53 protein-coding genes and 4 pseudogenes (1 of these 57 running past the window's edge) are annotated in these 57,671 nt (G+C 51.2%); 20 read left to right on the top strand and 37 right to left on the bottom strand.

All coding sequences use genetic code 11. The features are described from left to right. A protein-coding gene (gene glgB, locus ACUU1I_RS03210; RefSeq protein WP_001283733.1) for a 1,4-alpha-glucan branching enzyme crosses the window boundary here: on the bottom strand, nt 1-471 show its beginning. 1,716 nt of this gene lie to the left of the window's left edge; the window shows 471 of its 2,187 coding nt (coding positions 1-471); its start codon is at nt 469-471; the stop codon falls past the left edge of the window. A gap of 272 nt (nt 472-743) precedes the next feature. Then, nucleotides 744-1,847 (bottom strand): aspartate-semialdehyde dehydrogenase, encoded by a 1,104-nt coding sequence (asd, locus tag ACUU1I_RS03205; RefSeq protein ID WP_000799956.1) that lies wholly within the window; start codon nt 1,845-1,847, stop codon nt 744-746. Nucleotides 1,848-2,038: 191 nt separating this feature from the next. On the opposite strand from asd, the gene yhgN reads away from it, so the two are divergent. After that, complete coding sequence (gene yhgN, locus ACUU1I_RS03200; RefSeq protein ID WP_001002544.1) at nt 2,039-2,632, top strand: NAAT family transporter YhgN; 594 nt, start codon at nt 2,039-2,041, stop codon at nt 2,630-2,632. A 56-nt stretch (nt 2,633-2,688) separates the two neighbouring features. Here the strand turns inward: yhgN and gntU are convergent, their stop codons facing one another. The 5 genes from gntU to ACUU1I_RS03175 form a co-directional block, all read right to left on the bottom strand. Further along, nucleotides 2,689-4,029: a gluconate transporter gene (gntU, locus tag ACUU1I_RS03195; protein WP_000210125.1), complete on the bottom strand. Its 1,341-nt coding sequence runs from the start codon at nt 4,027-4,029 to the stop codon at nt 2,689-2,691. 3 nt (nt 4,030-4,032) lie between these two features. Beyond that, nucleotides 4,033-4,560 (bottom strand): gluconokinase, encoded by a 528-nt coding sequence (gene gntK / locus ACUU1I_RS03190; protein WP_000108334.1) that lies wholly within the window; start codon nt 4,558-4,560, stop codon nt 4,033-4,035. A 138-nt stretch (nt 4,561-4,698) separates the two neighbouring features. After that, complete coding sequence (gntR, locus tag ACUU1I_RS03185; protein ID WP_000730263.1) at nt 4,699-5,694, bottom strand: gluconate operon transcriptional repressor GntR; 996 nt, start codon at nt 5,692-5,694, stop codon at nt 4,699-4,701. Between the two features lie 223 nt (nt 5,695-5,917). After that, nucleotides 5,918-6,613: a quercetin 2,3-dioxygenase gene (gene yhhW, locus ACUU1I_RS03180; RefSeq protein WP_000639811.1), complete on the bottom strand. Its 696-nt coding sequence runs from the start codon at nt 6,611-6,613 to the stop codon at nt 5,918-5,920. Nucleotides 6,614-6,735: 122 nt separating this feature from the next. Continuing rightward, nucleotides 6,736-7,773, bottom strand: coding sequence for an oxidoreductase (locus ACUU1I_RS03175; protein ID WP_000236312.1), 1,038 nt, complete (start codon nt 7,771-7,773; stop codon nt 6,736-6,738). Nucleotides 7,774-8,105: 332 nt separating this feature from the next. Between ACUU1I_RS03175 and yhhY the strand changes: the two genes are divergently transcribed. After that, entirely contained in the window at nt 8,106-8,594 is a 489-nt protein-coding gene (yhhY, locus tag ACUU1I_RS03170) for an N-acetyltransferase (RefSeq protein WP_032157200.1), read from the top strand. 58 nt (nt 8,595-8,652) lie between these two features. On the opposite strand, the pseudogene ggt reads toward yhhY, so the two are convergent. Then, nucleotides 8,653-10,375: pseudogene (gene ggt, locus ACUU1I_RS03165) on the bottom strand (gamma-glutamyltransferase). Between the two features lie 119 nt (nt 10,376-10,494). Here ggt and ACUU1I_RS03160 point away from each other — a divergent pair. Beyond that, entirely contained in the window at nt 10,495-10,935 is a 441-nt protein-coding gene (locus ACUU1I_RS03160) for a DUF2756 family protein (protein WP_000825996.1), read from the top strand. Here ACUU1I_RS03160 and ugpQ read toward each other — a convergent pair. The 10 genes and pseudogenes from ugpQ to livK form a co-directional block, all read right to left on the bottom strand. After that, on the bottom strand, nt 10,922-11,665 hold the full coding sequence (gene ugpQ / locus ACUU1I_RS03155; RefSeq protein ID WP_000073597.1) for a glycerophosphodiester phosphodiesterase: 744 nt from the start codon (nt 11,663-11,665) through the stop codon (nt 10,922-10,924). The two genes, ACUU1I_RS03160 and ugpQ, sit on opposite strands and share 14 nt — an antisense overlap. Further along, nucleotides 11,662-12,595: pseudogene (locus ACUU1I_RS03150) on the bottom strand (sn-glycerol-3-phosphate import ATP-binding protein UgpC). Before ACUU1I_RS03150 ends, ugpQ begins: the two are co-directional and overlap by 4 nt. A 58-nt stretch (nt 12,596-12,653) precedes the next feature. Further along, nucleotides 12,654-13,499: a sn-glycerol-3-phosphate ABC transporter permease UgpE gene (ugpE, locus tag ACUU1I_RS03145; RefSeq protein WP_000572164.1), complete on the bottom strand. Its 846-nt coding sequence runs from the start codon at nt 13,497-13,499 to the stop codon at nt 12,654-12,656. Further along, on the bottom strand, nt 13,496-14,383 hold the full coding sequence (ugpA, locus tag ACUU1I_RS03140; protein ID WP_000099289.1) for a sn-glycerol-3-phosphate ABC transporter permease UgpA: 888 nt from the start codon (nt 14,381-14,383) through the stop codon (nt 13,496-13,498). Before ugpA ends, ugpE begins: the two co-directional genes overlap by 4 nt. A gap of 97 nt (nt 14,384-14,480) precedes the next feature. Further along, nucleotides 14,481-15,797, bottom strand: a complete 1,317-nt coding sequence (gene ugpB / locus ACUU1I_RS03135; RefSeq protein ID WP_000803201.1) for a sn-glycerol-3-phosphate ABC transporter substrate-binding protein UgpB — start codon at nt 15,795-15,797, stop codon at nt 14,481-14,483. Nucleotides 15,798-16,193: 396 nt separating this feature from the next. Continuing rightward, nucleotides 16,194-16,907, bottom strand: coding sequence for a high-affinity branched-chain amino acid ABC transporter ATP-binding protein LivF (livF, locus tag ACUU1I_RS03130; RefSeq protein WP_000416896.1), 714 nt, complete (start codon nt 16,905-16,907; stop codon nt 16,194-16,196). A gap of 1 nt (nt 16,908) precedes the next feature. Further along, nucleotides 16,909-17,676: a high-affinity branched-chain amino acid ABC transporter ATP-binding protein LivG gene (gene livG, locus ACUU1I_RS03125; RefSeq protein ID WP_000082101.1), complete on the bottom strand. Its 768-nt coding sequence runs from the start codon at nt 17,674-17,676 to the stop codon at nt 16,909-16,911. Next, on the bottom strand, nt 17,673-18,950 hold the full coding sequence (gene livM, locus ACUU1I_RS03120; protein WP_000803792.1) for a branched chain amino acid ABC transporter permease LivM: 1,278 nt from the start codon (nt 18,948-18,950) through the stop codon (nt 17,673-17,675). Before livM ends, livG begins: the two co-directional genes overlap by 4 nt. After that, the gene (gene livH / locus ACUU1I_RS03115; protein WP_001295108.1) at nt 18,947-19,873 is read right to left on the bottom strand and encodes a high-affinity branched-chain amino acid ABC transporter permease LivH; all 927 of its coding nucleotides are present in this window, start codon (nt 19,871-19,873) and stop codon (nt 18,947-18,949) included. Before livH ends, livM begins: the two co-directional genes overlap by 4 nt. A 47-nt stretch (nt 19,874-19,920) precedes the next feature. Further along, nucleotides 19,921-21,030: a high-affinity branched-chain amino acid ABC transporter substrate-binding protein LivK gene (livK, locus tag ACUU1I_RS03110; RefSeq protein ID WP_000827697.1), complete on the bottom strand. Its 1,110-nt coding sequence runs from the start codon at nt 21,028-21,030 to the stop codon at nt 19,921-19,923. A 423-nt stretch (nt 21,031-21,453) separates the two neighbouring features. Between livK and panM the strand changes: the two genes are divergently transcribed. Continuing rightward, nucleotides 21,454-21,837, top strand: coding sequence for an aspartate 1-decarboxylase autocleavage activator PanM (panM, locus tag ACUU1I_RS03105; protein ID WP_000778795.1), 384 nt, complete (start codon nt 21,454-21,456; stop codon nt 21,835-21,837). Nucleotides 21,838-22,035: 198 nt separating this feature from the next. On the opposite strand, the gene livJ is transcribed toward panM, so the two are convergent. The 5 genes from livJ to ftsY all read right to left on the bottom strand — a co-directional run bounded on the left by livJ (nt 22,036) and on the right by ftsY (nt 27,727). After that, nucleotides 22,036-23,139 (bottom strand): branched chain amino acid ABC transporter substrate-binding protein LivJ, encoded by a 1,104-nt coding sequence (gene livJ, locus ACUU1I_RS03100; protein ID WP_001021996.1) that lies wholly within the window; start codon nt 23,137-23,139, stop codon nt 22,036-22,038. A 270-nt stretch (nt 23,140-23,409) separates the two neighbouring features. Further along, nucleotides 23,410-24,264 carry an RNA polymerase sigma factor RpoH gene (gene rpoH, locus ACUU1I_RS03095; protein ID WP_000130216.1) on the bottom strand — a complete coding sequence of 285 codons (855 nt, stop codon included), beginning with the start codon at nt 24,262-24,264 and terminating at the stop codon, nt 23,410-23,412. 244 nt (nt 24,265-24,508) lie between these two features. Then, entirely contained in the window at nt 24,509-25,567 is a 1,059-nt protein-coding gene (ftsX, locus tag ACUU1I_RS03090; protein ID WP_001042003.1) for a permease-like cell division protein FtsX, read from the bottom strand. After that, entirely contained in the window at nt 25,560-26,228 is a 669-nt protein-coding gene (ftsE, locus tag ACUU1I_RS03085) for a cell division ATP-binding protein FtsE (RefSeq protein ID WP_000617723.1), read from the bottom strand. Before ftsE ends, ftsX begins: the two co-directional genes overlap by 8 nt. A 2-nt stretch (nt 26,229-26,230) precedes the next feature. Next, nucleotides 26,231-27,727, bottom strand: a complete 1,497-nt coding sequence (ftsY, locus tag ACUU1I_RS03080) for a signal recognition particle-docking protein FtsY (RefSeq protein ID WP_001040710.1) — start codon at nt 27,725-27,727, stop codon at nt 26,231-26,233. 149 nt (nt 27,728-27,876) lie between these two features. Between ftsY and rsmD the strand changes: the two genes are divergently transcribed. Next, a complete protein-coding gene (gene rsmD, locus ACUU1I_RS03075; protein WP_000743201.1) occupies nt 27,877-28,473 on the top strand; it encodes a 16S rRNA (guanine(966)-N(2))-methyltransferase in 597 nt (198 codons plus the stop codon). Further along, nucleotides 28,463-28,732, top strand: a complete 270-nt coding sequence (locus ACUU1I_RS03070; protein WP_001295207.1) for a DUF1145 family protein — start codon at nt 28,463-28,465, stop codon at nt 28,730-28,732. The genes rsmD and ACUU1I_RS03070 overlap by 11 nt, the downstream gene beginning before the upstream one ends. A 2-nt stretch (nt 28,733-28,734) precedes the next feature. Here ACUU1I_RS03070 and ACUU1I_RS03065 read toward each other — a convergent pair whose 3' ends face one another. Further along, on the bottom strand, nt 28,735-29,094 hold the full coding sequence (locus ACUU1I_RS03065; protein ID WP_000042900.1) for a DUF2500 domain-containing protein: 360 nt from the start codon (nt 29,092-29,094) through the stop codon (nt 28,735-28,737). Between the two features lie 140 nt (nt 29,095-29,234). Between ACUU1I_RS03065 and ACUU1I_RS03060 the strand changes: the two genes are divergently transcribed. Together ACUU1I_RS03060 and zntA are read left to right on the top strand one after the other, a co-directional pair. Then, on the top strand, nt 29,235-29,861 hold the full coding sequence (locus tag ACUU1I_RS03060; RefSeq protein ID WP_000964718.1) for a lysoplasmalogenase: 627 nt from the start codon (nt 29,235-29,237) through the stop codon (nt 29,859-29,861). 73 nt (nt 29,862-29,934) lie between these two features. Further along, on the top strand, nt 29,935-32,133 hold the full coding sequence (zntA, locus tag ACUU1I_RS03055; RefSeq protein ID WP_000106519.1) for a Zn(II)/Cd(II)/Pb(II) translocating P-type ATPase ZntA: 2,199 nt from the start codon (nt 29,935-29,937) through the stop codon (nt 32,131-32,133). 101 nt (nt 32,134-32,234) lie between these two features. Here zntA and tusA read toward each other — a convergent pair whose 3' ends face one another. Beyond that, the gene (gene tusA, locus ACUU1I_RS03050; protein ID WP_000130621.1) at nt 32,235-32,480 is read right to left on the bottom strand and encodes a sulfurtransferase TusA; all 246 of its coding nucleotides are present in this window, start codon (nt 32,478-32,480) and stop codon (nt 32,235-32,237) included. Between the two features lie 220 nt (nt 32,481-32,700). On the opposite strand from tusA, the gene ACUU1I_RS03045 reads away from it, so the two are divergent. Continuing rightward, the gene (locus ACUU1I_RS03045) at nt 32,701-33,366 is read left to right on the top strand and encodes a 7-cyano-7-deazaguanine/7-aminomethyl-7-deazaguanine transporter (protein WP_001100467.1); all 666 of its coding nucleotides are present in this window, start codon (nt 32,701-32,703) and stop codon (nt 33,364-33,366) included. A 72-nt stretch (nt 33,367-33,438) separates the two neighbouring features. Further along, nucleotides 33,439-33,996 (top strand): phage sensitivity protein DcrB, encoded by a 558-nt coding sequence (dcrB, locus tag ACUU1I_RS03040; RefSeq protein ID WP_001245295.1) that lies wholly within the window; start codon nt 33,439-33,441, stop codon nt 33,994-33,996. A 3-nt stretch (nt 33,997-33,999) separates the two neighbouring features. Here dcrB and ACUU1I_RS03035 read toward each other — a convergent pair. Further along, a pseudogene (locus ACUU1I_RS03035) lies at nt 34,000-35,217 on the bottom strand (MFS transporter). A 131-nt stretch (nt 35,218-35,348) separates the two neighbouring features. On the opposite strand from ACUU1I_RS03035, the gene ACUU1I_RS03030 reads away from it, so the two are divergent. From ACUU1I_RS03030 to nikR, 8 genes are all read left to right on the top strand, one after another. Next, nucleotides 35,349-36,398, top strand: a complete 1,050-nt coding sequence (locus ACUU1I_RS03030) for an AI-2E family transporter (protein ID WP_005071993.1) — start codon at nt 35,349-35,351, stop codon at nt 36,396-36,398. A gap of 54 nt (nt 36,399-36,452) precedes the next feature. Continuing rightward, nucleotides 36,453-37,040 (top strand): 4'-phosphopantetheinyl transferase AcpT, encoded by a 588-nt coding sequence (gene acpT, locus ACUU1I_RS03025; RefSeq protein ID WP_000285784.1) that lies wholly within the window; start codon nt 36,453-36,455, stop codon nt 37,038-37,040. A 110-nt stretch (nt 37,041-37,150) separates the two neighbouring features. Next, a complete protein-coding gene (gene nikA, locus ACUU1I_RS03020) occupies nt 37,151-38,725 on the top strand; it encodes a nickel ABC transporter substrate-binding protein (RefSeq protein WP_000953345.1) in 1,575 nt (524 codons plus the stop codon). After that, nucleotides 38,725-39,669: a nickel ABC transporter permease subunit NikB gene (gene nikB / locus ACUU1I_RS03015; RefSeq protein ID WP_000947076.1), complete on the top strand. Its 945-nt coding sequence runs from the start codon at nt 38,725-38,727 to the stop codon at nt 39,667-39,669. Before nikA ends, nikB begins: the two co-directional genes overlap by 1 nt. Further along, nucleotides 39,666-40,499, top strand: coding sequence for a nickel ABC transporter permease subunit NikC (nikC, locus tag ACUU1I_RS03010; protein ID WP_001008948.1), 834 nt, complete (start codon nt 39,666-39,668; stop codon nt 40,497-40,499). The genes nikB and nikC overlap by 4 nt, the downstream gene beginning before the upstream one ends. Further along, nucleotides 40,499-41,263, top strand: coding sequence for a nickel import ATP-binding protein NikD (gene nikD, locus ACUU1I_RS03005; protein ID WP_001136248.1), 765 nt, complete (start codon nt 40,499-40,501; stop codon nt 41,261-41,263). The genes nikC and nikD overlap by 1 nt, the downstream gene beginning before the upstream one ends. Then, entirely contained in the window at nt 41,260-42,066 is an 807-nt protein-coding gene (gene nikE, locus ACUU1I_RS03000; RefSeq protein ID WP_000173672.1) for a nickel import ATP-binding protein NikE, read from the top strand. The genes nikD and nikE overlap by 4 nt, the downstream gene beginning before the upstream one ends. A 5-nt stretch (nt 42,067-42,071) precedes the next feature. Beyond that, a complete protein-coding gene (gene nikR / locus ACUU1I_RS02995; protein WP_001190062.1) occupies nt 42,072-42,473 on the top strand; it encodes a nickel-responsive transcriptional regulator NikR in 402 nt (133 codons plus the stop codon). Nucleotides 42,474-42,592: 119 nt separating this feature from the next. Here the strand turns inward: nikR and ACUU1I_RS02990 are convergent, their stop codons facing one another. The 8 genes from ACUU1I_RS02990 to ACUU1I_RS02955 all read right to left on the bottom strand — a co-directional run bounded on the left by ACUU1I_RS02990 (nt 42,593) and on the right by ACUU1I_RS02955 (nt 52,045). Continuing rightward, complete coding sequence (locus ACUU1I_RS02990) at nt 42,593-42,952, bottom strand: type II toxin-antitoxin system HicB family antitoxin (protein ID WP_000593555.1); 360 nt, start codon at nt 42,950-42,952, stop codon at nt 42,593-42,595. Next, a complete protein-coding gene (locus ACUU1I_RS02985; RefSeq protein ID WP_001259385.1) occupies nt 42,949-43,224 on the bottom strand; it encodes a type II toxin-antitoxin system HicA family toxin in 276 nt (91 codons plus the stop codon). Before ACUU1I_RS02985 ends, ACUU1I_RS02990 begins: the two co-directional genes overlap by 4 nt. Before the next feature lie 58 nt (nt 43,225-43,282). Further along, complete coding sequence (locus ACUU1I_RS02980; protein ID WP_005072005.1) at nt 43,283-44,407, bottom strand: ABC transporter permease; 1,125 nt, start codon at nt 44,405-44,407, stop codon at nt 43,283-43,285. Next, nucleotides 44,407-47,142, bottom strand: a complete 2,736-nt coding sequence (gene rbbA, locus ACUU1I_RS02975) for a ribosome-associated ATPase/putative transporter RbbA (protein ID WP_000149173.1) — start codon at nt 47,140-47,142, stop codon at nt 44,407-44,409. The genes ACUU1I_RS02980 and rbbA overlap by 1 nt, the downstream gene beginning before the upstream one ends. Next, nucleotides 47,139-48,206, bottom strand: a complete 1,068-nt coding sequence (locus ACUU1I_RS02970) for an HlyD family secretion protein (protein ID WP_000361474.1) — start codon at nt 48,204-48,206, stop codon at nt 47,139-47,141. The genes rbbA and ACUU1I_RS02970 overlap by 4 nt, the downstream gene beginning before the upstream one ends. Nucleotides 48,207-48,268: 62 nt before the next feature. After that, nucleotides 48,269-48,382 carry a protein YhiY gene (gene yhiY, locus ACUU1I_RS02965; protein ID WP_214282776.1) on the bottom strand — a complete coding sequence of 38 codons (114 nt, stop codon included), beginning with the start codon at nt 48,380-48,382 and terminating at the stop codon, nt 48,269-48,271. A 189-nt stretch (nt 48,383-48,571) separates the two neighbouring features. After that, nucleotides 48,572-50,194, bottom strand: a complete 1,623-nt coding sequence (locus ACUU1I_RS02960; protein ID WP_005072008.1) for a DUF4049 domain-containing protein — start codon at nt 50,192-50,194, stop codon at nt 48,572-48,574. Nucleotides 50,195-50,455: 261 nt separating this feature from the next. Continuing rightward, a complete protein-coding gene (locus ACUU1I_RS02955; RefSeq protein ID WP_005072010.1) occupies nt 50,456-52,045 on the bottom strand; it encodes a DUF4049 domain-containing protein in 1,590 nt (529 codons plus the stop codon). Nucleotides 52,046-52,461: 416 nt separating this feature from the next. Between ACUU1I_RS02955 and ACUU1I_RS02950 the strand changes: the two are divergent. Further along, nucleotides 52,462-53,460 (top strand): annotated as a pseudogene (locus ACUU1I_RS02950) (DUF2776 family protein). A 533-nt stretch (nt 53,461-53,993) separates the two neighbouring features. On the opposite strand, the gene ACUU1I_RS02945 reads toward ACUU1I_RS02950, so the two are convergent. Next, complete coding sequence (locus ACUU1I_RS02945) at nt 53,994-54,758, bottom strand: winged helix-turn-helix domain-containing protein (RefSeq protein WP_000442143.1); 765 nt, start codon at nt 54,756-54,758, stop codon at nt 53,994-53,996. A 246-nt stretch (nt 54,759-55,004) separates the two neighbouring features. Here ACUU1I_RS02945 and ACUU1I_RS02940 point away from each other — a divergent pair, with 246 nt between their 5' ends. Next, nucleotides 55,005-55,766 (top strand): response regulator transcription factor, encoded by a 762-nt coding sequence (locus ACUU1I_RS02940; protein WP_167701224.1) that lies wholly within the window; start codon nt 55,005-55,007, stop codon nt 55,764-55,766. A 106-nt stretch (nt 55,767-55,872) separates the two neighbouring features. Here ACUU1I_RS02940 and ACUU1I_RS02935 read toward each other — a convergent pair whose 3' ends face one another. Next, nucleotides 55,873-56,385 carry a hypothetical protein gene (locus ACUU1I_RS02935; RefSeq protein WP_000751953.1) on the bottom strand — a complete coding sequence of 171 codons (513 nt, stop codon included), beginning with the start codon at nt 56,383-56,385 and terminating at the stop codon, nt 55,873-55,875. Nucleotides 56,386-56,523: 138 nt separating this feature from the next. Next, nucleotides 56,524-57,671, bottom strand: a 1,148-nt coding sequence (locus tag ACUU1I_RS02930; RefSeq protein ID WP_449144808.1) for a fimbria/pilus outer membrane usher protein, incomplete at its 5' end; no start/stop codon positions are given.

Raw genomic sequence — 57,671 nt, 5'->3', positions numbered from 1 at the left:
GTTGAATTGCCCAACCACCGAGACCCGACGGGCGTTTGGAGCCCAGACAGAGAAACGCGTACCTGTGACGCCATCCATAGTATCTGCATGCGCGCCTAAGGTTTCATACGGGCGCAGGTGAGTACCTTCAGATAATAGCCAGGCATCCATTTCCTGGATTAGCGGACCAAAACGGTAAGGATCATCAATCAGGTTTTGCTGACCATGCCAGACAACAGCCAACTGATAGCGGAAAAAATTCTTACGTCGCGGAATGACGCCGCTAAAGAATCCCCGTGAGTCGAGACACTCCAGTTTTGCGAGTTTGCGCCCGGTTTTCGGTTCAATCACCCACACATCGGTAGCGTCGGGTAAAAGGGCACGGACTTCCAGTCCCGCGGTGGTTTTATGCATTCCCAGTACGGAAAAAGGATCCGCAAAATGGCCTGCAATTAGCGCGTTAATCACGTCTCTATCGATACGATCGGACATGCTTGTCTTCCTGTTTTATTGTGTCACCCCATCCAATTGGATTTTTGACTTCTGGTTGTGACATTTTTTTGACCTGAACGGCGCAGCACTCTGTGCATCCTCTCTGCGTCGTCCTCACTTCAGGTAAGGCTGTGAATACTCATGTATTCAGCCACCCTTAAAGAATAGCCAATGCTCTATTTAACTCCCGGTAAATCATGAAACATCTGCGCTTACTCCTGTATTACGCACTAACAGGGGCGGCATCGCGCCCCAGATTTAATGAATAAAGATTACGCCAGTTGACGAAGCATCCGACGCAGCGGCTCCGCGGCCCCCCACAGCAGCTGGTCGCCCACGGTAAAGGCTGACAGGAACTCTGGTCCCATATTCAGCTTACGCAGGCGGCCTACCGGCGTGGTCAGCGTGCCGGTAACGGCAGCTGGGGTTAGCTCACGCATAGTGATTTCCCGATCGTTCGGAACGACTTTCGCCCACGGATTGTGCGCAGCCAGCAGTTCTTCGACGGTCGGAATAGACACATCTTTTTTCAATTTAATAGTGAATGCCTGGCTGTGGCAGCGCAATGCCCCGACACGCACACATAAACCATCTACCGGAATTACGGAAGATGTGTTGAGGATCTTGTTGGTTTCCGCCTGCCCTTTCCACTCTTCGCGGCTCTGACCGTTATCGAGCTGTTTGTCGATCCACGGAATCAGGCTACCCGCCAGCGGCACGCCAAAGTTATCCACCGGCAGCTCACCGCTACGGGTTAAGGTTGTAACTTTGCGTTCGATATCGAGAATAGCAGAGGACGGGGTCGCGAGTTCATCTGCCACATGGCCATACAGATGGCCCATCTGGGTTAATAACTCACGCATATGTCGCGCACCACCGCCGGAAGCGGCCTGGTAGGTTGCAACGGACACCCAATCAACAAGATCATTGGCGAATAAACCACCCAACGACATCAACATCAGGCTTACGGTACAGTTACCGCCAACAAAAGTCCTGATGCCATTATTTAATCCGTCGGTAATGACGTCCTGATTGACGGGGTCAAGAATGATGATGGCGTCATCTTTCATGCGCAGAGACGATGCTGCGTCAATCCAGTAACCTTGCCATCCGCTTTCACGAAGCTTTGGATAGATTTCGTTGGTATAATCGCCGCCCTGACAGGTCACAATGATATCGAGGGCCTTTAGCGCCTCCAGATCAAAGGCATCCTGAAGTGTGCCAGTGGTTCCGCCAAAAGACGGCGCAGCCTGGCCAAGCTGAGAAGTAGAAAAGAAGACAGGGCGAATGGCGTCGAAGTCGCGCTCTTCAACCATGCGTTGCATGAGAACGGAGCCGACCATACCGCGCCAGCCGATAAAACCAACATTTTTCATAAGCGTTTTTTCCTGCAAAGATGTGTGCTGTATAAATGTGCCGGTCTCCTCTTGGCACATCTTTCACCATACAAAAAGCAGCCAAAGTCGCAAGTGAAATTAATCAATGATAGCGAAGCCATCAGTAATGCGACTTATCCTGCTTTGTTAGCACGCAGAAAGTCCGCGGCAATTATCAGGGAATTTGAGTTATGAATGAAATCATTTCTGCAGCAGTTTTATTGATCCTGATTATGGATCCGCTCGGAAACCTGCCTATTTTCATGTCCGTACTGAAACATACTGAACCGAAAAGACGGCGGGCAATCATGGTGCGAGAGTTGCTTATTGCTCTCCTGGTGATGCTGGTGTTCCTGTTTGCGGGTGAGAAAATTCTGGCATTTCTCAGCCTGCGAGCAGAAACCGTCTCCATTTCTGGCGGCATCATTCTGTTTCTAATCGCCATTAAGATGATTTTCCCCAGCGCTTCAGGAAATAGCAGCGGGCTTCCGGCAGGTGAAGAGCCATTTATCGTGCCGTTGGCAATTCCGTTAGTCGCCGGGCCGACTATTCTCGCCACGCTGATGTTGTTGTCTCATCAGTACCCGAATCAGATGGGACATCTGGTGATTGCTCTGCTGCTGGCCTGGGGCGGCACCTTTGTCATCCTGCTACAGTCTTCGCTATTTTTACGTCTGCTGGGCGAGAAAGGGGTGAACGCACTTGAACGCCTGATGGGATTGATTCTGGTGATGATGGCAACTCAGATGTTCCTCGACGGCATTCGAATGTGGATGAAGGGGTAACGAGGAGAGTTTTTCGAAAAGAGCCCGGTAGCGTCACAACTACCGGGCGAACAAACTTAATTCAACAGCTGGAACGCAATCATCCCAACGATGGCACCAACAGTGCCGAGGATGGTTTCCATCATGGTCCAGGTTTTCAGCGTTTCGGCTTCGGTCGCGCCGGTAAATTTACCGAACAACCAGAAACCAGCGTCGTTAACGTGGCTGACAACAATCGAACCACCAGCGATACAAATCGACAGTGCCGCCATTTGCGCACCAGAGTAGTTCAGTTGTTCAATGACTGGCATCACCAGTCCCACCGCCGTTAAACAGGCTACGGTGGCAGACCCCTGAATGATGCGCACTGCAGCAGCCAGCACGAAGCAGGTGATAGCAATCGGCAGGCCCATGCCGGTTAACGCTTCGCCCAGTGCCGGACCTACGCCAGAGTCAACCAGCACCTGTTTGAACACGCCGCCTGCACCAATCACCAGTAGAATGATCCCCGCCGGTTGCAGCGCGTGACCGCAAATGTCCATCACTTTGTCTTTTGGCATGCCCTGACGCATTGCCAGGCCATAAATCGCTACCAGACAAGCAACCAGAATCGCGGTAAACGGATGACCAATAAACTCGAACCATTCGTAAGCGGTAGAGCCTTCTGGCACAAAACGCGCGGCAATGGTTTTCAGCCCCACCAGCACCAGCGGCAACAGGATCAGCGACAGGCTGAATCCGAAAGATGGCATTTTACCTTCGCCGAGATGCGGTTCGCTGATGTCGTCAGGAATATGCAGCTCAACGTAACGGCTGATGAAGTTACCCCACAGCGGCCCGGCAATAATCATTCCCGGAATTGCCGCACACAGGCCAATCAGGATCATCCAGCCAAAGTCGGCATTCATCTGCGATGCCAGCAGCATTGGCGCTGGCCCAGGCACCAGGAACGCTGCCGCGGCCGCCACGCCTGCGAATAATGGGATTACCAGCTTCACCAGGTTCGTACCGGTGTGGCGCGCCATTGAGAAAGCAACGCTAATCAGCAGAACAATCGCCACTTCAAAGAACAGCGGTAGCGCACAGACCAGCCCCGCAAGGCCGATGGCATAATGCGCGCGGCTGTGACCGAAGGATTTGAGCATTTTGACGGCAATCTGATCGACTGCGCCGGTTTCATATAAGATCTTGCCAAACATAGCTCCCAGGGCGACAACCACCGCCAGGAAGCCGAGGGTGCCTCCCATCCCTTTTTCCATCGTCGCTGCGATTTTATCGAGCGGCATACCGGAAAAAAGGCCAGCCCCCATGGACACCACCATCAAAGCCAGGAAAGCGTGCATACGCGCCTTCATGACTAAAAACAGCAGCAGTAAAACAGACCCTACTGCTGTTAAAACAAGCGTTAATGTAGTCACTACTTATTTGCCTTTTTTAATAACCTCAATGGTGCTTGCCACAACACCTTCCAGCGGTTGATCGATATCCACCACCAGTACATCGGTTTCGTCCGCACCCGGCTCCTGCAGCGTTTCAAACTGCGTCACCAACATTTGGGTTTTAAAGAAATGGCCTTTGCGCGCTTTCAGGCGACTTTCAATCACATCAAAATCGCCTTTCAGGTAGATGAAAGAGAGATTCGGATTACCTTCACGCAGCAAGTCGCGATAGTGCTTTTTCAGTGCAGAACAGGCGATCAGCGACACTTTATTGGTGCGCTGCATAGCAAACGCGGAGTCGTTCAGCGCCTGCAACCAGGGTTTGCGATCGTCGTCATTCAGCGGTTCGCCAGACGCCATTTTTTCGATATTGCGCCGTGGATGGAGGAAATCGCCATCAAGAAACGCGGCATGAAGTTGATGCGCCACTTCACTGGCGACCGCAGATTTGCCGCTGCCCGATACGCCCATCAAGACGTAAATGTGGTGATCATGGTTAGTCGTGCTCAAAGTGGTGCCCCCACAATACAAGAATTAAAAATATTACGGGTAACTGTTATCGGTAACATTGTCCAGCCGGACAATATCAGAAGCAATATCCATCCGTGCCTTAAGTGTATAAGTGTGAGCTACTTCAAATTTGTGGGCTTAAATAGATCCGCCCGGTGACAAGGTGAAACCTAAATCTAACATTTTCGGTGTCACAGATTCGCCACGAATACGCGCCAGCAGGCGTTCAGCGCCAATACTGCCCATCCGCTCACGCGGCGTCAGCACGCTCGCAAGTCGTGGCTCCATCACCTGACCAATGTCATGACCGTGGAAACCGGCAATCGCCATATCGTCAGGAACTTTTAACCCCAGACGCTGACATTCAAACGCCGCGCCGACCGCCAGATCATCATTAGTACAGAACACGCCATCCAGCTGCGGATATTCCCGCCGCGCCTGGCGAATCAGTTCAATACCGGAAGAGTAAGAAGAAGATTGCTCAACCATCACGCTATATGGCACCAGGCCTGCATCCAGCATCGCCTGTTCGTATCCCTTCTGTTTGATGATAGTACGTTCGTCGAGACGTGCGCCGAGATAGGCAATGTGGCGATGCCCACGAGCAATAATGGCGGTAGTCATCTGGCGTGCCGCTTCAAAGTTATCAAAACCGACGGCGATATCGAGGCACGGCGACTGGCTGTCCATCAACTCCACCACCGGGATCCCCGCCACTTCAATCATCTTTAAGGTGCGCGGCGTGTGGGTACGTTCGGTGAGGATCAGGCCGTCGATATTCCAGGAGAGCATGGATTCGAGACGTTCTTGCTCCATTTCCGGTTTATAACCGTAGTGCGCCAGCATGGTCTGATAACCGTGCGCGTCGGTGACGCTTTCGATTCCGCGTAATACTTCCGCGAAAACCTGGTTGGTGAGAGAAGGTAACAGGACGCCAATCGCCCGGCTGGTAGCGTTAGAGAGGATATCGGGCGCACGATTGGGAATATAGCCCAGTTCATCAAGAGCGGCGGCAATCTTGCCGCGTAGAGCGACGGAAACCTGCTCCGGGTTGCGTAAAAAACGGCTGACCGTCATTTTGGTCACGCCTACACGGTCAGCCACATCCTGAAGTACGGGTCTTTTCTTTTTCATCGTCCTGAAGGTACAAAAGAGATAGATTCTCTTAGTTTAACACGGACGCATCAGAACCTTCCCGGGGAAAACAGTGCTTGTTTACAATTATTAGATATACACTAAATCAATTGCATCGCATTGTGCTAACGACGCGGCAAAACCCCGGAAGCGTGCATCAGCACGCGACCGGAGCGAGCGAGGAAGCCTGCAAAAAGGCAGGCTTCAAAGATGCCGTTGAGTTTTAAACCGGCGGCAGATCGAACAGTAACACTTCGCTGTCGCTATCCGCATGGATGGAGATTGCCTGCTCATCCCAGATTGCCAGACCATCGCTGGTCGAGGCTTTCACGCCGTTAATGGTAACATTGCCTTTTACCACCTGGATCCAGACGCGGCGTTCAGCGGCAATCTGATGCACCGACTGCTCATCTTTCAGCAACGCCCAACGATACAGTTCCATATCCTGATGCACTTTCAGCGAACCATCTCGCGCATCCGGCGAGAGCACCAGCTGTTTGCCCTGCACGGCATCGAAGCGACGCTGTTCATAACGCGGCGTAATGCCATTTTCTTCAGGCATGATCCAGATCTGATACAGATGCAGACGCTCGGTGCTGCTTGGGTTGTACTCTGAGTGACGAATACCCGTACCCGCACTCATAATCTGGAACTCACCCGCCGGAACCTGCTCTTTATTGCCCATGCTGTCCTGATGCTCAACAGTACCTTCCAGCACGTAGGTCAAAATTTCCATATCTTTATGCGGGTGAGTGCCGAAGCCCTGCCCTGCTTCAATCACGTCGTCGTTAATCACGCGCAGCGCGGAGAAGCCCATAAAGTTCGGATCGTAATAGTTAGCAAAAGAGAAAGTATGCCAGGAGTCCAGCCAGCCATGATTTGCATGACCACGTTCATTTGCTTTGCGTAAGTAGATCATTTGTATTCGCCCCCTGAATGATTTCGATGGGCTTAGTGTGGACCCGATCTGCCTGGGATGATAGAGGGTGAAAATTGACCCCTCTGTTCAAAAAAATTGAACTATTCGAGGGGCCATCAAACTTAATTCGCGAGAGTCACTGTGGAGGGAGAGGCTTGCTCAAATCCGCGTTCAAGGATTTCCAGATTGGTAAGAACTTCAGATTCCTTGACGTAATTTGGCGCACCGTGGGTGATGGTTTGATACAACGCATCATAAACACGCCCGTAATCGCCCATCTCCGGCTTCATCTCTTCTCTGACCGTCACACCCTCGTCATTGACATACTCCAGCACACCGACCGAATCATCCGCTGCGAATCCCGGTTCGCCCGGCATAATATTAGCCTTCAGGCTGGTTTCCTGCTGGTCGATACCGTATTTAATAAACGAACCTTTCTTACCGTGAACGATAAATTTCGGATAATCGATTTTCACCAGATGGCTGGTTTTGACGATGGCTTTCAGGTCGCCATAAAACAGTTGCGCTTCAAAGGTGTCGTCAGGATTGGCTTTATTACGCAGGCTGCGGATGTCATAAGCGACGTGATCCGGGCGACCGAACAGAGAAATAATCTGGTCCATCGTATGCACACCAAGGCCATAGAACGCGCCATCCTGCGGCAGTCCAGGTTTGGTTTCTGCCACCGGGCGGTAATAGTCAAAATGGCTTTCCACTTCGACAATCTCTCCCAGCTTGCCGCTTTCAATCGCTTTTTTCGCCGTCAGGAAGCAGGAATCAAAGCGACGATTCTGATATGGCGTGACGGTCAGCCCTTTGCTTTTCGCCAGTGCAAACAGCTCTTTCGCCTGCGCAAGTGTCGGAGTGAACGTTTTTTCGACCAGCACATTTTTCCCGGCTTCCAGCGCGCGCTTCGCGTACTCGAAGTGGCTGTCCGCATGGGTGCAGACAACAACCAACTTAACATCGGGATCGTTTAGCACTTCGTCGAGATCGCTGGTGAAATGGATATGAGAGTAAATGGGAGCCTGTTCTTCCGGCTTCGCATGGCGACGAAAAATATGCGCGACATGCCAGCTATCCTTGCGGTTAAGTACATACGGCAGATGGTAACGGGTGGTGCTTTTGCCGAAGCCAATAAAGGCGCAGTTGATGACCATGATTTCGTCCTTTTTAAGGTGGTTATTTACACCTTAGCGCAAAGCGGACGTGGTTCCTACTGGAGTGCGCATAACGAACACAAGCACTCCCGTGGATAAATTGAGAACGAAAGATCAAAAAAAAAGCCAGCACCCGGCTGGCTAAGTAATACTGGAAGCAATGTGAGCAATGTCGTGCTTTCAGGTTCTCCGCGAGGGTCTTCCTGATCGCGAGACAATAATAATCATTCTCATTCGCACTTGTCCAACACTTTTTGCAAAAAAATGCATTTGACTCGCATTTGAAAGTCAATGATGTTGAAAGGGACATTTACCCCAAAGAGGACAAAGGAATGAGTGAGATAGTAATACGCCACGCAGAAACACGGGATTACGAGACCATCAGGCAGATTCACGCCCAGCCGGAGGTGTATTGCAACACACTACAGGTGCCTCATCCTTCCGATCATATGTGGCAGGAGCGACTCGCCGATCGTCCCGGCATCAAGCAACTCGTCGCCTGTATTGATGGAGACGTCGTGGGCCATCTCACCATTGACGTGCAACAGCGCCCACGCCGCAGTCATGTTGCCGATTTTGGTATCTGTGTCGACTCTCGTTGGAAGAACCGCGGCGTCGCCAGCGCCCTGATGCGAGAGATGATTGAAATGTGCGACAACTGGTTACGGGTAGATCGCATTGAACTAACCGTGTTTGTCGATAACGCGCCAGCAATTAAGGTCTATAAAAAATTCGGCTTTGAGATTGAAGGGACCGGTAAGAAGTACGCATTGCGTAATGGTGAATATGTCGATGCGTATTATATGGCGCGGGTGAAATAGAGAATTTGCAATCTAAGTTTGTCATTTAAGCCCTCACCTACCGGGAGGGCTTAAGATATTAATACCCCGCCGTTAAATCATCCACCGAGCGCGGGTCGGATGCGCCGTACAACTCACCGTCCGGCCCAACCATAATGCTTTGTGTGCTGCCCATCGCCTCTTTCAGCGCCACTTTCTGACCTTTTGCTTCCAGCAGCTTGAGCGTATCCGGGCTAAACCCTTTTTCGACACGCAGCTCGTCCGGCAACCACTGATGGTGGAAACGCGGCGCATTGGTCGCTTCGGCGACGTTCATGCCATAATCGATGCTATTCACCACCATTTGCAGCACCGTGGTGATAATCCGGCTACCGCCTGGGCTACCGGTAACCAGCCAGGTTTTACCGTCTTTCACCACAATGGTCGGCGACATCGACGACAGCGGGCGTTTGTTCGGCCCGACGGCGTTGGCATCACCGCCCACCAGCCCGTAAACGTTCGGTACGCCCGGTTTGGCGGAGAAATCATCCATCTGGTTATTAAGCAGAATACCGCTCTCGCCCGCGACAATACCCGTACCGAAGGTGGTGTTCAGCGTATAGGTCACCGCCACCGCGTTACCGTCTTTATCCACTACAGAGTAATGGGTAGTTTGATTACTCTCATAAGGCGCAAGCTTGCCAGGGCGAATCTCACTGGACGGCTTCGCTTTTTTGATATCAATTTGATCGGCAATGGATTTGGCATAGGCTTTATTGGTCAGTGCCTGCCACGGGACTTTGACAAAATCCGGGTCGCCAAGATATTCCGAGCGGTCGGCGTAGGCGTATTTCTCCGCTTCTGCCATGATTTGCATCGCATCGGCGCTGCCAAAGCCGTATTTCTTCATATCGAAGTTTTCCAGAATATTGAGGATTTGTACGATATGGATCCCGCCGGAGGATGGCGGTGGCATGGAGTAAACCTGATACCCGCGATAATCGCCGCTTATCGGAGTGCGTTCGACCGCTTTATAGGCCGCTAAATCTTCTTTAGTGATCAAGCCACCGTTTTTCTGCATCTCCTGGGCGATCTGTTCCGCAATCGTGCCTTTATAGAATTCGTCCGGGCCGTTTTCAGCAATCATCTCCAGGCTCTTTGCCAGGTTCGCCTGCACCAGCGTGCCGCCCTTTTTCAGCGGCTCGCCCTCTTTCCAGAAGATAGCTTTACTGTTTTCGTGATTCGGCAACACTTCGCTACCGTAGGTTTTGAGATCGTCAGCCAGCGCGTCGTTAACGATAAAACCATCGCGTGCCAGTTTAAACGCGGGCTGCACGACTTTGTTCAGCGGCATGGTGCCGTATTTATCCAGCGCCAGCGAGAAACCTGCTACCGTACCCGGTGTGCCGGAAGCCAGATGCGAAGTGAGTGATTTTTTGCTGTCCGGGTTGCCCTGATCATCGAGGAACATATCGCGGGTCGCTTTGGCGGGTGCCATTTCGCGGAAATCGATAGCCGTGGTATTGCCATTTTTCGAGCGGATTAACATAAAACCACCACCGCCCAGATTCCCTGCCTGCGGATGCGTTACCGCCAGCGCGTAGCCCACCGCCACGGCGGCATCAACGGCATTCCCGCCCTCCTTGAGGATATCCACCCCCACCTGAGTGGCAGTGGCGTCCACAGACGCTACCATTCCCTGTTTCGCGCGTACCGGATGGAAGACATCTTCCTCCACACCATACGAGACGGGCGGCGCTAAAACAACTTCCTGAGAGCAGAGCAGCAATGGCCACCCGGCGTAAAAACGTCGGTTTTATCATCGTTATTCTCCAGAGATTAAGGGGCAACCCCAGCTAAGCCTGGTATATAACTCTGAATTAATCATCGTTTTGTCGGGAAGCGAGTAAACTTAAAGGATATCTTCAGAGGAGGATACGCGATGAAACGACTTCTGATTCTTACGGCACTCCTGCCGTTTGTCGGCTTTGCACAGCCCATTAATACTCTGAACAACCCTAACCAGCCGGGGTATCAGATACCCAGCCAGCAGCGGATGCAAACCCAGATGCAGACTCAGCAAATCCAGCAAAAAGGGATGCTGAATCAGCAACTGAAAACGCAAACTCAGTTGCAACAGCAGCATTTAGAAAACCAGATAAACAATAATTCTCAGCGGGTGTTGCAGTCACAGCCGGGGGAGCGAAATCCCGCCCGGCAGCAAATGCTGCCCAACACCAACGGCGGGATGTTAAACAGCAACCGTAATCCGGATAGTTCGTTGAATCAGCAGCATATGCTGCCGGAGAGGAGAAACGGCGACATGCTGAATCAGCCCAGCACGCCGCAGCCTGACATTCCGTTGAAAACTATTGGGCCGTAAAGTTCGGACCAATCACGTCAATCGCATCGGTACAGATGCAATCCACGCCCCAGCGCAGCAACTCTGCCGCGCGCTGGGGTTTATTGACGGTATAAACCAGAATCCGTAATCCGGCGTCTTTCAACTGCATCACTCGCGCTTTATCGAGTAACTTATGATTGAGATGAATAGAGACGCAGCCCAGCCGCGCGGTCAGTTCGCGCCAGTCGTCGCGCCACTCATCAAGCAATAAACCACGCGGCAGTTCCGGTGCCGCCTGTTGTGCAGCTTCTAAAGCATCAATCTCAAACGATGACAGCAGCGGCGGCGTCATACCGGCCCACAGTTGGCGTGCCGCCAGCGCCACCATTTTGCCCGTTAATGGTCCAGTGCCAGTGGTGGGTTTGATTTCGATATTCGCCATCATCCCGTGTTCGCGACAGCGTTCCGCCACCTGCGAAAGCAACGGCAGCGGCTCACCTTTAAACGCTTTGCTGTACCAACTGCCCGCATCCACGCGCAGTAAATCCTGCCAGTTCAGTTCACCCGCGACGCCCCAGCCGTTGCTGGTGCGTTCGAGATTGTCGTCATGGAGCAGGAAGATCTCGCCATCTTTCGATAACTTCGCGTCAAATTCGATCATCTTATGACCGTATTTTGCCCCGACGTCGATTGCCGCCAGGGTGTTTTCCGGGGCCAGCTTACCGCCGCCACGATGAGCGACGATGCGGGGATAAGGCCAGTTACTCATACTCGTTGTCCTGTTTCACCATCAAAAAGATGCAGCTGATTTTCCGCCAGATGCAGCCACAGCGTGCTGCCTGCCGTCGGGCGCTCCTGATGCGCCAGTCGCACCACCAGCTTCTGCTTGCGAGCTTAGCGCAATATGTTCCGGGCGAATGCCGAGGGTCATTTTACGCCCGGCATACTGACGGTAGCCACCGTTTAGCGGTAGCACGATACCGCCGTCCAGTTCGAAATGCGTGCCTTCATTATTCATGCGGCCTGTCAGCAGGTTCATCGCCGGGCTGCCGATAAAACTCGCCACAAACAGGCTGGCGGGCTTTTCGTAGACTTCCACCGGCGTGCCAATCTGTTCGGCAACGCCGCCGTTCATCACCATTACTCGCTGGGCGAGCGTCATCGCCTCAACCTGATCGTGAGTAACGTAGAGTGAAGTCGTTTTCAGGCGACGGTGCAGCTGTTGCAGTTCAAGACGCATCTGTACGCGCAGCTTGGCATCGAGGTTAGAGAGTGGCTCATCAAACAAGAACACCGCCGGATCACGCACAATCGCGCGTCCCATCGCCACACGCTGGCGCTGACCGCCGGAAAGCTCGCGCGGGCGACGTTTGAGCAGACCGTCCAGCTCCAGAATGCGCGCCGCTTCTTTAACGCGCTCGGCTATTTGCTGCTTGCCCATGCCGCGAATTTTCAGCCCCCACGCCATGTTTTCTTCGACGCTCATATGCGGATAAAGCGCGTAATTCTGGAACACCATCGCAATCCCGCGATCTTTCGGCTCCATTTCGGTCACGCGCTGGTCGTTGATCCAGATATCGCCTTCGGTCACCCTCTCCAGCCCGGCAACCATACGCAGCAGCGTCGATTTCCCGCAGCCAGACGGCCCGACCATCACGATAAATTCGCCATCCGCCACATCAAGGGTCAGCGGTTTAATGACCTAGGTTTTGCCATCCCAGCTTTTGGTTACTGCCTGTAATTTCAGTCCTGCCATCTTATTTCTCACTATCGACCAGGCCGCGCACGAAGGCACGCTGCATCACTAAAACAATCACTACTGGTGGGATCAGGGTTAACAACATCGCCGCCATCACTGAGTTCCATTCCGTGGTGCCTTCGCCAGTGGCGATCATCCCTTTGATCCCTGCCACGGTGGTGCCGAGATCCACGTCGGTAATAATCAACAACGGCCACAAATACTGGTTCCAGCCGTAAATAAAGGTGATCACAAACAGCGCCGCCAGATTAGTTTTGGAGAGCGGAAAAACGATGTCGCAAAAGAAGCGCATTGGTGACGCACCGTCGATCCGCGCCGCTTCCACCAGTTCATCCGGCAGCGTCATAAAGAACTGGCGAAACAGAAACGTGGCGGTCGCCGAGGCCATCAGCGGCAGCGTTAAACCGGCGTAGCTGTCGAGCATCTTCAGGTTGGCGATGACTTCCACCGTCGGGAAGATACGTACTTCAACCGGCAGCATCAGGGTGATAAAAATCATCCAGAAGAAGAGGTTACGTAGCGGAAAACGAAACCAGACAATGGCAAATGCCGAGAGCATCGAGACAGTAATTTTGCCGAGCGTAATGCTGAACGCCATCACAAAGCTGTTAAGCAACATCCGCCAGAACGGCGCGCTATTTGTGCCTACCCCGTTCACCCAGATGTTGTGGATGTTTTCCAGCAGATGCGTGCCGGGGATGAGCGTCATCGGCGCGGCGTAGACGGCCTGTTTATCCAGCGTCGCCGCGACAAACGCCACGTACAGCGGGAAGAGGATCACCGCGATCCCGAGGATCAGCATGGTATGGCTGAATATCGTCAGCCACGGACGGTTCTCAATTATTGGTAACGCACCTTGCTTTCAACATAGCGGAACTGCACCACCGTCAGCACGATGACGAGGAACATCAACACCACCGACTGTGCGGCAGACGAAGCCAGATCCAGTCCGGTAAAACCTTCGCGGTAGATCTTATAAATCAGCGTCGTGGTGGCCTGAACCGGCCCGCCGGACGTGGCGGCGTCGATCACCGGGAAGGTGTCGAAGAAGGCATACACCAGGTTCACTACCAGCAGGAAGAAACTCACCGGGGCGATAAGCGGCAGCGCAATCTTAAAGAAGCGGCGAATCGGCCCTGCACCGTCGATGGCTGCGGCTTCGATCAACGAACGGGGAATGGATTGCAGCGCGGCATAGAAGAACAGAAAGTTGTAGCTGATTTGCTTCCACACCGAGGCAAACACCACCAGAAACATCGCCTGACCGCTATTTTGCGCGTGGTTCCAGTCGTAGCCGAACTCAGCGAGAAAATGGGTGATCAGCCCGCGACCGGGGTTAAACAGGAAGATCCACAATACGGCGGCAACGGCGGGAGCCACGGCATACGGCAGCAACATTAAGGTTTGGTAGAAACGACTGCCGCGCACGATGTACTCCACCAGCGCCGCAAAGAACAGCGATACCAGCAAACCGCTGACGGTGACAAAGGTGCTGAATTTTATCGTCGTCCAGAAGGAGTCGAGATAATAGCTGTCATGAAACAGCGTGACGAAGTTATCCAGACCGACAAACTGGCTGGAGAAACCAAACGGATCGACGCTTTGTAGCGAGTACCACAACGCTTCGCCCGCAGGCCAGATAAAAAAGATAACGGTGATGATGAGCTGCGGCGCGACCAGCAGATAAGGCAGCCAGCGCGAGCGGAACACCGGACGGGATGATGACATTACGGTTAATTCCTGAACTGTGCCGGATGCGCTTCGCTTATCCGGCCTACACGCGATGCCAGGTCAGATAAGCGAAACGCATCCGGCATTACACTGATTAAGACTTCGTCGATTTCTCAAAGCGGCGCAGTAACTGGTTCCCACGCTCAACTGCGGTATCCAGCGCCTGCTGTGGCGTCTTCTTACCGGTCCACACGCTCTCAAGCTCTTCATCCACAATCACGCGGATCTGCGGCATGTTGCCCAGACGAAGCCCTTTGGTGAACGGCAACGGCGGCTTGTTCAGCATCTGACGCGTCGCGGTATCCGCACCTGGGTTTTTCTCGTAAAAGCCCTGCTCACGGGTCAGGTCATACGCCGCTTTGGTAATTGGCAGATAACCGGTTTTCTGATGCCACTCAGCAGCGTTTTCTGGCTTCGCGAGGAAGTCGAGAAACTTCGCCACGCCGGTATACGTTTCTTTATCTTTGCCCTGCATCACCCACAGGCTGGCTCCGCCGATAATGGCGTTTTGTGGCGCATCTTTCGCATCGGCGTCGTAAGGCATCATACCTACGCCGTAGTTAAATTTGGCGTACTCGCGAATGTTGGCAAGAGAACCGGAAGAGGCGGTGGTCATCGCGCAATCACCGTTATAGAACTTCTCGGTGGATTCATCCTTACGACCGACGTAGCTGAAGTCGCCCTTCTTGTTCATCTCCTCGAGCATGGCGATGTGTTTCACCTGCTCCGGCTTGTTGAACTCCAGCACCGCGTCCGTGCCGTCAAAGCCGTTGTTTTTGCTGGCAAACGGCAGACCGTTCCAGGCGCTAAAGTTTTCCAGTTGGATCCAGCCCTGCCAGCCGCTGGCGTAGCCGCACTTAATACCGGAGGCTTTCAGTTTTGCGGAATAGTCCGCCAGATCCTGCCAGGTTTTCGGCGGCTGTTCCGGGTCTAACCCCGCTTTCTTGAAGGCGTCTTTGTTGTAATAGAGAACGGGAGTCGAGCTGTTGAACGGCTGGGAGAGTAAGTGGCCGGTTTTGCTGTCGGAGTAGTAACCGGAAACCGTCGGCACAAACTGCGACTCATCGAACTGAATCCCTGCCTCTTTAAACACGTCATACACCGGTTTAATGGCTTTCGACGCCATCATGGTGGCGGTGCCAACTTCATAAACCTGCAAAATAGCCGGAGCGTTGCCGGTACGAAATGCGGCAATCCCCGCGCTTAAATTCTGTTCGTAGTTGCCTTTATAGGTCGGTACAATTTTGTAATCCGGATTTTCGGCGTTAAAACGTTGGGCCAGAGAATCCACCTCTTTACCCAGTTCCCCTTCCATAGAATGCCAGAACGGAATGGTCGTCACTGCCTGTGCATTCCCCATTAACGCCAGTCCGAGCGCCAGTGCTGAAGCTGTATAATGTAACGGTTTCATCGTTTATCTCTCTTGTTGTACCGAATGCGCGAATTCACGCGTTTTATGCTCGCGGGGTAACATGACATGCTCGAATTACAGAAAAATAACTTTTTTGTTACATTTGTAAGATAGTAAGGTGTCAGAAAGATGACAAGGCGGTGACGGCGTGGGTGAGGGAAAATGGGAGATGGGGCACGGATAAGCGGAAAAATAGAAGGTCTGAATCAAACTCTACAGATTACTCATCGTTTCATGCCGGATGCGGCGTAAACGCCTTATCCGGCCTACAAGATCGTGCAAATTCAATATATTGCAACTCACCCAGTAGGCCTGATAAGCGCAGCGCATCAGGCAATTTTGCATTTGTCACCTGTCTCAAAGGAGTCTTTTGACTCCTTATCAATCAACGTGTTATTACCCGCCTAAATACGAACTTCTCACTGCTTCGTTCGCCAGCAGCGCGTCGCCGGTATCGGAGAGCACCACATGGCCGTTTTCCAGCACGTAGCCGCGATCCGCCAGCTTTAGCGCCTGGTTGGCGTTCTGCTCGACGAGGAAGATAGTCATCCCCTGCTCGCGCAGCTGCTCGATGGTGTCGAAAATTTGCTGGATAATAATCGGCGCAAGACCGAGCGATGGCTCATCAAGTAACAACAAACGCGGATTGCTCATCAGCGCGCGACCAATCGCCAGCATCTGCTGTTCACCGCCGGACATGGTGCCCGCCCGCTGAACACGGCGCTCATGCAGACGTGGAAACAGTTCATACACCCACTTTATGCGCTCCTGAAACTGGTCACGTTCGGCAAAGAAGCCGCCCATCGCCAGGTTCTCTTCCACCGTCATCCGCGAGAAGACGCGACGCCCTTCCGGGACAATCGCTACCGCTTCGCGCATGATTTTCGCCGTCTGCCAGTCGGTAATGTCTTTATCATCAAACACAATTCGCCCGCTGGTGGCGCGCGGATCGCCGCATAACGTGCCGAGCAAGGTGGTTTTCCCCGCCCCGTTCGCGCCAATGAGAGTGACAATCTCGCCCTGATTGATATGCAGGCTCACCTCATGCAGCGCCTGGATTTTGCCGTAGTGGGCGCTGACTTTGTCAAAGGACAACATGACTTTTTCCATCTTATGCCTCACCTAAATAGGCACGGATCACGTCCGGGTTATTACGGATTTGCTCCGGCGTACCGTTTGCCAGTGGCGTCCCCTGATTGACCACATAAATTCGGTCTGAAATCCCCATCACCAGCTTCATATCGTGTTCAATCAACAAGATAGTGGTGTTGTGATGATTGCGCAGTTCGGCAATCAGCTCATCCAGCTCTTTGGTTTCTTTTGGGTTAAGACCTGCCGCCGGTTCGTCGAGCATTAAAATCTCCGGCTGCGTCACCATGCAGCGGGCAATCTCCAGACGGCGTTGGTCACCATAGGCCAGGTTACTTGCCTGACGGTTGGCGTGTTCCAGCAAACCAATGCGCTCAAGCCAGGTGGCGGCGCGGTCGAGCGCTTCGCTCTGGGCGCGACGGAAAGAAGGCGTTTTCAACAGGCCAGAGAACAGCCCGGTTTTCAGTTGCTGATGCTGCGCCACCAGCAGGTTTTCAATTACCGTCATTTCACGGAACAGACGCACATGCTGGAAGGTGCGCACCACGCCCATGCGAGCAATTTGCTGCCCCGGTAAACCTTCAAGATGCTGATCGCGCAGTAAAATGGTGCCGCCGGTGGGTTTGTAGAAACCGGTCAGGCAGTTAAAAACCGTGGTTTTTCCGGCACCGTTAGGGCCGATTAACGAGACGATTTCCTGCGGGTACAGTTCAAGATTGACGTTGTTCACCGCCAGCAGGCCGCCGAAGCGCATCATCAGACCGTTAACAGATAATAATGGCTGACTCATGCCTGCTCTCCTTTCGCTGCGCCGTTTTTCAGCTTCAGTTGCGGGCGCGTCATGGGCAGCAAACCCTGCGGACGCCAGATCATCATCAGCACCATCAAACCACCGAGCATTAACATGCTGTATTCGTTGAAATCACGCATCAATTCGCGCGACACCACCAGCAGAACAGCCGCCAGAATCACTGCAAATTGCGAGCCCATACCGCCGAGCACCACTATCGCCAGCACAAAGGCCGATTCAGCAAAGGTGAAGGATTCCGGGCTGACAAAGCCCTGACGCGCCGCAAACAGCGTTCCGGCAAAACCGGCAAATGCGGCGCTGATGGTAAAAGCGGTCAGCTTGATACGGCGCGGGCTTAAGCCCAGCGAACGACAGGCGATCTCGTCTTCACGCAACGCTTCCCACGCGCGGCCCAGCGGCATCCGCAGCAGGCGGTTAATGACAAACAGGCTTAACACCACCAGCAGCAACGCCACCAGGTAGAGGAAGATAACGCGATCGGACGGATCGTATTTCAGGCCAAAGAAATTACTGAACGTGTCCCAGCCGCCTTCACGAGCGGTACGGCTGAACTCGAGTCCGAAGAGTGTCGGTTTCGGGATCTGACTGATTCCGTTCGGGCCGCCGGTGATTTCAGTGTTATTGAGCAGCAATATGCGCACAATTTCGCCGAAACCAAGGGTAACGATCGCCAGATAGTCACCGCGCAGACGCAGCACCGGAAAACCGAGCAGGAAACCCGCCGCCGCTGCCATCAGTCCGGCAATCGGCAAACAGGTCCAGAACCCCAGACCGTAATAGTGATTGAGCAGCGCAAAAGTGTAAGCGCCGATGGCGTAAAAACCGCCGTACCCCAGCACCAGCAGACCAGAAAGACCAACAACCACATTCAGCCCGAGACCGAGGATAATGTAGATCATGGTCAGAGTGGCGATATCCACCGTCCCACGTGACACCATAAACGGCCACGCCACCACAAGCACCAGCAGCGCCACGAGGAACAGCTTTTGCTTCACCGTGGACCCATCAATCGCGGGCAGAATAAACTTCGGCCCGGAAACGCTTTTCAACCCTTTCTGGAAAGCCGGTCGCAAAAGCTGGAAGAAAAAGACCACCGCCGTGCCGATAAACATCCACTGCCAACGGATGTCTGAAGCCGTGTCGACCACCAGTTTGGTGCCATCCAGCTCCAGTTGTACGCCCATAAAGACGCCCGCCAGGACAAAGAACATCGCGGCAGAGAGCAGTGCCATTGCAATATGCATCGGTTTCATACTTTCTCTACCTCCGGGCGACCCAGAATACCGGTCGGCATCACCAGCAGCACCAGAATCAGCAGGGCGAATGAGACCACATCTTTATATTCCGTACTCAGATAGGCAGAAGAGAGCGCCTCCGCAATCCCTAGGATCAGCCCGCCAATCATCGCCCCTGGAATGCTGCCAATCCCACCGAGCACCGCAGCGGTAAAGGCTTTCATCCCGGCCATAAAGCCGATATAGGGGTTAATGACGCAGTAGAACTGACCGAGCAGTACGCCAGCCACTGCCGCCATCGCCGCGCCAATAACAAAGGTCAAAGCAATCACCCGGTCGGTGTTGATGCCAAGCAGGCTCGCCATTTTCAGATCTTCCGCGCAGGCACGACAGGCGCGCCCCATACGGGAATAGCGAATGAAAATCGTCAGCGCCAGCATGGCGAGGAAGGTGACAATCCAGATCACCGCCTGCATGGTGGTAATAGAGGCAGAGAAGTTTTCGCTATGGCCCACCACCCACTGACCGTTAAACAGGCTCGGCAGCGCCACGTCGCGCGAACCTTCGGTCAGGCTGACGTAGTTTTGCAGGAAGATGGACATACCGATTGCGGAAATAAGCGCAATCAGGCGCTTAGAGTTACGCACCGGGCGGTAAGCTACCCGTTCGATACTCCAGCCGTAGGCGCTGGCGATGACGATTGCGCCGACGAATCCCGCCGCCACCAGCAGCCAGCCGGTATCAATGCCCATCATCATCAGCGCGGCGATGATCATAAATGAGACGTAGCTGCCAATCATATAAACCTCGCCGTGGGCGAAGTTGATCATGCCGATAATGCCGTAAACCATGGTGTAGCCGATGGCTATCAGCGCGTAGGTACTGCCCAGCGTGACGCCGTTAAACATCTGCTGCAAGAAATACAAAAACTGCTCAGACATAAGGTAACCTTTCTAAACCCGCCCGCATTTTACGGGCGGTGGGATGATCACTTGGCTGCCGTGGATGAACCGTCGGCGTGCCACTGGAAGACACCAAAATCAAATCCCTTAAGATCGCCTTTTTCATCCCAGTTCAGCGGCCCAATCACGGTGTTTGCACCGTTAGCTTTTAAATCTTTCACCAGCGCCAGCGGCTCATCGCTGCCGGTACGCTCAAGGGCAGTTGCCAGAGATTGCACTGCCGCGTAAGTGATCCAGACATAAGGCCCGGACGGATCTTTCTTGTCTGCTTTCAGCGCATCAACGATGCCCTGGTTTGCCGGATCCTGGTCATAGCGTTTTGGCATAGTGACCAACATGCCTTCGGCGGCATCACCGGCAATGTTCGACAGCGATGCGTTACCGACACCTTCTGGCCCCATAAACTGGGTTTTCAGGCCAACGGAACGGGCTTGGCGCAGCATCTGCCCCATTTCCGGGTAGTAACCGCCGTAGTAAACGAAGTCGATATTTTCTTTTTTCAGGCGGGCGATCAGCGCGGAGAAATCTTTCTCCCCGGCGGTAATACCGTCGAAGAAGACGACGTTGGCGTTAGCCGCTTTCAGCCCGTCCTGCACCGAACGCGCCAGCCCTTCGCCATACTGTTGTTTGTCGTGAATGATGGCGATGCGCTGGGGCTTCACCGTCTCAAGAATGTATTTTGCCGCCGTAGGCCCCTGGGAAGAGTCCAGTCCGGCAGTACGCATAATGTGTTGATAACCGCGTTGGGTCAGCTCCGGGTTGGTCGCTCCCGGCGAGATCATCAGAATACCTTCGTCTTCGTAGATATCCGACGCTGGCTGGGTAGAGGAAGAACACAGATGACCAATAACGTATTTAATGCCGTCGTTAACGATTTTGTTGGCGACCGCAACGGCTTGTTTCGGGTCGCAGGCGTCGTCATATTCCACGCCAACCAGCTTGTCGCCCTTAATTCCCCCTTTGACATTAATGTCTTTAATCGCCTGACGCGCGCCGTTAAATTCCATATCGCCCCACTGGGCAATCGGGCCGGACATCGCGCCGACAACGGCGACTTTAATATCGTCAGCCATAGCGGTGTGTGAAATTGCCAGTGCAATCATCCCTGCGATGATAGTTTTCGCATTCCGTTTCATAGTCAAAAATCCCCATTCGTGATGTTGTGTTGCTTTGTTTTTATGTGTTAACAAATCAGACTGTTCTTTTTTTATACTGCACTGTTTTTGCCTGTCTGATTAAGGGGTTAGCGCAGTATTTTGTGATGATAGCGATTAAAATCCCTATTTTTCAGTCGATTAAGAACAGATAATATTCTGAATTTATTGATAGATAAACAGAAAAAAGTGCCTTTGTCAGCATAAAATAACGGCACAAAGGGCGGAATAATTCACTATCATTCAGGGGATTATGCTGGACATTTTTCATTCTCTAATGTTTTAACTTTGTAATTATTGCTGTTAAAAAATTAATCACCTGCCAAAAGAAATAAAAAAGAGAAAGCCTCCGATTAAATTATTTCGCTACACTGGTTCCACTTTTGTGATTTACACGGGTTACCCATGAAGCTGACCATCATTCGATTAGAAAACTTTAGCGACCAGGACCGGATTGACCTGCAAAAGATCTGGCCGGAGTATTCCCCTTCCTCTTTACAGGTTGACGATAACCACCGTATCTACGCCGCGCGTTTTAACGAGCGTCTGCTTGCGGCCGTGCGGGTAACCTTAAGCGGCACCGAGGGAGCACTGGATTCTCTACGCGTGCGGGAAGTCACCCGCCGTCGCGGTGTGGGGCAATATCTGCTGGAAGAGGTTTTGCGTAACAATCCTGGCGTTTCATGCTGGTGGATGGCGGATGCAGGCGTGGAAGATCGCGGTGTGATGACGGCGTTTATGCAGGCACTGGGATTTACGGCACAGCAGGGCGGCTGGGAGAAGCGTTAATCGTCAAGTTGATTTCAAAAGTGATGACCAACGAGAAATTGCCTGATGCGCTACGCTTATCAGGCCTATAATGTGTGCTGCAATTTACTGATTTCTTTGGTTCTTGTAGGCCGGATAAGGCGTTTACGCCGCATCCGGCATGAAGCAACGTATTCGATATTAGCAATTTGGCGGCAACCCAAAGTTGCCGATTAACAATTACTTCGCATCGGTCGCCGTGCCGTTGGCGTGCCAGTCAAATACGCCGAACTCAAAGCCCTTTAGATCGCCTTTCTCATCCCAGGTCAGTGGCCCCATCACGGTATCCACGGAGTTCGCTTTTAGGTATTTGGCGATTTCAGCCGGATCGTCAGACTGATTCAGGCCCGCCTGCAAAGATTGCAGCGCGGCGTAGGTGGTCCAGACGAATGCGCCGCTTGGGTCCTGTTTTTTCGCTTTGATCGCATCAACAATGGGTTTGTTCGCCGGAACCTGATCGTAGTTCTTCGGCTTGGTCACCAGCAGCCCTTCCGCTGATTCGCCCGCAATGTTAGACAGCGAAACGTTAGCCACACCTTCCGGCCCCATAAACTGAGTTTTCAGCCCTGCCGCGCGTGCCTGACGCAGGATTTGCCCCATTTCCGGGTGATAACCGCCGTAGTAAACGAAGTCGATATTCTCTTTTTTCAGACGCGCCACCAGCGTTGAGAAATCTTTTTCCCCGGCGGTGATACCATCAAAGAACACCACGTTAGCATTGCCTTTCTTCAGGCCGTCCTGCACCGCTCGTGCCAGACCTTCGCCGTATTGCTGTTTGTCGTGAACGATAGCAATACGCTGCGGTTTCACTTTCTCAAGAATATATTTCGCCGCCGTCGGCCCCTGGTCGGAGTCCAGGCCGGTGGTGCGCAGGATCAGCTGATAGCCACGGGCGGTCAGCTCCGGCGCGGTTGCCGCTGGGGTGATCATTAAAATGCCTTCGTCTTCGTAGATGTCAGACGCAGGCTGCGTTGATGAAGAACAGAGGTGACCAATCACATATTTAATACCGTCGTTAACGACTTTGTTCGCCACCGCAACCGCCTGTTTCGGGTCACAGGCATCGTCATATTTTACGATTTGCAGTTTGTTGCCTTTAATGCCGCCTTTAGCGTTGATATCCGCAACCGCCTGCTCTGCGCCGGTAAACTCCTGGTCACCGTACTGCGCAACCGGACCGGACATTGCACCCACGACCGCGACTTTAATATCTTCTGCCAGAGCCATATTGCTGAATGCCAGCGCGATACATCCTGCCAGTAACGCTTTACCCTTTATGTTCATCCTGAGAATCCCCATTCTTCTGGTTATTACGTGTGTTGTGATGTTGTTGTTCAGCACTTTATTTCGTTTTATGCATGACTACCCGTGCTTTAGCAGCATACTCTGCTAAAACATACCCGATTTTTATGATATTGGAATAGCTATTTTGACAGTTTATTAACAATCTGCGTGGGGATTGGCGTTTTGCCGGAGGGGGAATTGATTATTGTAGAGGCCCAAAAAACAAAAACCCCGGACTCTCATCCAGGGTTCTCTGCTTAATAGCGGAAATTACGCTTCAATAGCGGCGCGAAGTTTTTTCATCGCGTTCTTTTCCAGTTGGCGCACACGTTCAGCGGAAACACCGTAACGGTCAGCCAGTTCCTGCAACGTGGACTTGTTGTCTTCGTCCAGCCAGCGCGCACGGATGATGTCCTGGCTGCGTTCGTCCAGACCATGCATCGCGTCGGTCAGACGGTTTGCCGCCTGCTCTTCCCAGTTATCATCTTCGATGCCGTCGGCAAAGTTAGATGATTTATCCTGCAGATAGAGCACCGGTGCCATCGGCTGGCTGTCGGAATCGTCGTCGGAAGACAGGTCAAAGGTCATGTCCTGTGCCGCCATACGTGATTCCATCTCACGTACGTCTTTGCTGGTTACGCCCAGTTCACGGGCCACCATTTCGACTTCATCCTGGTTAAACCAGCCCAGACGCTGCTTGGTTTTACGCAGGTTGAAGAACAGTTTGCGCTGCGCTTTGGTGGTCGCAACTTTGACGATACGCCAGTTACGCAGAACGTATTCGTGGATCTCTGCTTTGATCCAGTGGACGGCGAAGGAGACCAGGCGCACACCCACTTCCGGGTTAAAACGGCGCACTGCTTTCATCAGGCCGATGTTACCTTCCTGAATCAAATCCGCCTGTGGCAGGCCATAGCCCGCATAATTACGAGCAATATGAACAACAAACCGCAGGTGAGACAGGATCAGCGTTTTAGCTGCTTCCAGATCGCCATGGTAATGCAGCTTTTCAGCCAGCGCCCGCTCCTCGTCAGCCGACAACATCGGCCACGCGTTAGCTGCCCGGATGTAGGAATCCAGGTTGCCAACTGGGGCTAAAGCTAAACTTTGCATTTTGTCAGTCATTCAAATCCTCTCAATCGATATCTTCTGGCGCTTCAGTGGTAGCAACAACTGTGCCAAAGCTTAAGAGCAACGAGGTTATCATTCACTGTTTTATCAGACCGTGATTTTATCCACAAGTTCAATGCAAGCTTGTGAATAAATTACGCACAAAATGTGACATAGAGATGAAATACCGGGAAGAGACAACGGGGTCTCTTTCCCTGCTACGGAACCCATTGCAGGGAAAGAGTATAACACGCTTTTATTATTCAGGCGTAAAGTGGCGTAAATGTTGTACCGTGGCAAGCCACGCTGCCACCCAGCCAATCATCGAGCATACCAGCAGCAATAGCAGGCATTCATCGAACGATAAACCATTGATATCAAACTTCGTTCCGAAAACCTGTGCCACTTCCGCCACCGCTGACGACAAACGCAGTACCAGAATTTCTGACAAAATTAATGACAACAATGCGCCAGAAAATCCCAGCAGCGCACCACCGTACAGGAACGGGCGAAGGATGAAACCATCCGTCGCACCAATCAGTTTCTGCACGTTGATGGAGTCACGGCGAGCAAAGATGCTCAGACGTACGCTGTTGCCGATGACGAGGAACACTGCCGCCACCATCAACACGCCGATCATCGCCGAAACGCGCCCAACCAGCCCGGTCAACGCCGCCAGACGGGCAAACCAGCTGTCATCCATCCGCACTTCGTCAATGCCGTTAATCTGCGTGATACGATCACGCAGCGTATTGAGTGATTCCGTCCCCTGAAAATCGAGTTTCGGGATCACCACCGCCACTGCCGGAAGCGGGTTTTCTTCCAGCATATCCAGCGCACCACCAAAACCAGACCAGTTACGGAACTCGCCCAGTGCGTCTTCACGAGAAAGATAGTTCACTTTCTCCACGCCTTGCTCGGCCTGCAACTGTGCCACCACGCCCGCAGCGGCGTCATCGTCCAGCGTTTTTTGCAAGTAAACAGTGATTTGCGGTGACGGATAATACTGCGTCGCCGCCTGATTAACGTTTTTGTACACCATATAACAGACGCTGGGCAGCGTCAGGGAGATGGCGATAACCATCACCGTTAAAAACGTGGCGAACGGTTTGCTTTTCAGATCCTGCAATGCGCCGTGGAAGGCATAGCGCACCTGTTCGTTGAAAACGTTGGTTTTGCGATTTACCGGTTTTGGCGAGGATTTCGCGCGTTTCGGTGCGTTACGACCGCCGTCGCCTGAGCCGCCGACCGATTTACGGAAGCGATCCAGACGCCCACCAAACTGCCGAATATGATTGATTGCATCGCGCTTATTCATGGCCCACGCCTCCATGCAAGTGACCATCGCTCAGGGTGAGCATGCGATAGGAACGCCGTGAAATCAGGTTAATGTCGTGCGTTGCCATCAATACGGTTACCCCAACGCGGTTAAATTCTTCAAACAGACGTAGAATCCCTTCCGACAACGCGTCGTCCAGGTTACCGGTCGGTTCGTCCGCCAGCAGTACCGCGGGCTTATTCACCACCGCGCGGGCAATGCCAACACGCTGTTGTTCACCGCCGGAAAGCTGAATAGGGAAGTTCTTCGCTTTGTCCAGTAGCCCGACTTTATCCAGTGCCGCCGACACCCGGCGACGAATATCGTCACCGCTGGCACCAGCGATAATCAGCGGGATCGCCACGTTATCGTAGACAGTACGGTCCATCAGTAGATGGTGATCCTGGAAAATCATGCCAATCTGGCGGCGCAGAAACGGAACTTCACGGTTTTTCAGACGCGTGATGTCATGGCCGCTAAACCAGATTTTCCCGGCGCTGGGCCGCTCAATCCCACAGATCAGCTTCAGGAGGGTACTTTTCCCTGCGCCGGAATGACCGGTCAGAAACGCCATCTCACCCGGCTGCATATGGAACGTAACGCCCTGCAGCGCCTGTCTCCCACCGAGATAAGCCTTGCTGACATGTTCAAAGCGAATCATTGTTAATCCTCTCGGGCAAAAAGTGCCTCTATAAAGTCGTCCGCCTTAAACGGACGCAAATCCTCAATACGTTCGCCGACACCAATGTAGCGGATAGGGATACCAAACTGGTCAGCCACCGAGAAAATTACCCCGCCTTTCGCCGTGCCGTCCAGTTTCGTTAGCGTGATGCCGGTTAAGCCAACAGCTTCGTGGAACAGTTTGGCCTGGCTTACCGCGTTCTGCCCGGTGCTGGCATCAATAGTCAGCATAACTTCATGCGGCGCTTCAACGTCGAGTTTCTTCATCACGCGGACGATTTTCTTCAACTCTTCCATCAGATGCGATTTGTTCTGCAGACGTCCGGCGGTATCGGCAATCAGGACGTCGATATTACGCGCTTTAGCTGCCTGAATGGCGTCGAAGATAACAGAGGCGGAATCCGCACCGGTATGCTGGGCAATCACCGGAATATTGTTGCGCTGACCCCAGACCTGAAGCTGTTCAACCGCAGCTGCACGGAAAGTATCGCCCGCCGCCAGCATCACCGATTTACCCTGCTGCTCAAACTGACGCGCCAGCTTACCAATCGTCGTGGTTTTACCCACACCGTTGACGCCCACCATCAGGATCACGAACGGCGTTTTATCTTCAACATTCAGCGGCTCATCGACTTTCGCCAGAATCTCACCCATCTCTTCTTTCAGCAGGCCATAGAGCGCCTCGGCATCACGAAGCTGCTTGCGGGATGCGCCTTCCGTCAGATTGGTGATAATTTTACGTGTGGTTTCCACGCCCACATCGGCGATCAACAGCTGTTCTTCCAGCTCTTCAAACAGATCATCGTCGATTTTTTTACCGCGGAACAGGCTGATAAATCCGGAACCGAGATTTTCTTTGGTTTTTAACAGGCTGCGTTTCAGGCGCGCGAAGAAGCCTTCTTTGGTCGGTTTTTCTTGCTCCTGGGCAATTTCTTCAACCGGCTGTTCTTCTTCTGCCGGAGGAACTACCATCACCGCCTCTTCTGCCGCTTCGGCAGCCAGCGCCTGTGCTTCCAGCTCTTCGTCGGTGATTTCTTCTTTAGCCGCTTCTTCTTCTGCCGCTTCGACAATCTCTACGGTTTCCGCTTCAGCCTGCCACTCTTCTGGCGAAACCTCTTCGGCGTTGACGTCTTCCGGCAACGGCAGCTCTTCACGTTCGATAGCCACTGGCTCCGGCGTTTCTTCTACGACCGGTTCCGGCTGTGCAACAACTTCCGCTTCAGGCTGCGCTTTTTCACTTTCAACAACCTGTTCAGTGACTTCCACAACGTCGGCAGCAAAAGTTTCCGCCTCGGCTTCAGTATGCGCCTGCGGCTGCTCTTCAACGGCTTGTTCAGAAGCCTTCGCAGGCTCTTGCGCCTGAACGATTTCTTCTACAACCGGTTGTTCATTCTGAACTTCTGTCTCTTTTTCCGGGGTCTGCTCTTTTTGACCAAAGCCCAGCCAGGAAAAAAAGCCACGTCTTTTTTCTTTCGCCATTTGCGACTACACTCCTCGCTGTTGCTTCATGGCACAGCGTTAACGCTATGTACATGGCAGCTAAAAAAATGATGAAATAGTCTATCACTTAACTTAATTCACATCACCGCCTGCAAGTATATGTTATCTGGCGGATTGAGCAATTTATCATGAAAAAACCGAATCATTCCGGCAGCGGCCAAATCCGCATTATTGGCGGGCAGTGGCGAGGCCGTAAACTCCCGGTTCCTGATAGCCCAGGTCTGCGCCCCACCACCGACCGCGTACGCGAAACGTTGTTTAACTGGCTGGCTCCGGTCATTGTTGACGCCCAATGTCTGGATTGCTTCGCCGGGAGCGGCGCGCTGGGGCTGGAAGCGTTATCGCGCTACGCTGCGGGGGCAACGTTGATTGAGATGGATCGCGTGGTTTCTCAGCAGTTAATTAAGAATCTGGCGACACTAAAAGCAGGCAATGCACGCGTGGTGAACAGCAACGCAATGTCATTCCTGGCGCAAAAAGGCACACCGCATAATATCGTGTTTGTCGATCCACCGTTCCGCCGTGGCTTGTTAGAAGAGACGATAAATTTACTGGAAGATAACGGCTGGCTGGCTGACGAAGCCCTGATTTATGTCGAAAGCGAAGTCGAAAACGGTCTGCCCACTGTTCCGGCAAACTGGTCATTACATCGGGAAAAAGTGGCGGGTCAGGTGGCTTATCGGCTGTATCAACACGAAGCACAAGGAGAAAGTGATGCTGATTAATATTGGTCGTTTGTTAATGCTCTGCGTTTGGGGATTTTTAATCCTCAATCTGGTGCATCCCTTCCCGCGCCCGCTAAATATTTTCGTTAACGTGGCGCTGATTTTTACCGTGCTGATGCATGGTATGCAGCTGGCGCTATTGAAATCCACTTTACCGAAAGATGGCCCGCAGATGACCACCGCCGAAAAGGTGCGGATTTTCCTTTTCGGCGTGTTTGAACTGCTGGTCTGGCAGAAGAAATTTAAAGTTAAAAAATAACCTTATTGTTCGCCAACAAAGCTAACAAAGCGCGTTCCTTTATAGCTCAGCGTACCTTTATCGCCCACGGTCAGGGCGTGGTACTGCTGGGCGTCGAGGCGAAACGTCTGCTCCATTCCTCCGCTTTGCGGTTTGAAGCTTGCCTCATAGCGCATACTGGTGCCTGCCGGAGTCACTTCCTGCTGGCGCGAACGGCGATCGTTAATCGGTTTTTCCCGCTTGTTGCTCACCACCACCAGCTTTTGCTGGAGCGGAGCCATATCATTATCAGCTTTTTCCCGTCGCTGTTGCATAAAACGAAACGATGCGGCGACGACAATTAAGCCAATGATAACAATAAAGAAAAGAGGTGGTTTACTCATCTTTATCCCTCATCGGAAAATGCGGAATTAAGCATACCCTGCCAGTTATGGTGTTGTCATCCGTCCACCCTCGCCACTAAACTGGAAGCAAGACCGTAGGCATTCCGCTTACGAAAAAATAACGAATTCAAGGAACTAAGATGCTTTGGTCGTTTATCGCTGTCTGTCTTTCCGCATGGCTATCTGTGGATGCATCGTATCGTGGGCCAACCTGGCAACGCTGGGTGTTTAAACCGTTAACCCTTCTTCTCCTGCTGTTACTGGCCTGGCAAGCACCGATGTTCGACGCCATTAGCTATCTGGTGCTGGCGGGACTGTGCGCCTCACTGCTGGGCGATGCGCTAACCCTGTTGCCACGTCAACGTCTGATGTACGCCATCGGCGCGTTTTTCCTCTCGCACCTGCTGTACACCATCTATTTCGCCAGTCAGATGACGCTCTCTTTCTTCTGGCCTCTGCCACTGGTGTTGCTGGTTCTGGGTGCGCTGCTACTGGCGATTATCTGGACGCGGCTGGAAGAGTACCGTTGGCCTATCTGCACGTTTATCGGCATGACGCTGGTGATGGTGTGGCTGGCAGGTGAACTGTGGTTCTTCCGTCCGACCGCTCCGGCGCTCTCTGCGTTTGTTGGCGCTTCGTTGCTGTTTATCAGTAACTTTGTCTGGCTGGGGAGCCACTATCGCCGACGCTTCCGTGCGGATAACGCGATTGCTGCGGCCTGCTACTTTGCCGGTCACTTCCTCATCGTCCGCTCACTGTATCTCTGATAAAACTTGACTCTGGAGTCGACTCCAGAGTGTATCCTTCGGTTAATGAGAAAAAACTTAACCGGAGGATGCCATGTCGACACCTGACAATCACGGCAAGAAAGCCCCTCAATTTGCTGCGTTCAAACCGCTAACCACGGTACAGAACGCCAACGACTGTTGCTGCGACGGCGCATGCTCCAGCTCGCCAACGCTCTCTGAAAACGTCTCCGGCACCCGCTATAGCTGGAAAGTCAGCGGCATGGACTGCGCCGCCTGTGCGCGCAAGGTAGAAAATGCCGTGCGCCAGCTTGCAGGCGTGAATCAGGTGCAGGTGTTGTTCGCCACCGAAAAACTGGTGGTTGATGCCGACAATGACATCCGTGCCCAGGTTGAATCTGCGGTGCAAAAAGCGGGCTATTCCCTGCGCGATGAGCAGGCCGCCGACGAGCCACAAGCATCGCGCCTGAAAGAGAATCTGCCGCTGATTACGCTTATCGTGATGATGGCAATCAGCTGGGGTCTGGAGCAGTTCAATCATCCGTTCGGGCAACTGGCGTTTATCGCGACCACGCTAGTTGGGCTGTACCCGATTGCTCATCAGGCATTACGGCTGATCAAATCCGGCAGCTACTTCGCCATTGAAACCTTAATGAGCGTAGCCGCTATTGGTGCACTGTTTATTGGCGCAACGGCTGAAGCTGCGATGGTGTTGCTGCTGTTTTTGATTGGTGAACGACTGGAAGGCTGGGCCGCCAGCCGCGCGCGTCAGGGCGTTAGCGCGTTAATGGCGCTGAAACCAGAAACCGCCACGCGCCTGCGTAACGGTGAGCGGGAAGAGGTGGCGATTAACAGCCTGCGGCCTGGCGATGTGATTGAAGTCGCCGCAGGTGGGCGTTTGCCTGCCGACGGTAAACTGCTCTCACCGTTTGCCAGTTTTGATGAAAGCGCCCTAACCGGAGAATCCATTCCGGTGGAGCGCGCGACGGGCGATAAAGTTCCTGCAGGAGCCACCAGCGTAGACCGTCTGGTAACGCTGGAAGTGCTGTCAGAACCGGGTGCCAGCGCCATTGACCGGATTCTGAAACTGATCGAAGAAGCCGAAGAGCGCCGCGCCCCCATTGAGCGGTTTATCGACCGTTTCAGCCGTATTTATACGCCAGCGATTATGGCCGTCGCCCTGCTGGTAACGCTAGTGCCGCCGCTGCTGTTTGCCGCCAGCTGGCAGGAGTGGATTTATAAAGGTCTGACGCTGCTGCTGATTGGTTGCCCGTGTGCGTTAGTTATCTCAACGCCTGCGGCGATAACCTCCGGGCTGGCAGCAGCAGCGCGTCGTGGGGCGTTAATTAAAGGCGGTGCGGCGCTGGAACAACTAGGTCGTGTTACCCAAGTGGCGTTTGATAAAACCGGTACGCTGACCGTCGGTAAACCGCGCGTTACCGCGATTCATCCGGCAACGGGTATTAGTGAATCTGAACTGCTGACACTGGCGGCGGCGGTCGAGCAAGGCGCGACGCATCCACTGGCGCAAGCCATCGTACGCGAAGCACAGGTTGCTGAACTCGCCATTCCCACCGCCGAATCACAGCGGGCACTGGTCGGGTCTGGCATTGAAGCGCAGGTTAATGGTGAGCGCGTGTTGATATGCGCTGCCGGGAAACATCCCGCTGATGCATTTGCTGGTTTGATTAATGAACTGGAAAGCGCCGGGCAAACGGTTGTGCTGGTAGTACGTAATGATGACGTGCTGGGTATCATTGCATTGCAGGATACCCTGCGCGCCGACGCTACAACTGCCATCAGTGAACTGAACGCGCTGGGGGTTAAAGGAGTGATCCTCACCGGCGATAATCCACGCGCAGCGGCGGCAATTGCCGGGGAGCTGGGGCTGGAGTTTAAAGCGGGCCTATTGCCGGAAGATAAAGTCAAAGCGGTGACCAAGCTGAATCAACATGCGCCCCTGGCGATGGTCGGTGATGGTATTAACGACGCGCCAGCGATGAAAGCTGCCGCCATCGGGATTGCTATGGGTAGCGGCACAGACGTGGCGCTGGAAACCGCCGACGCAGCATTAACCCATAACCACCTGCGCGGCCTGGTGCAAATGATTGAACTGGCACGCGCCACTCACGCCAATATCCGCCAGAACATCACCATTGCGCTGGGACTGAAAGGGATCTTCCTCGTCACCACGCTTTTAGGGATGACCGGGTTGTGGCTGGCAGTGCTGGCAGATACGGGTGCGACGGTGCTGGTGACGGCGAATGCGTTAAGGTTGTTGCGCAGGAGATAAGGCAAACCGATCGCAACATTGAGCGCGATCGGTCCCCTCGCCCCTCTGGGGAGAGGGTTAGGGGGTGAGGAAAAGGCGGCATCGAAGCCAATCAGCCCCTATCAACCGCCTTTACGAATCAAATAACGATAAGGCAGTCCATCCGTCTCTTTCGCAACCAGTTCGTGTTCCATAAAGGTACAAAACCCAGGAATATCGCGGGTAGTGGCCGGATCGTCGGCGATAATCAGCAACGTTTCGCCAGGCTGCATATTGCGCACGGTTTTGCGCACCATCATCACCGGTTCCGGGCAGCGCAGGCCAAGCGCGTCGAGTGTGTGGTCAGGGCTGGAAAAGAGATCGGTCATTTTCTTCTCATCACTTAAAAAAACGGCGCTAGTTTACGCCCTGTGAGTCCGTAAGCAAACCAGGTTAACGATTGCGTGAAAATTAACCATTGCATTGTCAACGTAAAGCAGTATCATGCGGCGGCTCGAAAAAAGGGTAAGCACGTTATTATGTTAAGGTAACAGACGTGTCGTACGTATTGGGTTCCCTCACCCCAATGGTTAATCAAAAAGGTACAATATGAACGTTTTCTCGCAAACTCAACGCTATAAGGCGTTGTTCTGGTTATCGTTATTTCATCTTCTGGTGATCACCTCCAGTAACTATCTGGTTCAGCTTCCCGTCTCCATTTTTGGTTTCCATACCACCTGGGGCGCGTTTAGCTTTCCGTTTATTTTTCTTGCTACCGACCTGACCGTGCGTATTTTTGGCGCACCGCTGGCCCGACGCATTATCTTCGCGGTAATGATCCCTGCGTTATTAATCTCCTACGTCATCTCGTCGCTATTCTATATGGGTTCCTGGCAGGGATTCGGCGCACTCGCCCACTTCAACCTGTTTGTCGCCCGTATCGCCACCGCCAGTTTCATGGCCTACGCGCTGGGGCAAATCCTCGACGTGCACGTTTTTAACCGCCTGCGTCAGAGTCGCCGCTGGTGGCTGGCACCGACAGCGTCCACACTGTTCGGTAACGTCAGCGACACGCTGGCCTTTTTCTTCATTGCCTTCTGGCGTAGCCCGGATGCCTTTATGGCTGAACACTGGATGGAAATCGCGCTGGTCGATTACTGTTTCAAAGTGTTAATCAGTATCGTTTTCTTCCTGCCAATGTATGGCGTATTACTCAATATGCTGTTGAAAAGACTGGCAGATAAATCCGAAATCAACGCTTTGCAGGCGAGTTAAAGGTTCGTAATCAGAGTTGTGATAAGATGGATGAATGAGCCGTTATGGCCGTTTATCGAAAGGAAGAAGTCAATGCGCAATCTGGTTAAATATGTCGGAATTGGCCTGCTGGTTATGGGGCTTGCGGCCTGTGATGATAAAGACACTAACGCTACGGCGCAGGGTTCGGTCGCGGAAAGTAACGCTACCGGGAATCCCGTCAACCTGCTTGATGGCAAGTTAAGTTTCTCGCTGCCAGCGGATATGACCGACCAGAGCGGTAAGCTGGGAACGCAGGCCAATAACATGCATGTCTGGTCCGACGCCACCGGGCAGAAAGCAGTCATCGTCATCATGGGCGATGATCCGAAAGAAGATCTGGCGGTGTTGGCGAAGCGTCTGGAAGATCAGCAACGTAGCCGCGATCCGCAGCTGCAAGTGGTAACCAATAAAGCCATTGAGCTGAAAGGTCACAAAATGCAGCAGTTAGACAGTATTATCTCCGCGAAAGGCCAGACGGCGTACTCTTCCGTTATTCTGGGTAACGTGGGTAATCAACTGCTGACCATGCAAATTACGCTGCCAGCTGACGATCAGCAAAAAGCGCAAACCACCGCAGAAAACATCATTAATACGCTGGTTATTCAGTAAGTTTTAAGATGATGAGGCGGCCTCAGGGACGTGTTCCGGAGGCCGTTTTTTTAATCGCCACGTCAGTAATAACGCGATTGCGACCAGTCCCGCCGCCGCCAGATAAATCACCGGTACGCCCGCCCAGCTCATCACCAGCCCAGCCAGTGGTCCAGTCACGCCAAGCGATAAATCCATAAATACGGTGTAAGTTGCCAGCGCCGCCCCCTAATTTTGCTGCGGAACCGCTTTTACCGCCACTACACCCAATGCCGGGAACACCAGCGAAAACCCGGCCCCCGCCAGTAAGACGCCGATTTTCGCCATCCACGGCATAGTCGCCACGCCAACCAGTAGCAGGCCGATTATCTCAACGCTAAAGCAAATCATCGCTACGTTTAAGCCACCGATACGGTTAATGCCGTTAGGGAATAACAAACGCGTACCGACAAACGCACAGCTAAACAGCGTCAGCGCGAAAGCCGCACCGTCCCAACCTTTAGCGTCATAAAACAGCGTGATAAAGGTGGCGATGACGCCAAATCCGGCGGAAGCCAGTGCCAGCGCCATACCGTACAGCCAGACGCGCCCAAGCACCGCGCGAAACGGCAGCGGTTTGCCTTTACTGGCTTTTACCGTCGGACGCGGGATCGCCAACAAAATGGCCACCAGCGCCACGCCCATAATGATTAACGCTAACGCCTGCAAGCCGCCCCAGTGATAAAACACGACGCCTAACGGCGCACCCATCGCCATCGCCCCGTAAGTGACAATGCCGTTCCACGAAATCACCCGCCCGATATGCAGCGAGCCAACCACTCCAACGCCCCATAGGGTCGATCCCGTTCCGGCAAAACTTTGCCCAATCCCAAGGATGACGCGCCCCAGGCAAAGTAATAACAGGCTGATGACAGGCAGACTGGCGGTTAATCCTGCCGTCAGATACCCCAGACCGCTCAAAAAGCAGCCGCATAAACCGAAGACGACAATCTTTTTGGGTCCCAGCAAATCGGCGTAACGTCCGGCATGAGGGCGGCTCAGCAAGGTGGCGAAATATTGCAGGCTGATAACCAATCCTGCCCAGAAGGCGCTAAAGCCCATCACATCATGGACATAGCCCGGTAATACAGCGAGCGGCAACCCGATGGTGAGGTAGCTGGCGAAGTTAAACATGACAATGGAGACAATGCGCAAATTCAGGCGCAATCCGTTTAGCGCGGGTTCGGCTACGGGTTCGGGCATGAGGATCACCACATTTTTACAACAGTGTTTCATTTTTACCATGTGCTGACGTGAAAATCAGCAGTAAGAATCAGAATATTGCTGGCGTGACTCCCGCTACACTTAACACAAAAAGTCACAAGGAAGCCCCAATGGAAACCCCTCAACCCGATAAAACGGGCATGCACATTCTGCTCAAGTTGGCCTCGCTGGTAGTGATCCTCGCGGGCATTCACGCAGCGGCAGATATCATTGTGCAGCTGTTACTGGCGCTGTTTTTTGCCATCGTCCTCAACCCGCTCGTTACCTGGTTTATTCGTCGGGGAGTACAACGCCCCGTTGCCATTACGATTGTAGTGGTGGTGATGCTGATCGCACTAACCGCGCTGGTCGGCGTACTGGCGGCATCGTTTAACGAATTTATCTCTATGCTGCCGAAGTTTAATAAGGAGCTGACGCGCAAACTTTTTAAATTGCAGGAGATGTTGCCTTTTCTTAATTTGCATATGTCGCCGGAGCGAATGCTGCAGCGGATGGACTCGGAAAAAGTGGTTACCTTCACCACAGCGCTAATGACCGGGCTTTCCGGGGCAATGGCGAGCGTGCTTTTGCTGGTGATGACCGTAGTTTTTATGCTGTTTGAAGTGCGCCACGTCCCTTACAAAATGCGTTTTGCGCTGAATAACCCACAGATTCACATCGCAGGATTACACCGCGCACTTAAAGGCGTTTCGCATTATCTGGCGTTAAAGACGCTACTCAGTTTATGGACAGGTGTCATCGTCTGGCTGGGGCTGGCGCTAATGGGCGTACAGTTTGCGCTGATGTGGGCAGTACTGGCGTTTTTGCTCAACTACGTGCCCAATATCGGCGCGGTAATTTCCGCCGTACCGCCAATGATTCAGGTGCTGCTGTTTAATGGTGTTTACGAATGTATTCTGGTCGGCGCATTGTTTTTAGTGGTCCATATGGTCATCGGCAATATTTTAGAACCACGGATGATGGGCCATCGCCTGGGGATGTCCACCATGGTGGTATTTCTTTCATTGTTAATCTGGGGATGGCTGCTCGGCCCGGTAGGGATGCTACTTTCGGTGCCATTAACCAGCGTGTGTAAAATCTGGATGGAAACGACGAAAGGTGGCAGCAAACTGGCGATTTTACTGGGGCCGGACAGACCGAAAAGTCGGTTACCGGGATGAGGCGACAAGTGATACGATACGCACTTTCATTTTCCATTAAACGTTGGCCCTGATATGTATCGGATAGTTCTGGGGAAAGTTTCGACCTTAAGCGCAGCTCCACTGCCACCGGGTTTACGCGAGCAAGCACCGCAAGGTCCACGACGCGAACGCTGGCTGGCGGGGCGTGCATTGCTTTCGCACACGCTTTCCCCGCTACCGGAGATCATCTATGGCGAACAAGGCAAACCTGCATTCGCGCCGGAAACGCCGCTATGGTTCAACTTAAGCCATAGCGGTGACGATATCGCTCTGCTGTTGAGCGATGAAGGCGAAGTCGGCTGCGATATCGAAGTGATTCGCCCGCGCGCCAACTGGCGCTGGCTGGCGAACGCCGTGTTCAGCCTCGGGGAACACGCTGAAATGGACGCCGTGCATCCTGATCAGCAACTGGAAATGTTCTGGCGCATCTGGACGCGCAAAGAAGCCATCGTTAAACAGCGTGGCGGCAGCGCCTGGCAAATCGTCAGCGTAGATAGCACCTATCACTCCTCGCTGTCAGTCAGCCATTGTCAGCTAGAAAATTTAAGCCTTGCGATCTGCACCCCCACCCCCTTTACGCTCACCGCCGACAGTGTGCAATGGATCGATTCAGTTAACTGATCCGCCCACCCGACTGCCCATCTATTGATCCAGAACAGGTAATCAGTATGACGAATACTTAAAATCGTCATACTTATTTCCGCCATCTATTTTAATCCATTGGGGTTACCATGCTCTCCACACTCCGCCGCACTCTATTTGCGCTGCTGGCTTGTGCGTCTTTTATCGTCCATGCCGCTGCACCAGATGAAATCACCACCGCCTGGCCGGTGAATGTCGGGCCACTAAACCCGCACCTTTACACGCCTAACCAGATGTTCGCCCAGAGCATGGTTTATGAACCATTGGTGAAATATCAGGCAGACGGTTCGGTGATCCCGTGGCTGGCAAAAAGCTGGACTCATTCAGAAGATGGTAAAACCTGGACCTTCACCCTGCGTGATGACGTGAAATTCTCCAACGGTGAACCGTTCGATGCCGAGGCGGCGGCAGAAAACTTCCGCGCAGTGCTCGATAACCGTCAACGTCACGCCTGGCTGGAGCTGGCAAACCAGATTGTTGATGTTAAAGCACTCAATAAAACAGAGCTGCAAATTACCCTGAAAAGCGCCTACTATCCTTTCCTGCAAGAACTGGCCCTGCCCCGTCCTTTCCGTTTTATCGCTCCCTCGCAGTTTAAAAACCATGAAACCATGAACGGAATTAAAGCGCCGATTGGCACCGGACCGTGGATTTTGCAGGAATCGAAACTGAATCAGTACGATGTCTTCGTCCGTAACGAAAACTACTGGGGCGAAAAGCCAGCGATTAAAAAGATCACCTTTAACGTCATCCCGGACCCGACTACCCGCGCGGTGGCGTTTGAAACTGGCGATATCGACCTGCTGTACGGAAACGAAGGGTTATTACCGCTCGATACCTTCGCCCGCTTTAGCCAGAATCCGGCTTACCACACCCAACTGTCACAGCCGCTCGAAACCGTGATGCTGGCGCTCAATACCGCCAAAGCCCCCACCAACGAGCTGGCAGTACGTGAAGCTCTTAATTACGCGGTAAACAAAAAATCGCTGATTGATAACGCGTTATATGGCACCCAGCAGGTCGCCGACACCCTGTTTGCCCCTTCTGTGCCTTACGCTAATCTCGGCCTGAAACCGCGCCAGTACGATCCGCAGAAAGCGAAAGAGTTGCTGGAAAAAGCCGGTTGGACGCTGCCTGCGGGCAAAGACATCCGCGAGAAAAATGGTCAGCCGCTGCGCATTGAACTGTCGTTCATCGGCACCGATGCGTTAAGCAAATCGATGGCGGAAATCATTCAGGCTGATATGCGCCAGATTGGCGCAGATGTCTCGCTGATTGGCGAAGAAGAGAGCAGTATCTATGCTCGTCAGCGCGACGGTCGTTTTGGCATGATTTTCCACCGCACCTGGGGCGCGCCATACGATCCACACGCCTTCCTGAGTTCAATGCGCGTACCGTCGCACGCTGACTTCCAGGCACAGCAAGGATTAGCCGACAAGCCGCTGATTGATAAAGAGATCGGCGAAGTGCTGGCGACCCATGACGAAACGCAACGTCAGGCGCTGTATCGCGACATTCTGACCCGTCTGCATGACGAGGCGGTTTATCTGCCTATCAGCTACATCTCGATGATGGTGGTATCAAAACCGGAGCTGGGTAATATCCCCTACGCGCCGATCGCCACCGAAATTCCGTTCGAACAGATTAAACCGGTGAAACCTTAATGTTGCGTTACGTATTACGCCGCTTTCTGCTGCTGATCCCGATGGTGCTCGCCGCCTCGGTGATCATTTTTCTGATGCTGCGCCTCGGTACCGGCGACCCGGCGCTCGATTATCTGCGTTTATCTAACCTGCCGCCGACGCCGGAGATGCTGGCCTCTACCCGCACCATGCTCGGGCTGGATCAGCCGCTGTACGTCCAGTACGGTACCTGGTTGTGGAAGGCGCTGCATCTTGACTTTGGTATCTCATTCGCCAGCCAACGCCCGGTACTGGACGATATGCTGAACTTCCTGCCCGCCACGCTGGAACTTGCAGGTGCGGCGCTGGTATTAATTCTGCTCACTTCCGTACCGCTCGGTATCTGGGCGGCGCGCCACCGCGATCGTTTGCCGGATTTCGCCGTGCGCTTTATCGCGTTTCTTGGCGTGTCGATGCCCAACTTCTGGCTGGCATTTTTGCTAGTGATGGCGTTTTCGGTGTATCTGCAATGGCTACCCGCGATGGGCTACGGCAGCTGGCAGCACATCATTTTACCTGCGGTTTCCATCGCCTTTATGTCGCTGGCGATTAACGCGCGACTGCTGCGCGCCAGTATGCTGGACGTCGCCGGTCAGCGTCACGTCACCTGGGCGCGGCTACGCGGCCTGAATGACAAACAGACCGAACGCCGCCATATTCTGCGCAATGCCTCGCTGCCGATGATCACCGCCGTGGGGATGCACATTGGCGAATTGATTGGCGGGACGATGATTATCGAAAACATCTTTGCCTGGCCTGGCGTCGGGCGCTATGCGGTGTCGGCGATTTTTAACCGTGACTATCCGGTGATTCAGTGCTTTACGCTGATGATGGTGGTGGTTTTTGTGGTCTGTAATTTGATTGTCGATTTGCTCAACGCCGCGCTGGACCCGCGCATTCGTCGTCATGAAGGAGCGCACGCGTGAACTTTTTCCTCTCTTCCCGCTGGTCGGTACGCCTGGCGCTGATCATTATCGCCCTGCTGGCGCTGATTGCGCTCACCAGCCAGTGGTGGCTGCCGTACGATCCACAGGCAATTGATTTGCCGTCGTGCCTGCTTTCGCCGGATGCGCAGCACTGGCTGGGCACCGATCACTTAGGTCGCGATATTTTCTCGCGGCTGATGGCAGCGACCCGCGTGTCGCTCGGTTCGGTAATGGCCTGCCTGCTGCTGGTGCTGATATTAGGGCTGGTTATTGGCGGCAGCGCCGGGTTGATTGGCGGGCGCGTTGATCAGGCCACCATGCGCGTCGCCGATATGTTTATGACCTTCCCGACCTCGATTCTGTCGTTCTTTATGGTTGGCGTGCTCGGCACCGGGCTGACCAACGTAATTATCGCCATCGCCCTGTCGCACTGGGCGTGGTATGCACGCATGGTGCGCAGCTTGGTGATTTCACTACGCCAACGCGAGTTTGTGCTGGCGTCACGGCTTTCCGGTGCGGGCCATGTGCGGGTGTTTGTCGATCATCTGGCAGGCGCGGTGATCCCTTCGCTGCTGGTGCTGGCAACGCTGGATATCGGCCATATGATGCTGCACGTCGCGGGGATGTCTTTCCTTGGCCTCGGTGTGACCGCGCCGACCGCCGAATGGGGCGTGATGATTAACGACGCGCGCCAGTATATCTGGACCCAGCCGCTGCAAATGTTCTGGCCGGGGCTGGCGCTGTTTATCAGCGTGATGGCCTTTAACCTGGTGGGTGACGCACTGCGCGATCATCTGGATCCTCATCTGGTGACGGAGCACGCACACTAATGCCGCAACAGATTGAACTACGTAATATCGCGCTACAGGCCGCGCAGCCGCTGGTACACGGTGTATCGTTAACCCTGCAACGCGGGCGCGTGCTGGCGTTAGTCGGCGGTAGCGGCAGCGGGAAATCATTAACCTGCGCCGCGACGCTGGGCATTTTGCCCGCTGGCGTTCGCCAGACGGCGGGGGAAATTTTAGCCGATGGCAAACCGGTTTCGCCTTACGCCCTGCGCGGCATCAAAATTGCCACCATCATGCAGAACCCGCGCAGCGCCTTTAATCCACTGCACACCATGCACACCCACGCGCGGGAAACCTGCCTGGCGTTAGGGAAACCCGCCGATGACGCTACGCTTACCGCTGCCATAGAAGCGGTGGGGCTGGAAAACGCCGCGCGCGTGCTGAAGCTGTACCCGTTCGAGATGAGCGGCGGCATGTTGCAGCGCATGATGATTGCGATGGCGGTGCTGTGTGAATCACCGTTTATCATCGCCGATGAACCGACCACCGACCTCGACGTGGTAGCACAGGCGCGCATCCTCGATCTGCTGGAAAGCATTATGCAAAAACAAGCGCCGGGAATGCTGCTGGTCACCCATGATATGGGCGTTGTGGCGCGTCTGGCGGATGACGTGGCGGTGATGTCACAAGGTAAAATTGTCGAACAGGGCGATGTAGAAACGCTGTTTAACGCCCCCAAACATACGGTGACGCGCAGCCTGGTTTCCGCTCATCTCGCCCTCTACGGTATGGAGCTGGCATCATGACCTTACTTAACGTCTGCGGCCTTTCCCATCACTATGCCCACGGTGGATTTAGCGGAAAACATCAACATCAGGCGGTGCTGAATAACGTTTCCCTGACCCTGAAAAGCGGCGAAACCGTCGCCCTGCTGGGACGCAGCGGCTGCGGAAAAAGCACCCTCGCGCGGCTGCTGGTAGGCTTAGAGTCTCCCTCACAAGGGAATATTAGCTGGCGCGGCGAATCGCTGGCGAAACTTAATCGCGCCCAACGTAAAGCCTTCCGCCGTGATATTCAGATGGTGTTTCAGGACTCCATCAGTGCCGTGAATCCGCGCAAAACCGTGCGCGAGATCCTGCGTGAACCGATGCGCCACCTGCTATCACTGAAAAAATCCGAACAACTGGCGCGCGCCAGCGAAATGCTGAAGGCGGTCGATCTCGATGACAGCGTTCTCGACAAACGCCCACCGCAGTTAAGCGGCGGCCAGCTCCAGCTCGTCTGCCTGGCACGCGCGCTGGCGGTCGAACCGAAATTGCTGATTCTGGATGAAGCCGTTTCTAACCTTGATCTCGTGTTACAGGCGGGCGTCATTCGCCTGCTGAAAAATCTACAACAACAGTTTGGCACTGCCTGCCTGTTCATCACTCATGACTTACGCCTGGTGGAACGCTTTTGCCAGCGAGTGATGGTGATGGACAACGGACAAATCGCCGAAACCCAGGCGGTGGGAGATAAATTAACCTTTTCCTCTGACGCCGGACGTGTGCTACAAAACGCGGTATTACCCGCATTCCCCGTGCGCCGTCGCACCTCAGAAAAGGTTTAACGCCAATGCAACGAGTCACCATCACGCTTGATGACGATTTACTGGAGACGCTGGACAGCCTGAGCCAGCGTCGTGGTTATAACAACCGTTCCGAAGCTATCCGCGATATTCTGCGTAGTGCCCTGGCGCAGGAAGCTACCCAGCAGCACGGCACACAAGGTTTCGCGGTGCTGTCGTATGTGTATGAACACGAAAAACGCGACTTAGCCAGCCGTATTGTTTCCACCCAGCATCATCACCACGACCTCTCCGTCGCCACGCTACATGTGCACATCAACCACGACGACTGTCTGGAAATCGCCGTGTTGAAAGGTGACATGGGTGACGTGCAGCATTTTGCCGATGACGTTATCGCCCAGCGCGGCGTGCGGCACGGGCATTTGCAGTGCCTGCCGAAGGAAGATTGAGTTATTTCTAAAACAAGGAAAGAAAAGATATTAACTGAACTTAATTTATAAAATTAAGTTCAGTTGCATAGATAGATCCTGTAAAGGCAGATATTCTGCGTAATGTACGTCGCTAAAATTTATAAATGATTCAAACGCTCATTCAGTGTTTCAATAATATAGGTATTAACAGAGACTTGTTGCTGCGCAGCCGCATTATTAAGGCGTTCACTCAGCGATTCTGGATAGCGTAACGTAAAGGTCTTAATCTTTTCTGTACGCGCATACGGCTCAATACCCGCAGCTTTACAATCCTCAAGATACTCTCGCAGGGAAAGCTCTCCTTCTTTTTGCAGCCCCTGAATACTGTCAGAGACAAAATCACAATAACCTGACAAGCCCAGGAATTTGCCACGAAATGCATTCAGTTCTGGCACGTAGGTAATAACAGCTGGTTGCCCGGCAATCTCCATAGAGTTTGGCGTCTTCAGTTTGATCATGGTTTTACCCCTATACTTAGTAACCAGTCACGCACGCTTTCTACAGCGCCTTTATCGGTATCTGGCGACGGATGAGGCCGATGGAAACACGCAACGCTCATATTTAGTATGAACTTGCAACGCGAACCTCTTCCTTCCTTAATTTCTCCGCCTAATGCTTTAACCAGTGACTCTATATCAGACCACTTGATCCCTTGAGGAACAGGTGTTTTAAATATTTGATCCAATGTATTTTTTTGTTTCTTCCGTAAAGCCTGTACCTTGGTTCTCATGGCATGTCCTTATGACTTCACTTTATGACATCACAGTATGAAGTCAAGTTTCCCTTCCTTACGCCATTGTCCCAATCGTCTTCCTGAATCGCAGCAGTGCGATGGTGAAAAACGCGCCGCCAATTGCCATCAGCGTCAGGAACTGCGGCCAGACGATTTCGAATCCGGCACCCCGGTAGAGGATGGCCTGCGCGAGGCTAACAAAGTGTGTCGTCGGCATGGTCAGCATAATGTCCTGCACCATCTGCGGCATACTTTCGCGCGGCGTGGATCCACCGGAAAGCATTTGCAGCGGCAGCAGCACCAGAATCACCAGCAGCCCCAGTTGCGGCATTGAACGCGCTATCGTCCCCATAAAAATGCCGATTGACGTGGTGGCAAACAGACTGAGCGCCACGCCCAGCATAAACAGCGGGATCGAGCCTTCAATCGGTACGCCCAGTACACCTTTCACCATCAGCACCAGCGATAATCCCGATACCACCAGCACCACCAGCCCCATCGACCAGATCTTCGCCATCATGATCTCAAACGGCGTTATCGGCATCACCAGTAAATGTTCCACCGTGCCGTGTTCACGCTCGCGGATCAGCGCCGATCCGGTCAATACAATCGCCAGCATGGTAATGTTGTTGATGATCGCCATCACCCCGCCAAACCACGCGGGATCAAGGTTCGGGTTAAAGCGCATCCGGGTTTCCAGCGATACCAACGGTTCGCTGTTATCACGGTAGCGCGCGACAAAGCTGTTCACTTCACCGTTGATAATATTCTGGATATACCCATTGCCGGTAAATGCCTGGCTCATGCGCGTGGCATCGACGTTCACCTGAATATCCGGCTGGCGTCCGGCGAGGACATCACGCTGAAAATTAGGCGGAATATTTATCGCGAAGGTATAGCGTCCGGCGTCCAGTCCGGCATCCATCTCATCGGCGGTGATCATCTCCGGTGGCAAAAACCACGGACGATAGAAGCTGTTAACGATCCGGTTCGATAACTGCGATTGATCCATATCGGCAATGGCGATCGGCGCGAGGTTCAACGATCCTGGCGTAACGGTCGCTGACGAATACACCGACACCGTAAACGAGAAGACAATCAGCGTCAGCATCGCTTTATCACCGAGCAGACTGCGCAACTCTTTGATACCCAGATTAAAAATATTGCGTAACTGGCGCATCATCCCTCCTGTTTTTTCAGCAGCAGGATGCTTAAGCCCATCACCAGCGGGATGGCTATCAGCAACGGGATAAAAAGTTGCCACAAATCAGTCAGATCCAGCGCTTTCGAGAACGTTCCGCGGGCGATAGTCAGAAAATGACTGGTCGGGTAAACCTCGCCGATCCAACGTCCAGGCCCTTCCAGCGAAGCTACCGGATCGATCATCCCGGAAAACTGTGTCGCCGGGATCAATGTGATAATCGCCGTTCCGAAAATGGCGGCAATCTGGCTTTTCATAAAGGTGGAGATCAGCAGCCCCATTCCAGTGGCAATGATGATATACAGCAGCGCCGCCAAGGTGAGCGTCAGGAAACTGCCTTTATGCGGTACGCCAAACACAAACACCGACAGGCCGCAGAGCAGGAAAAAGTTCAGCATCCCCAGCGCGATGTACGGCAGCTGTTTGCCAAGCAAAAATTCGCTACGGGTGGTGGGGGTCACGTAAAGGTTGATAATCGACCCTAGCTCTTTTTCCCGCACCACGCTAAGGGCGCTTAGCATTGACGGGATCATCATCAGCAGAAGCGGGATCACCGCCGGAACAATCGCTGGCAGGCTTTTTACGTCCGGGTTATAGCGATAACGCGTCTCAATGTTCATCAGCCCGCTTTGGCTGGCGGGTGTCGATTGTCGGCTCGCCACATCCTGAAGCCAACTCTGGTGCATTGCCTGCACGTAACCTTTTACCGTTTCGGCACGACTGGGCATCGCTCCGTCGATCCAGACGCCGAGTTCCACAGGCGTACCACGCGCGATATCGCGCCCGAAATTGGGCGGGATCTCAATGGCCACCGTGATATCGCCCGCACGCATCCGACGATCAAGCTCGTCATAACTGGTGAGCGGCGGCTGTTCGATAAAGTAACGGGAACCGGAGAGGTTGAGTGTCCACGCCTGGCTACTGACGGTCTGGTCGCGGTCGAGCACCGCAAAGCGCAGGTTTTCCACATCCATACTGATGCCGTAACCCATTATCAGCATCAGGATCACCGTTCCCATCAGCGCCAGCGTCGAACGTACTGGATCGCGTCGCAGTTCCAGCGCTTCGCGGCGGCTGTAGCTAAACAGACGGCGCAGGCTAAATCCCTGACGCGGCGCGTGGGTGGTGTCGTGTACCACGGGCGGCGCTTCGGCTTCGTTGCTCTGCCCTGCCGCTTCCTGCAAATAGGCGATAAATGCCTCTTCCAGACTGGCGGCTCCGCGTTTCTCAACCAGTTCCTGCGGTGTACCGCTGGCAAGCACTTTTCCGGCGTGCATCAGTGAGATGCGGTCGCAACGTTCCGCTTCGTTCATAAAGTGGGTGGAGATGAAGATAGTCACTTTGTCCTGGCGCGAGAGATCGACCATCAACTGCCAGAACATATCCCTCGCCACCGGATCGACACCAGAAGTAGGCTCATCGAGGATTAACATCTCCGGGCGATGAATCACCGCCACCGCCAGCGAAAGCCGCTGGCGAATGCCGAGCGGCAATGACTCCGGCAGAACATCTTCAACGTCGTTGAGCTTAAAACGCTCGCTCATTTCAGCCACTCGCGCGGGAATTTCCGCTTCCGGGATGTGAAACAAACGGGCATGTAACTCCAGGTTTTGCCGCACGGTGAGTTCGTTATAGAGCGAAAACGCCTGCGACATATAGCCCACACGACGGCGGGTATCGATATCTTTTGGATCAACCGGTTGCCCAAATAGCCACGCCTCACCTTCGCTGGCGGGCAGCAGTCCGGTAAGCATTTTCATGGTGGTGGATTTACCGCAGCCGTTCGAACCAAGGAATCCAAAAATCTCCCCGCGTGGAATGCGGAAATTGACGTGATCAACGGCAACGAAGGAACCAAAACGCATGGTCAGATCGCGCGCTTCGATGGCAATCTCTGCGTTTTCAGGTTGATACGGTGGGATCACTACCGCCTGATGCGCCTGGCGTTGCGCTTGCGGTAACAGATTAATAAATGCTTCTTCCAGCGTGGCGCTTTGCGTTTGCTGCCGCAGCTCTTCGGCGCTGCCGGTTGCCAGCACTTCTCCGGCATTCATCGCTACCAGCCAGTCGAAGCGTTCGGCCTCTTCCATATAGGCGGTGGCGACCAGCACGCTCATATTGCTCTGCCGCTGGCGAATACTGTCGATCAGATCCCAGAACTGGGCGCGGGAGAGCGGGTCAACCCCCGTTGTTGGCTCATCAAGGATCAACAGTTCCGGGTCGTGGATTAACGCGCAGCACAGCCCAAGTTTTTGCTTCATCCCGCCGGAGAGTTTACCTGCCGGACGATCGCGAAACGGTGCTAACCCGGTGCTGGTCAGCAGCTCATTAATTCGCACTTCCCGCTCCGCTTTATCGTGACCGAACAGGCGAGCGAAAAAATCGACATTTTCATACACCGACAAGGTGTGGTAGAGGTTTTTGCCCAGCCCCTGCGGCATCCAGGCGATGCGCGGGCAGACGTCTCGGCGATGCTTCGGGTCGTGCATATCGCCACCCAGCACCACCACATTGCCCTGCTCAATGACGCGGGCACCGGAAATCAGTGACAATAAACTCGACTTCCCGACGCCATCCGGACCAATCAGCCCGACCATGCAACGGGCCGGAATATCGAGAGTGATATTGTTCAGCGCAACGGTTTTTCCATAATGCTGGCTCACGCCCGCCAGTTGCGCGACAGGCGGGACAGGAACCAGTTCCAGATGCGTCATTGCGGCAACCTCACCACGAGGTCGTCAGGCCACGGAAGTTCTTCATTCACCCGCACCCACGCTACGCCCGGTAAACCGGTTTTGACATATTCCAGATGCTGCTGGAGTAATTCCGGTGGGATACGCGCTTTGACGCGGAACATCAGTTTCAGCCGTTCATCGCTGGTTTCGACGGTTTTTGGCGTGAACTGGGCGACACTGGCGACAAAACTGATGGTTGCAGGAATACGCAGATCTGGCGCGGCATCGAGGATCAGCCGGGCTTCACCGCCCAGTTTCAGCGTGCCCGCCTGTTCGGTTGGCAGGAAGAAGGTCATATAGACGTCGCTGAGATCGACCATATTCAGCACCCGACCGCCTGCCGCCAGCACTTCCCCTGGCTCGGCAACCCGATACTGCACGCGTCCGTCACGCGGGGCTTTCAGTTCACTGTCATCGATATCTGCGGCAATGCGCCGTTCAGTGGCTTGCGCTGCTTCGACCCGAGTTTGCGCCTGAATGATATTGGTGCGTGCTGCTTCTATAGCCGCTTTAGAAGCCGAAACCTGGGCTTTCGCTGATTCCAGCGCAGCTCGGGCGCTCTCAGCGGCGGCGCGGTCGTCATCCAGCTGTTGCGCAGAAATAGCCCCTCGTTGGGCGAGCGAGCGGGAACGCGTATGACGTTTGGCAACAGAGTCCAGTTCGGCCTGGCGTTGATTGACCAGCGACTGTGCGGCACGAGTTTCACTTTGTCGTTGCTCCAGCAAAGCCTGCGCGGCGGCAACGGCGCTTTGTGCCTCTTTGATTTGCGCGATGGCTTCCAGTCGCTGTTCCTGCAACACGCGAGTATCCATCTTCGCCAGCACTTCGCCTTCGCGAACAAACTGGCCTTCTTTCACCAGAATGGTGTCGATACGCCCGGCAGTTTTGCTGGCGATATCCACTTCCGTCGCTTCAATGCGCCCATTGCTGACAGCAAAGCCTTCCGGCACACCCGCCGGGCGCAACAGCCACCACGCCACGACGGCAGCCACCGCCAGTGCCCCGACAACCCACCACGCCAGATGGCGCTTACTCTTATCCATAATCGACCCGCCATAATCCCTGTAAGCAAACGACGCGTGTTACAACTGCCGCCGAACGACGTTCAGCGGATTCTTCCATCCGGGATAAGAAGGAAACGACAAATACGACCAGCGCGCAGAGCATTGAGCGCCAACGGGGAAGGCTTAGCGAAAACGGGTAGTAATGTTGTCATCATCAGCATTCCTGGCCGTAAATGAAACACGCATACTCATAAGTGTGATCTATAAAACTGGCTGACAAAACGGTATCCATCCTGTTGGATCGCGTTTCACGCCTGTTCAGTTGCAGGAACAGAGCATTCCTTTTTACGTTTTATCAACAGTCTCAACCAGATAGTAACATTAATATTCATGTTGTCTATGGTTCAGAGCTGTAACATTGTGCGCCTTCTAATCAAAGGCATAAGTCCATTTCTGTTTTTTTCATGCTGGTAAGACTTCCAGGGAGTGGTTATCTCTGGCCCTGCACCAGGGTTAATTTGGCAATTATGCATGCTGAACATTCTTCCAGCATGTTTACTGTCACGGGCGTTAAGACCTAAAACTGTCCCCGTTTCACCTATGCGTTCTCTCCCACCATTTCCGTTATGTGCAACAACTTGATTTATACCTAACATTTGTGAACATGCTAATAGTGCTTCAAGTTTAGGTCTGTAATCTGTCGAAACAGAAAAATAACGATTAAAGGATCGACAAGAGATAGCCCGGCTAGTTTTAAACTTTTTGCCATTAATTATAGCATGATGCTTTTTATTAATAATTTCCGCTAATTCGACCGGATCGAGAGCATTGGTCATTTCATCAATAGAGACAGTTATCGGTCCTATAATGTAACGTTTTCGCTGATCATCAAAAGTTATCCCATGATGATTTGCCATTATTTTGTATTTGGGGTCATAGAAACATACAGGATAATCTTTTATCCCGTCGTAGGTATCCTCATCAAGTGGTTTCATGCGCGTGAAGTTTTGCATATAGTTACCATTGCAATTCGTTTCATGATTTCCAGCTAATACATGAACATTTTTATTGATACTCATTATGCGTTTTAACAAATCGATGATAAATTGAACGCCACAGATATTACTAAATCGATCGCCGGTTTGGTCGCCAAGAAACGTACATGGCGTGACTGCGTCTTTATTAATAACCAAATAAGGCTGAAGACTTTCTAAAACATTATCTCTTCTGTTCAGTATACTGATTATTGTATTAACATTAGTGTCAAGTTGCTCATTAAAGTTCTCCCTTAGCAATACGTTGAGAACTTCATCTTCTATATTAAGCAACTGGCTAAGGAAATTTTCTCCTTCAGCCATGATTCCCAAATGTCCTGTTGCAAAAAGCGCGTACAAAACTGCACCGACTGAGCTATCGGTATCGCCAAAATAGGTCGGCCTGGTACTTGTGGGATCAACAGGTGAACAATTGGAGAAATAGGTTCTGTCAGCGAACTGGGGTTTTATAATTGTTTCGAATTTAATATCAAATACATTGTATTGCGATATTTCCCAGTTCCAGATGGGTTTGTACGACTCAGTAACTGCAACATCATTAGCATTATCATTTACTGTCATATTATTAAGTAAATAAACAATGCTGCACCAATTAATATCGGTATTATCAAGAGGGCAACCGTGATTTTTACTATTAATTGTCACAATAAACTGATAACAGTTATTCCTACGTAGAATATGAGCGCGCATGCCCGATAGCATACTATATTTTTCTGAATGATTCGTTTGTATGGTAAATGAAATTTTGTCATCTTGAATAGATTGTTGGAAACGTTCTATTTGCCAATCATCAATTTTTTCCACAACTTCACCGAGCATTGTCCTGGCAATACTTGATATATCATCACCTATACCATTTGCAATATACCCAAACAGTTCTTTAGTGAAGTTGGTAACATGCTCTTGCACCATATCATTTGTTGCGATTGTCGTTGTACTGCCATTAGTGCCTGCCACAGTTCCAATTTTCATCTTTTACCTCATATTATTCACCGCGAGGAATACATAGTTAACATTTTATCTTATGACATACACCTCATATTCGATGGGAAAATAATTATATTTTGCACAAATCATTCAGCCTTAAAGCATAATATGAAATTTCTTATCTCATAGCAGAGAAAGTCCCTAAAGATTGTAGAGGCGTCATCAGTACATACCTCTACAATCGATTAAGAAAACCTATGAAATACTGGCAAAATTAAAAAGAGATACCACAGCACTCATGAAGTTTTATTGAGGTTGAAAACAACTAAGCCCTGGGACACCTTTTTTATCACCACGTTCGTTAGGTGCTATCTTCCAAGAATTTAGCCCCATGGTATAATTATCAATTTTTTGATGCTGGTCTACCCCTAATCCATAATGGCCAAATTTCTGTTTAGTTTTTTTGAGCGTCTGTCCACATTTGAAGATATCTTCAGGTTTTGGTCTGAAAGCAGTAGTGTTATTAAAATAATTTTCATATACAGGTGTGGGTGCTATAGCATTGCTTCTAATTAGATGGAGAAGATGATCATCCATGTGTTGTTTATGTTTTTTATTAAATATATTTGCTAATTCCTCAGGATCAATTGGGTCTTTCATCTGATTAAATGGAACCTGCAAAGCACCGAGACAATAACATTGACTTTCTTCATTTCTTATTATTCCGTGATGACTGGTTAAAACTTTAGTTTCTGAGTTATAATTACAAACATCGAGCGTTTTAATTAAGTTATACGTATCACCGGCAGAGAGTTTATAATTTTCTAGTCGTGCAGTATAGTTACCATTAAAATTGATTTCATGATTTCCAGCCAGAACGATGACATTTTTATTAATACGGCTATCTTTATTACCCTCCATATTTCGCATAGAATTTAGCAAAGTAAGGATATATTTATCACCAAAAATAGTACTAAATCTATCGCCTGTATGATCCCCAAGGGGGATACAAGGGGTTATCGCATCGTCCTTTAAAAAAACATGTTGATGCAACTCATTCAATATCATGTCTCTCGTATTTAATAAATTGTAGAGCAATTTATTATTTTTATGTATGTATGCAGATGAAGCCATGTCTTCGTGTTTTAATAATTCACATAATAAACTCCAACCCTTTTCCCTGATGCCTATATGCCCTGAAACGAGCAATGAATAAAGTACAGCGCCTACTCTTCCATCTGTATCGCCAAAATAAGCCGTGTTGGCATTTTGTGGGTTAATCACACCACATTGTTTATAAAAGTCTATTTTAGAAAACACAGATTTAACATAGCTATCAAACTTATCCTTAGGAAACGTCTCTTTAGAGACATCCCAACGCCAGTCAGCTTTAAAATTACCGCTAAGAAGAGTAAAGAAATTTTCAGGTATGATAGAAAGCCCATTAACTTTATAAATTATGTCTGATTTATCTCCGGAGAAATTAATAAAATAATAACCATCCTTACACTCAATCTTAACTGTAATGGGAGACGATAATTTTATCACATGGTTATTGTCTGGTATAATTGTAAAGATAAACGTGTTAGTAGTATTATCGGCAAAACTATTATATTCTTGAATATCTATAGATGGCTCACTATTGTAAAACCATATTTTCTCCATCTGAAGACTATGTTCATTTACCCTCCAGTGACCATGTTGCAGGAAATAGATGATATGCATGCCAAAATCGTTATCTATTTGCGAATCATTATCCAGTTTATCAATTTCAACTATCTTTGAACGATGTGTTTTATCAACCTTGCTATGGTGTTGATGATTATTAACTTTATCTGAATGCTTATCTTTATGGTTTGAAGGGATGTACTTAAATATATTGTCAATTGCTTTCATAAATAACCCGCGATATTTTTGACCTGTTAGTAAAAAATAAATGATACATGTCTGAAAGACATATTTACGACGATATAAAACAATAATGCTTATATGTTCGCTGATTTTAAGCACCGAGACTATCCGGTCTTTTACTAAATAATGGAAAACAATCCATCCCTGGAAGACAATTGTAAAAAAAACAACAGAATAAGAATTAATCTTAGGATAAATATTTATTTATCATGGCCTTTTGACCGCTAAAAAATGGCACTCGGCACAGTAAACCCCGCTATAGTTATGCTATACATTTGTCTTTAATGATATCTCGTCGTTATATTAACAGGCTGAAATTATCATTAATGCACATTTCAATATTAGCAGGGATACCTGAGGAGTTTAAAGTGAACATATATATCGGGTAGCTTTTCAAATTAATCCCTTTGATTATAGGCTTAATTTGCATCGCGTTAGGTGGCTTTGTGCTGGAAAGTTCAGGGCAACGTCACGGGTCATGTGCTGATTTCTCTGGCGGCCATATGCCTGGCATTATTCACTACCGCATTTATTATCATTTCGCAGCTCACGCGCGGCGTTAATACGTTTTACAATACATTGTTCCCCATTATTGGCTATGCGGGGTCAATTATCACCATGATATGGGGTTGGGCACTGTTAGCAGGTAATGATGTGATGGCAGACGAGTTTGTTGCCGGCCATGTTATTTTTGGCGTTGGTATGATTGCCGCATGTGTATCGACGGTGGCAGCGTCGTCCGGTCACTTTCTGCTCATTCCCAAAAATGCAGCGGGGAGCAAGAGCGACGGAACACCGGTACAGGCTTATTCTTCATTAATCGGTAATTGCCTCATTGCCGTTCCCGTTTTACTCACCCTGCTCGGTTTCATTTGGTCTATTACGCTGTTACATAGTGCCGACATAACTCCGCATTATGTCGCCTTGGGTTAACCGCAATCTGTGCCTGTCTAATTGGCCTAGTGGCCACAATCGTCCATCAAACACGTAATACGTTCTCATCCAAAGAGCACTGGCTGTGGTGTTATTGGGTTATTTTTCTCGGCTCAGTCACGGTGCTGCAGGGGATATACGTCTTAGTCAGTTCCGATGCAAGCGCCCGACTGGCTCCCGGCATTATTCTCATTTGCCTCGGAATGATCTGTTACAGCATATTCTCAAAAGTCTGGCTACTGGCACTGGTCTGGAGACGTACCTGTTCGTTAGCCAACAGAATACCGATGATACCGGTATTTACCTGTCTGTTTTGCTTGTTTTTGTCATCATTCCTCGCGGAAATCGCACAAACTGAGCTGGACTACTTTATTCCATCTCGGGTTCTGGTTGGATTAAGCGCAGTATGTTTTACATTGTTCTCTATTGTTTCAATATTAGAGGCCGGTTCTGCGAAAAAAAATTAAAATTTACATAATCCCAGCGTTATTCATATCTTAACGCTGGTTTTTTACGAACTTAGTGAAATAATGTAGAATATAAAATTATAATTTTATATTGGAGCACATGTGTTAATGATCAACCCCGGGATACTAAAAATATAGACATTATTAAACTTGCTTAGCCTCGCATTGCCTTTACCTGTTAAAGATGCATCGAGAAAATTGAGTCTGAAGTTCTCATCCTTTATCTGATTTTCCAGTCCCGAAACTTTGGCCTTAGCATTACCTGAGATCCGTCCGTTACTATCTATTTTGTAGGTAAAAAAATACGAATGGGAAAATTTCCTCGGTGTATCTTCATCAGTTAAGCCAACAATCGTAAAACTACCGCTACCATCTTTTTTTAAAATGACTGAAAGGTTAGCAGAGTAGTATAAAGAATGATCTGTTTTAGCATTTCTTGTTAACGTCGACGTACATTCAAGAGACGTTGTGCTACCATCACGAGCCTTCCAGAGAGCAAAAAAACACACCTGTAGCAAAAATACATTTTCTTATTAGTCATATAATAGCACCTCTGAACAAATTGCATAAGTTTCGCCATTAGAGGATTTTATACATCTTGATAAATACCGCTGCCCTTCCCCAAGCAAATAATGCATACTATTTACATCATATATAAAATTTGCACCTGGCACACAGGGTAAATGCTTTTTCGAAATTTCAGCGGCCTCTATTTGAGATTTAGCGAGGCCAATCTCGTTAAGATTCGCTGAAAGATATAAATCACAGGTGTCAATCTTACCTGATTTAACCAATGGATAATCCGTTATACTGTAGGTATCTTTAAAAGCCACGGCAAACATTTCAATAATAACAATTACTACCACAAGCGAAATCAAAATGCGAAAAAGAGGAATACTCCTTTTGCGCTCTACTTTTTCAACAACATCTTCTTGTAAATGAGAATCATCATAAGATTGTTTACTTATTGTTATGTTTTCACTGATGTAAAAGCCTACTTTGGGTATCGTAAGAATCACATTTTCTTCAACACCAATATTTTTAAAACTTTTGCGTAACAGGGATATATATTGGTTCAATGTGTTGTTTGACAGATCAAATGAAAATCTCTCCAAAACGCTATCAATGATTGAGTTCCTGTCAACCGCTCCACCATTACTTTCCAGTAACACTGCCAAAATACACCCCGCCGTAGCTGGCAAATTTATCTCATCCTGGGTATTTACATTCGAGAGCGAGCATTTGTTCGGATCAAAAATAATCGCGTCATTGATAATGAAAAAACATCTCCGCTCCATGCAGGCAACAACACAAAATAAGATTTTGTCATTTTAGCCTATTCCTGGTGGAACTGACACAAGAAACTAAAATACAAATATAACCCTGAAAAAGTCATATAAAACTTATATCCACAGAATAAAAAAACAAAACATGTCAGTTTTATCAATATAAAGTATCGCAAGGCGAAAAGTGATGCAAGAATACTCCTAAGTAAATGAAAGCGCACCACATGAAATTATCAACACATGTAATTTCATCATTAGGTGCTATCGAAAATAACTCAGGAGCTACTTAAGATGAATAATGTCTTACTCATGAGACCCGATGACTCAGAATTTATGATACCTGATGACTGGTCAGGGCTAAACGCAAAAGGCATTACATACGAACAAGATAATAGAGTGACAGAGTCTTTTCTGCCTTTTAAATCTTTTTATTGTTCACCGGTGTGCACGACAGTTGAACTCATCTCACAAAATAATTGTTTTGCTATGGGTATCCGCTACCTTCTGGAAAAGAAAAGAGACTTAAGGCTAAATCACTTTAAAGCCTTCTCTCATAAATGCGAGACAAAACCTGACGTGTTAATTATGACCGGGTGCACCGTCGCTGATACTTATAGTATATTCTCACGCATTGTTGAAGAAAATATAATGAAAACGATGACACCTATCGTCATCATTACTGGGCATCACTCAGAAGATCTTTGTTCTCTGGCATCGAAACTGGGAGGAGTTAAAATAATATCACCGACAGAAAAGATTGCAAAAATAGAAAACGCTATCAATGATGCTTTTAACAGCAAGCCTAAAAAAATAAGATTTTTAACAGATATACTCTCTCTTCAACAAATTGAGACCATGAAAATGGTTGCGCAGGGTAGATCCGTTAATGAGATTTCAGCCGCAATGAATATTAGCATCAAGACCGTGTATGCACATAAAGTTCGTGCTATCAATAAGCTGGGAATTAAGAAAAAAGTTTATGAAGCGCTTTTTTATAAAGCGCTAATTCAGTTCAACTGATGTAAAAATCACCCTCGCTTAATAAATAATATATTCTATGTCTTTTTTTATAAGTTAAAAAAGGCGGGATATCAAATCCCGCCATGAAATTAACTAATCATCTGCATTATTCTGCGTAGATATAAGCCTGGGTACGGATGGTGTAAGAGTCTGGCTCAACAACCTGTTCTTTCATATGGGAAACGACGCGATAGGCACCACCTGTTCCAGTATTTTTCAGCATCATATAACGCTTACCGCCAATCTCTTCGGAGGCAGCTGAAGGAGGATCCTGCTCAAGCGTTGTCAGGGAAACTTTCAGTTTATGGTCCGGGTTATTGTCACCAGAAATTACTGCATCCGCTGAAGTACTGCTCTCCGCATAAATATCATCCGGGAAAGTTACAGCATAGTCGTGGCTCTGCCCATCAGATGCGCCAACAATACCTGTTGCCAAAGGCGTCCATGCAGTTAACGTACCGCTATATACCCCTTTCACTGGTTGAATGGTATTATTAACAACGATAGGCTTGGTCAAAGTAAGATTAGCTGACGCTTCAGTACCCTGGCTTACTAAAGTTCCCGCCTGAGAAGCAAAAGCTGTCCCCGCCAGCATGATTGCTAACAATGTTTTCTTCATTATATTTTCTCCATGATTTTCATTTACACTGCAAAATGCAGTTTCTTTCTTTGCATTTACGTGCTATCGCGAAAATGCTTCCACCAAATAATGGAAACATCTTCACAAAAATAAATTATGAGTTTCTTAATTTAGAAACTATAAACATGTCGCCGCTATCTGGTATAACCCTGATGCACTTTTCTTCGCAGGAAGTTGGTATTTTGCGATACAGGATTGATCTTTAGAATAACCCCATTTCACATTAAACTCGCCTTCCGCACTCAAGCCAGAAACATAAGCAATACCATCTTCACCTACAATGCCGGCCATATTTTCAGTGTCTTTGCTATAACTAATCACAGCGCCGAAGGGGACGGGTTTACCCTCTTTCTGTTTTAAGGTTACTAATCCTTTATCCCCGCTCTTCACTGCCAATGTCGCAGGCACAACGGCTCCAGCTGTCGGTACAACCAATTGACTAGTTTGTGGTAAGTCGTAATTCTTACCTATCGTTTTTTCATCCAGAATAACATCGTCTCTTCGGTATGGCTGCACTGGCAGTATTGCATACCCACGAAAATCAGTACTCAGTCCCGGCCAGCCATTAACGTTAACCCCCGTTGCTCCGGGTGCCTCTATAAGGGCTAATGTCCCATCCACATTTTGACCAAATGTAAGTCCATCCCTTGTAATAAGTATCCCACCGCTTAAATTTGCACCTAGCTGTTTCATGTTTTCGCTGGAGCTGTAATGGCTACTAAACTGACCATATGATCCATTTTTGCCAACTTGCACAATGTTCATCGTGCTCTTCGGTTGTGACTGATGAGCGTTAGTTATATTTGTCGCTACATCCCACCATACACCACCACTATTCTGACCTGATAATGAAACCTGATAGTTATTACCCTGCTCTCCCGAACGACTCATCTGTGAAGACGCATAAATTTGATTTTCGTCACCCAGCGATAATGGCACTGAAATACCCACGCTTAATTTCTGATCTACTTTCCATTTATGCGATGTCAGCAAGTCGTTTTTTGCCCAGTTAATGGAGAATGTTATGCCTCTCCATACCGTACTATAACTCAGGCTGGTAGACCGCGTGTTTCCTGTGCCCCGGGAAGAATTATACCTCGTGGTATTGAAGTTCAAATTCCCGATATTACCAAGGGGCTGGGATAAGGATATCGTAGAGCCATCGTGACTATTCTTATCTCTTTTTCTGTTCCGTTCATCCTGTGCACTTACTGCTTCAGTCAGTGTGGCATAACCTGATGCATAACGGTTCGTGGTTATAGACA

Source organism: Shigella sp. SIG3, from assembly GCF_053555855.1.
The sequence above is the reverse complement of the archived record's forward strand: the minus strand, read 5'-3'. Positions and strand labels throughout refer to the sequence as shown.

Coding starts and splice junctions, on each gene's coding strand:
- zntA (WP_000106519.1), top strand. CDS start 29,935: ATGTCGACACCTGACAATCACGGCAAGAAAGCCCCTCAATTTGCTGCG.
- ACUU1I_RS03030 (WP_005071993.1), top strand. CDS start 35,349: ATGGAAACCCCTCAACCCGATAAAACGGGCATGCACATTCTGCTCAAG.
- tusA (WP_000130621.1), bottom strand. CDS start 32,480: ATGACCGATCTCTTTTCCAGCCCTGACCACACACTCGACGCGCTTGGC.
- rsmD (WP_000743201.1), top strand. CDS start 27,877: ATGAAAAAACCGAATCATTCCGGCAGCGGCCAAATCCGCATTATTGGC.
- ACUU1I_RS03160 (WP_000825996.1), top strand. CDS start 10,495: ATGAAACGACTTCTGATTCTTACGGCACTCCTGCCGTTTGTCGGCTTT.
- ACUU1I_RS02985 (WP_001259385.1), bottom strand. CDS start 43,224: ATGAGAACCAAGGTACAGGCTTTACGGAAGAAACAAAAAAATACATTG.
- ACUU1I_RS02960 (WP_005072008.1), bottom strand. CDS start 50,194: ATGAAAATTGGAACTGTGGCAGGCACTAATGGCAGTACAACGACAATC.
- livG (WP_000082101.1), bottom strand. CDS start 17,676: ATGAGTCAGCCATTATTATCTGTTAACGGTCTGATGATGCGCTTCGGC.
- livH (WP_001295108.1), bottom strand. CDS start 19,873: ATGTCTGAGCAGTTTTTGTATTTCTTGCAGCAGATGTTTAACGGCGTC.
- ACUU1I_RS03045 (WP_001100467.1), top strand. CDS start 32,701: ATGAACGTTTTCTCGCAAACTCAACGCTATAAGGCGTTGTTCTGGTTA.
- asd (WP_000799956.1), bottom strand. CDS start 1,847: ATGAAAAATGTTGGTTTTATCGGCTGGCGCGGTATGGTCGGCTCCGTT.
- nikE (WP_000173672.1), top strand. CDS start 41,260: ATGACCTTACTTAACGTCTGCGGCCTTTCCCATCACTATGCCCACGGT.
- livJ (WP_001021996.1), bottom strand. CDS start 23,139: ATGAACATAAAGGGTAAAGCGTTACTGGCAGGATGTATCGCGCTGGCA.
- ACUU1I_RS02980 (WP_005072005.1), bottom strand. CDS start 44,407: ATGCGCCAGTTACGCAATATTTTTAATCTGGGTATCAAAGAGTTGCGC.
- livF (WP_000416896.1), bottom strand. CDS start 16,907: ATGGAAAAAGTCATGTTGTCCTTTGACAAAGTCAGCGCCCACTACGGC.
- ftsY (WP_001040710.1), bottom strand. CDS start 27,727: ATGGCGAAAGAAAAAAGACGTGGCTTTTTTTCCTGGCTGGGCTTTGGT.
- ACUU1I_RS02970 (WP_000361474.1), bottom strand. CDS start 48,206: ATGGATAAGAGTAAGCGCCATCTGGCGTGGTGGGTTGTCGGGGCACTG.
- yhiY (WP_214282776.1), bottom strand. CDS start 48,382: ATGATGACAACATTACTACCCGTTTTCGCTAAGCCTTCCCCGTTGGCG.
- ftsE (WP_000617723.1), bottom strand. CDS start 26,228: ATGATTCGCTTTGAACATGTCAGCAAGGCTTATCTCGGTGGGAGACAG.
- ACUU1I_RS03060 (WP_000964718.1), top strand. CDS start 29,235: ATGCTTTGGTCGTTTATCGCTGTCTGTCTTTCCGCATGGCTATCTGTG.
- ugpB (WP_000803201.1), bottom strand. CDS start 15,797: ATGAAACCGTTACATTATACAGCTTCAGCACTGGCGCTCGGACTGGCG.
- gntR (WP_000730263.1), bottom strand. CDS start 5,694: ATGAAAAAGAAAAGACCCGTACTTCAGGATGTGGCTGACCGTGTAGGC.
- nikA (WP_000953345.1), top strand. CDS start 37,151: ATGCTCTCCACACTCCGCCGCACTCTATTTGCGCTGCTGGCTTGTGCG.
- ACUU1I_RS02945 (WP_000442143.1), bottom strand. CDS start 54,758: ATGGAGCGGAGATGTTTTTTCATTATCAATGACGCGATTATTTTTGAT.
- ACUU1I_RS02990 (WP_000593555.1), bottom strand. CDS start 42,952: ATGATCAAACTGAAGACGCCAAACTCTATGGAGATTGCCGGGCAACCA.
- ACUU1I_RS02935 (WP_000751953.1), bottom strand. CDS start 56,385: ATGAAGAAAACATTGTTAGCAATCATGCTGGCGGGGACAGCTTTTGCT.
- ugpA (WP_000099289.1), bottom strand. CDS start 14,383: ATGTCATCATCCCGTCCGGTGTTCCGCTCGCGCTGGCTGCCTTATCTG.
- nikR (WP_001190062.1), top strand. CDS start 42,072: ATGCAACGAGTCACCATCACGCTTGATGACGATTTACTGGAGACGCTG.
- yhgN (WP_001002544.1), top strand. CDS start 2,039: ATGAATGAAATCATTTCTGCAGCAGTTTTATTGATCCTGATTATGGAT.
- ftsX (WP_001042003.1), bottom strand. CDS start 25,567: ATGAATAAGCGCGATGCAATCAATCATATTCGGCAGTTTGGTGGGCGT.
- rpoH (WP_000130216.1), bottom strand. CDS start 24,264: ATGACTGACAAAATGCAAAGTTTAGCTTTAGCCCCAGTTGGCAACCTG.
- nikB (WP_000947076.1), top strand. CDS start 38,725: ATGTTGCGTTACGTATTACGCCGCTTTCTGCTGCTGATCCCGATGGTG.
- yhhW (WP_000639811.1), bottom strand. CDS start 6,613: ATGATCTACTTACGCAAAGCAAATGAACGTGGTCATGCAAATCATGGC.
- ACUU1I_RS03070 (WP_001295207.1), top strand. CDS start 28,463: ATGCTGATTAATATTGGTCGTTTGTTAATGCTCTGCGTTTGGGGATTT.
- livM (WP_000803792.1), bottom strand. CDS start 18,950: ATGAAACCGATGCATATTGCAATGGCACTGCTCTCTGCCGCGATGTTC.
- nikD (WP_001136248.1), top strand. CDS start 40,499: ATGCCGCAACAGATTGAACTACGTAATATCGCGCTACAGGCCGCGCAG.
- yhhY (WP_032157200.1), top strand. CDS start 8,106: ATGAGTGAGATAGTAATACGCCACGCAGAAACACGGGATTACGAGACC.
- ACUU1I_RS03065 (WP_000042900.1), bottom strand. CDS start 29,094: ATGAGTAAACCACCTCTTTTCTTTATTGTTATCATTGGCTTAATTGTC.
- acpT (WP_000285784.1), top strand. CDS start 36,453: ATGTATCGGATAGTTCTGGGGAAAGTTTCGACCTTAAGCGCAGCTCCA.
- ACUU1I_RS02955 (WP_005072010.1), bottom strand. CDS start 52,045: ATGAAAGCAATTGACAATATATTTAAGTACATCCCTTCAAACCATAAA.
- panM (WP_000778795.1), top strand. CDS start 21,454: ATGAAGCTGACCATCATTCGATTAGAAAACTTTAGCGACCAGGACCGG.
- dcrB (WP_001245295.1), top strand. CDS start 33,439: ATGCGCAATCTGGTTAAATATGTCGGAATTGGCCTGCTGGTTATGGGG.
- ugpQ (WP_000073597.1), bottom strand. CDS start 11,665: ATGAGTAACTGGCCTTATCCCCGCATCGTCGCTCATCGTGGCGGCGGT.
- ACUU1I_RS03175 (WP_000236312.1), bottom strand. CDS start 7,773: ATGGTCATCAACTGCGCCTTTATTGGCTTCGGCAAAAGCACCACCCGT.
- livK (WP_000827697.1), bottom strand. CDS start 21,030: ATGAAACGGAATGCGAAAACTATCATCGCAGGGATGATTGCACTGGCA.
- rbbA (WP_000149173.1), bottom strand. CDS start 47,142: ATGACGCATCTGGAACTGGTTCCTGTCCCGCCTGTCGCGCAACTGGCG.